The 56370-nt window shown below is 57.7% G+C and carries 55 protein-coding genes, 1 tRNA gene and 1 pseudogene (2 of these 57 cut by a window edge); 30 read left to right on the top strand and 27 right to left on the bottom strand.

Annotation, left to right across the window (positions count from 1 at the left end; genetic code table 11):
• Positions 1-183, bottom strand: the beginning of a protein-coding gene (locus KJF94_RS28055) for a DUF927 domain-containing protein (RefSeq protein ID WP_214380231.1). Its footprint begins 2019 nt before the window's first position; 183 of the gene's 2202 nt are visible here — the first part of the coding sequence; it begins with the start codon at positions 181-183; its stop codon lies beyond the left edge, outside the window.
• Complete coding sequence (locus KJF94_RS28050) at positions 180-1289, bottom strand: site-specific integrase (RefSeq protein ID WP_214380230.1); 1110 nt, start codon at positions 1287-1289, stop codon at positions 180-182. Before KJF94_RS28050 ends, KJF94_RS28055 begins: the two co-directional genes overlap by 4 nt.
• 601 nt (positions 1290-1890) lie before the next feature.
• Here KJF94_RS28050 and KJF94_RS28045 point away from each other — a divergent pair.
• The 5 genes from KJF94_RS28045 to KJF94_RS28025 all read left to right on the top strand — a co-directional run bounded on the left by KJF94_RS28045 (position 1891) and on the right by KJF94_RS28025 (position 8298).
• On the top strand, positions 1891-2889 hold the full coding sequence (locus KJF94_RS28045; RefSeq protein WP_214380229.1) for a PD-(D/E)XK nuclease family protein: 999 nt from the start codon (positions 1891-1893) through the stop codon (positions 2887-2889).
• 138 nt (positions 2890-3027) lie between these two features.
• Positions 3028-4644 (top strand): AAA family ATPase, encoded by a 1617-nt coding sequence (locus KJF94_RS28040; protein ID WP_214380228.1) that lies wholly within the window; start codon positions 3028-3030, stop codon positions 4642-4644.
• Positions 4641-5663, top strand: coding sequence for a hypothetical protein (locus KJF94_RS28035; protein WP_214380227.1), 1023 nt, complete (start codon positions 4641-4643; stop codon positions 5661-5663). Before KJF94_RS28040 ends, KJF94_RS28035 begins: the two co-directional genes overlap by 4 nt.
• A gap of 691 nt (positions 5664-6354) precedes the next feature.
• On the top strand, positions 6355-7434 hold the full coding sequence (locus KJF94_RS28030) for a hypothetical protein (RefSeq protein WP_214380226.1): 1080 nt from the start codon (positions 6355-6357) through the stop codon (positions 7432-7434).
• Positions 7435-7506: 72 nt separating this feature from the next.
• Positions 7507-8298, top strand: coding sequence for a TSUP family transporter (locus KJF94_RS28025; protein ID WP_214384968.1), 792 nt, complete (start codon positions 7507-7509; stop codon positions 8296-8298).
• Positions 8299-8383: 85 nt separating this feature from the next.
• On the opposite strand, the gene KJF94_RS28020 is transcribed toward KJF94_RS28025, so the two are convergent.
• On the bottom strand, positions 8384-8833 hold the full coding sequence (locus tag KJF94_RS28020) for a carboxypeptidase regulatory-like domain-containing protein (protein WP_214380225.1): 450 nt from the start codon (positions 8831-8833) through the stop codon (positions 8384-8386).
• Positions 8834-9094: 261 nt separating this feature from the next.
• Here KJF94_RS28020 and KJF94_RS28015 point away from each other — a divergent pair, with 261 nt between their 5' ends.
• The 4 genes from KJF94_RS28015 to KJF94_RS28000 all read left to right on the top strand — a co-directional run bounded on the left by KJF94_RS28015 (position 9095) and on the right by KJF94_RS28000 (position 12102).
• Positions 9095-10153, top strand: a complete 1059-nt coding sequence (locus KJF94_RS28015; RefSeq protein ID WP_214380224.1) for a PDDEXK nuclease domain-containing protein — start codon at positions 9095-9097, stop codon at positions 10151-10153.
• A 69-nt stretch (positions 10154-10222) separates the two neighbouring features.
• Positions 10223-11206, top strand: a complete 984-nt coding sequence (locus KJF94_RS28010; protein WP_214380223.1) for an alpha/beta hydrolase family protein — start codon at positions 10223-10225, stop codon at positions 11204-11206.
• Positions 11207-11226: 20 nt separating this feature from the next.
• Positions 11227-11643, top strand: coding sequence for a hypothetical protein (locus tag KJF94_RS28005; RefSeq protein ID WP_084318230.1), 417 nt, complete (start codon positions 11227-11229; stop codon positions 11641-11643).
• A gap of 6 nt (positions 11644-11649) precedes the next feature.
• Positions 11650-12102 carry a hypothetical protein gene (locus KJF94_RS28000; protein ID WP_214380222.1) on the top strand — a complete coding sequence of 151 codons (453 nt, stop codon included), beginning with the start codon at positions 11650-11652 and terminating at the stop codon, positions 12100-12102.
• A gap of 78 nt (positions 12103-12180) precedes the next feature.
• Here KJF94_RS28000 and KJF94_RS27995 read toward each other — a convergent pair whose 3' ends face one another.
• The 3 genes from KJF94_RS27995 to KJF94_RS27985 all read right to left on the bottom strand — a co-directional run bounded on the left by KJF94_RS27995 (position 12181) and on the right by KJF94_RS27985 (position 14702).
• Positions 12181-12507, bottom strand: a complete 327-nt coding sequence (locus tag KJF94_RS27995; protein ID WP_214380221.1) for a hypothetical protein — start codon at positions 12505-12507, stop codon at positions 12181-12183.
• Between the two features lie 366 nt (positions 12508-12873).
• A complete protein-coding gene (gabP, locus tag KJF94_RS27990) occupies positions 12874-14265 on the bottom strand; it encodes a GABA permease (protein WP_214380220.1) in 1392 nt (463 codons plus the stop codon).
• A 167-nt stretch (positions 14266-14432) separates the two neighbouring features.
• The gene (locus KJF94_RS27985) at positions 14433-14702 is read right to left on the bottom strand and encodes a hypothetical protein (RefSeq protein ID WP_214380219.1); all 270 of its coding nucleotides are present in this window, start codon (positions 14700-14702) and stop codon (positions 14433-14435) included.
• A 115-nt stretch (positions 14703-14817) separates the two neighbouring features.
• Here KJF94_RS27985 and KJF94_RS27980 point away from each other — a divergent pair, with 115 nt between their 5' ends.
• The 7 genes from KJF94_RS27980 (at position 14818) to KJF94_RS27950 (ending at position 20765) form a co-directional block, all read left to right on the top strand.
• On the top strand, positions 14818-15591 hold the full coding sequence (locus tag KJF94_RS27980; protein ID WP_007897462.1) for an ABC transporter ATP-binding protein: 774 nt from the start codon (positions 14818-14820) through the stop codon (positions 15589-15591).
• A gap of 13 nt (positions 15592-15604) precedes the next feature.
• Positions 15605-16351, top strand: a complete 747-nt coding sequence (locus tag KJF94_RS27975) for an ABC transporter substrate-binding protein (RefSeq protein ID WP_214380218.1) — start codon at positions 15605-15607, stop codon at positions 16349-16351.
• Positions 16352-16429: 78 nt separating this feature from the next.
• A complete protein-coding gene (locus tag KJF94_RS27970; protein ID WP_214380217.1) occupies positions 16430-17125 on the top strand; it encodes an ABC transporter permease in 696 nt (231 codons plus the stop codon).
• The gene (locus tag KJF94_RS27965; protein ID WP_214380216.1) at positions 17122-17811 is read left to right on the top strand and encodes an ABC transporter permease; all 690 of its coding nucleotides are present in this window, start codon (positions 17122-17124) and stop codon (positions 17809-17811) included. The genes KJF94_RS27970 and KJF94_RS27965 overlap by 4 nt, the downstream gene beginning before the upstream one ends.
• Positions 17792-19021 (top strand): methyltransferase, encoded by a 1230-nt coding sequence (locus tag KJF94_RS27960; RefSeq protein WP_214380215.1) that lies wholly within the window; start codon positions 17792-17794, stop codon positions 19019-19021. Before KJF94_RS27965 ends, KJF94_RS27960 begins: the two co-directional genes overlap by 20 nt.
• Positions 19022-19319: 298 nt before the next feature.
• Complete coding sequence (locus tag KJF94_RS27955) at positions 19320-20570, top strand: nucleoside deaminase (RefSeq protein ID WP_214380214.1); 1251 nt, start codon at positions 19320-19322, stop codon at positions 20568-20570.
• Between the two features lie 119 nt (positions 20571-20689).
• A tRNA-Thr gene (locus KJF94_RS27950) sits at positions 20690-20765 on the top strand.
• Between the two features lie 180 nt (positions 20766-20945).
• Here KJF94_RS27950 and KJF94_RS27945 read toward each other — a convergent pair.
• A pseudogene (locus KJF94_RS27945) lies at positions 20946-21182 on the bottom strand (BRCT domain-containing protein); the annotation flags it as partial.
• A 202-nt stretch (positions 21183-21384) separates the two neighbouring features.
• Here KJF94_RS27945 and KJF94_RS27940 point away from each other — a divergent pair.
• Positions 21385-22230, top strand: coding sequence for a class I SAM-dependent methyltransferase (locus KJF94_RS27940; protein ID WP_214380213.1), 846 nt, complete (start codon positions 21385-21387; stop codon positions 22228-22230).
• 92 nt (positions 22231-22322) lie between these two features.
• Here the strand turns inward: KJF94_RS27940 and KJF94_RS27935 are convergent, their stop codons facing one another.
• The 12 genes from KJF94_RS27935 to KJF94_RS27880 form a co-directional block, all read right to left on the bottom strand.
• Positions 22323-23165, bottom strand: a complete 843-nt coding sequence (locus KJF94_RS27935; protein ID WP_214380212.1) for an oxidoreductase — start codon at positions 23163-23165, stop codon at positions 22323-22325.
• Positions 23166-23232: 67 nt separating this feature from the next.
• Positions 23233-23943 (bottom strand): SDR family NAD(P)-dependent oxidoreductase, encoded by a 711-nt coding sequence (locus KJF94_RS27930; protein WP_214380211.1) that lies wholly within the window; start codon positions 23941-23943, stop codon positions 23233-23235.
• A 43-nt stretch (positions 23944-23986) separates the two neighbouring features.
• Positions 23987-24643: a DsbA family oxidoreductase gene (locus KJF94_RS27925; RefSeq protein WP_214380210.1), complete on the bottom strand. Its 657-nt coding sequence runs from the start codon at positions 24641-24643 to the stop codon at positions 23987-23989.
• On the bottom strand, positions 24640-24861 hold the full coding sequence (locus KJF94_RS27920) for a tautomerase family protein (RefSeq protein WP_008025002.1): 222 nt from the start codon (positions 24859-24861) through the stop codon (positions 24640-24642). Before KJF94_RS27920 ends, KJF94_RS27925 begins: the two co-directional genes overlap by 4 nt.
• 354 nt (positions 24862-25215) lie before the next feature.
• Complete coding sequence (locus tag KJF94_RS27915) at positions 25216-25989, bottom strand: DeoR/GlpR family DNA-binding transcription regulator (protein WP_214380209.1); 774 nt, start codon at positions 25987-25989, stop codon at positions 25216-25218.
• Positions 25990-26044: 55 nt separating this feature from the next.
• Positions 26045-27046 (bottom strand): 4-hydroxythreonine-4-phosphate dehydrogenase PdxA, encoded by a 1002-nt coding sequence (gene pdxA / locus KJF94_RS27910; RefSeq protein ID WP_214384967.1) that lies wholly within the window; start codon positions 27044-27046, stop codon positions 26045-26047.
• A gap of 5 nt (positions 27047-27051) precedes the next feature.
• Complete coding sequence (locus tag KJF94_RS27905; RefSeq protein WP_214380208.1) at positions 27052-28332, bottom strand: four-carbon acid sugar kinase family protein; 1281 nt, start codon at positions 28330-28332, stop codon at positions 27052-27054.
• Positions 28329-29342 carry a 2-keto-3-deoxygluconate permease gene (locus tag KJF94_RS27900; RefSeq protein WP_214380207.1) on the bottom strand — a complete coding sequence of 338 codons (1014 nt, stop codon included), beginning with the start codon at positions 29340-29342 and terminating at the stop codon, positions 28329-28331. Before KJF94_RS27900 ends, KJF94_RS27905 begins: the two co-directional genes overlap by 4 nt.
• A gap of 263 nt (positions 29343-29605) precedes the next feature.
• On the bottom strand, positions 29606-29920 hold the full coding sequence (locus KJF94_RS27895; RefSeq protein WP_214380206.1) for a type II toxin-antitoxin system YafQ family toxin: 315 nt from the start codon (positions 29918-29920) through the stop codon (positions 29606-29608).
• On the bottom strand, positions 29886-30176 hold the full coding sequence (locus KJF94_RS27890) for a type II toxin-antitoxin system RelB/DinJ family antitoxin (RefSeq protein WP_214380205.1): 291 nt from the start codon (positions 30174-30176) through the stop codon (positions 29886-29888). The genes KJF94_RS27895 and KJF94_RS27890 overlap by 35 nt, the downstream gene beginning before the upstream one ends.
• 330 nt (positions 30177-30506) lie before the next feature.
• Positions 30507-31790 carry an OprD family porin gene (locus tag KJF94_RS27885; RefSeq protein WP_214380204.1) on the bottom strand — a complete coding sequence of 428 codons (1284 nt, stop codon included), beginning with the start codon at positions 31788-31790 and terminating at the stop codon, positions 30507-30509.
• Positions 31791-32032: 242 nt separating this feature from the next.
• Positions 32033-32701, bottom strand: a complete 669-nt coding sequence (locus tag KJF94_RS27880) for a DsbA family protein (RefSeq protein WP_214380203.1) — start codon at positions 32699-32701, stop codon at positions 32033-32035.
• Positions 32702-32960: 259 nt separating this feature from the next.
• Between KJF94_RS27880 and KJF94_RS27875 the strand changes: the two genes are divergently transcribed.
• Complete coding sequence (locus tag KJF94_RS27875) at positions 32961-35054, top strand: TonB-dependent receptor (RefSeq protein WP_214380202.1); 2094 nt, start codon at positions 32961-32963, stop codon at positions 35052-35054.
• Between the two features lie 210 nt (positions 35055-35264).
• Here the strand turns inward: KJF94_RS27875 and KJF94_RS27870 are convergent, their stop codons facing one another.
• From KJF94_RS27870 to KJF94_RS27855, 4 genes are all read right to left on the bottom strand, one after another.
• Positions 35265-35477, bottom strand: a complete 213-nt coding sequence (locus KJF94_RS27870) for a hypothetical protein (RefSeq protein WP_214380201.1) — start codon at positions 35475-35477, stop codon at positions 35265-35267.
• Positions 35478-35722: 245 nt separating this feature from the next.
• On the bottom strand, positions 35723-36829 hold the full coding sequence (aguA, locus tag KJF94_RS27865; protein ID WP_214380200.1) for an agmatine deiminase: 1107 nt from the start codon (positions 36827-36829) through the stop codon (positions 35723-35725).
• A 4-nt stretch (positions 36830-36833) separates the two neighbouring features.
• A complete protein-coding gene (aguB, locus tag KJF94_RS27860; protein WP_214380199.1) occupies positions 36834-37712 on the bottom strand; it encodes an N-carbamoylputrescine amidase in 879 nt (292 codons plus the stop codon).
• Between the two features lie 311 nt (positions 37713-38023).
• Positions 38024-40936, bottom strand: coding sequence for an aminotransferase (locus KJF94_RS27855; RefSeq protein WP_214380198.1), 2913 nt, complete (start codon positions 40934-40936; stop codon positions 38024-38026).
• Positions 40937-41112: 176 nt separating this feature from the next.
• Here KJF94_RS27855 and rfbB point away from each other — a divergent pair, with 176 nt between their 5' ends.
• The 7 genes from rfbB to KJF94_RS27820 are packed head-to-tail and all read left to right on the top strand — an operon-like array spanning position 41113 to position 48183.
• On the top strand, positions 41113-42195 hold the full coding sequence (gene rfbB, locus KJF94_RS27850) for a dTDP-glucose 4,6-dehydratase (protein WP_214380197.1): 1083 nt from the start codon (positions 41113-41115) through the stop codon (positions 42193-42195).
• Entirely contained in the window at positions 42192-43067 is an 876-nt protein-coding gene (gene rfbA, locus KJF94_RS27845) for a glucose-1-phosphate thymidylyltransferase RfbA (RefSeq protein WP_214380196.1), read from the top strand. The genes rfbB and rfbA overlap by 4 nt, the downstream gene beginning before the upstream one ends.
• Positions 43064-43609, top strand: a complete 546-nt coding sequence (rfbC, locus tag KJF94_RS27840; RefSeq protein WP_214380195.1) for a dTDP-4-dehydrorhamnose 3,5-epimerase — start codon at positions 43064-43066, stop codon at positions 43607-43609. The genes rfbA and rfbC overlap by 4 nt, the downstream gene beginning before the upstream one ends.
• A complete protein-coding gene (gene rfbD, locus KJF94_RS27835; protein ID WP_214380194.1) occupies positions 43606-44475 on the top strand; it encodes a dTDP-4-dehydrorhamnose reductase in 870 nt (289 codons plus the stop codon). Before rfbC ends, rfbD begins: the two co-directional genes overlap by 4 nt.
• A gap of 36 nt (positions 44476-44511) precedes the next feature.
• Entirely contained in the window at positions 44512-46320 is a 1809-nt protein-coding gene (locus KJF94_RS27830) for a sensor histidine kinase (RefSeq protein ID WP_214380193.1), read from the top strand.
• Complete coding sequence (locus tag KJF94_RS27825; protein WP_214380192.1) at positions 46317-47702, top strand: sigma-54-dependent transcriptional regulator; 1386 nt, start codon at positions 46317-46319, stop codon at positions 47700-47702. The genes KJF94_RS27830 and KJF94_RS27825 overlap by 4 nt, the downstream gene beginning before the upstream one ends.
• A gap of 25 nt (positions 47703-47727) precedes the next feature.
• Positions 47728-48183: a thioesterase domain-containing protein gene (locus tag KJF94_RS27820; RefSeq protein WP_214380191.1), complete on the top strand. Its 456-nt coding sequence runs from the start codon at positions 47728-47730 to the stop codon at positions 48181-48183.
• A gap of 169 nt (positions 48184-48352) precedes the next feature.
• Here KJF94_RS27820 and cysQ read toward each other — a convergent pair whose 3' ends face one another.
• Together cysQ and nudE are read right to left on the bottom strand one after the other, a co-directional pair.
• Positions 48353-49180 (bottom strand): 3'(2'),5'-bisphosphate nucleotidase CysQ, encoded by an 828-nt coding sequence (gene cysQ / locus KJF94_RS27815; protein ID WP_214380190.1) that lies wholly within the window; start codon positions 49178-49180, stop codon positions 48353-48355.
• On the bottom strand, positions 49177-49743 hold the full coding sequence (gene nudE, locus KJF94_RS27810; RefSeq protein ID WP_214380189.1) for an ADP compounds hydrolase NudE: 567 nt from the start codon (positions 49741-49743) through the stop codon (positions 49177-49179). The genes cysQ and nudE overlap by 4 nt, the downstream gene beginning before the upstream one ends.
• A gap of 87 nt (positions 49744-49830) precedes the next feature.
• Between nudE and yrfG the strand changes: the two genes are divergently transcribed.
• Complete coding sequence (yrfG, locus tag KJF94_RS27805; protein WP_214380188.1) at positions 49831-50493, top strand: GMP/IMP nucleotidase; 663 nt, start codon at positions 49831-49833, stop codon at positions 50491-50493.
• Between the two features lie 145 nt (positions 50494-50638).
• On the opposite strand, the gene lysM is transcribed toward yrfG, so the two are convergent.
• Entirely contained in the window at positions 50639-51079 is a 441-nt protein-coding gene (gene lysM / locus KJF94_RS27800) for a peptidoglycan-binding protein LysM (RefSeq protein ID WP_084318267.1), read from the bottom strand.
• Positions 51080-51215: 136 nt separating this feature from the next.
• On the opposite strand from lysM, the gene KJF94_RS27795 reads away from it, so the two are divergent.
• From KJF94_RS27795 to KJF94_RS27780, 4 genes are all read left to right on the top strand, one after another.
• On the top strand, positions 51216-52103 hold the full coding sequence (locus KJF94_RS27795) for a LysR family transcriptional regulator (RefSeq protein WP_214380187.1): 888 nt from the start codon (positions 51216-51218) through the stop codon (positions 52101-52103).
• A gap of 94 nt (positions 52104-52197) precedes the next feature.
• Complete coding sequence (gene fdhD / locus KJF94_RS27790) at positions 52198-53037, top strand: formate dehydrogenase accessory sulfurtransferase FdhD (RefSeq protein WP_214380186.1); 840 nt, start codon at positions 52198-52200, stop codon at positions 53035-53037.
• A complete protein-coding gene (locus KJF94_RS27785; RefSeq protein ID WP_214380185.1) occupies positions 53034-55382 on the top strand; it encodes an FdhF/YdeP family oxidoreductase in 2349 nt (782 codons plus the stop codon). Before fdhD ends, KJF94_RS27785 begins: the two co-directional genes overlap by 4 nt.
• Before the next feature lie 349 nt (positions 55383-55731).
• Complete coding sequence (locus KJF94_RS27780; RefSeq protein ID WP_214380184.1) at positions 55732-56205, top strand: glycine zipper domain-containing protein; 474 nt, start codon at positions 55732-55734, stop codon at positions 56203-56205.
• Positions 56206-56274: 69 nt separating this feature from the next.
• Here the strand turns inward: KJF94_RS27780 and KJF94_RS27775 are convergent, their stop codons facing one another.
• Positions 56275-56370, bottom strand: partial view of an acyl-CoA thioesterase gene (locus KJF94_RS27775; protein WP_214380183.1) — the end only. It continues 336 nt past the right edge of the window; the window shows 96 of its 432 coding nt (coding positions 337-432); its start codon lies off the right edge, out of view; it ends in the stop codon at positions 56275-56277.

Raw genomic sequence — 56370 nt, 5'->3', positions numbered from 1 at the left:
CATAAAGCGATTGCAATCCCGATGCGTTTTTGGCAAATCAAAAATAACTGTACCTTCATTAAACTCAACACTTTGTATACACGCGAGTGTGAGTATTTCACCGTCAAGAGGGGTTCCATTGGCCAATAGCACCGCATAAGCGACGTCATAGCTCAAGTCTTCACTTGAAAAAAACTTCCTCATTGCGCACCCCCAGCACGTAGGGCAAGGGCACTTGAAACACGGCAACTGGCCTTCAACAAATCTGAAGACGCCAAGGCGGAATAACGCTCCGTCATTCTGATCGAGGAGTGACCGAGCAACCCTTGCACGGTGTACAGCGGGATACCATCCTTGACGCAGGCCGAGGCAAAGATATGGCGCAAATCATGGAAGCGTAACGACAAGGGGAGTCCTGCCGCCCCACACGCTTTTTTCCAAGGGCGCACTGGCCGGGTCATGTGCGACGAGCCAAATGACGAAGGAAACAGCCAGCCATCTTTAGGAAAGTCAGCGGTAACGTCGGCAAGCCTATCAAGGACTTCAACGCATTCTTCGCTGAGGGGCACGTGCCTGACACGACCACTTTTGGTCGTCCTCAAGGTGATTTGCTTTAGCGTGAAATCGACATCCGACCACGTCAGGGGTAGTGCCTCCCCCAAGCGCATCCCCGTTAGTAAAAGAAACTCCACGAGGCAGGAGGTCCGAGGAAAACGGTCTTCCAGCCAGTTAACCGCTACGCCGAGGCGATCAATGAGCTCATTGTTGACCTCATACAGCTTAACCGGCACCTCGCGCTTCAGTTTTATGCTGCGGGTGGGATCTTTCTCGCAATAGTCCTGGTCCACCGCAAACCGAAAGATGGAGCGCAGCATGGCCAAATAACGGTTCTTAGTCGCATCACTTAGTGATGGGCGAAGCGATGCCAAAACGGCTTGAATATCCGCTAGGCTGATGGCTTTGATTGCTTTTCTACCCAGAAGTGGTTCAACCACCGAATCGTAGCGTTTACGCTCACGTCCCATGCTGCGCTTGCCGCTGTACTCGCCGGAATGTTCGTACTGCTCGAAGACCTGGGAAAGGGTCAAAGAAGCATTGTTGTAACCAGCTCCTTGAGCTTCCAATGCCTTGATACGGGCCTGAGTCAAAGATAGCTCTTTGGACGTCCCTAACACCATACGTCGACGCCCATTAGTCGTCCCACGGATGCTGTAAGTAACACTATTGGTGCTTGAATAGTTAGTGACAATCAAGTTTTTTACAACAGGATCTCTTCTTTCGTGCTGTTTTGCTGGCGTTGTAACAGGCATGCGAATTCTCCACACAATGTTTTGTGCTGTAAATAATCATTTTGGTGTCCATCTATTAAGTGAATCGCTAATGAAGCTCTTTAGTATTCGTAGTGCGGCAAGCTGTTAAAGTAGGTGCTGGCCGAACTGACTAAAACGAATCTAAAGAGATCTATGTACTTTGCCTAGAGGTTTATTTTTGGGGTGATTGGCTTTTATCGATTTTTCCACAAGATCGGCTCTACTCAAAAACCGTTTTAAGAAGGACATCCTTGCCAAAACGGATGAGCAAATATCGTTCCATATGCAAATTTCGACCCGACGAACGGTAGCAAGGTGGCATTTTCCATGCTCGATCCAGAGAGGTTGGAATTTTCAGTGTTTAGGTCACGCGGTGCGCGTGGTGCGAAACCATGGCGCTTTCTGAACGGGCAGCATCGCCATGAAAGCACTGGATTACCAGACGCTTCGTTTGCTTGTACGCTATGAATCAGCAGCCCGAAAAAGGGTCAAGCCGGAAACCCGAGTAACGCAGACAGTAAGCCGACGAAAAGGCAAGCTCAGCGGATAATGGTCGTCACGGTCCTAGCCTCAAACCACCCACCCACTCAAGGAAGAAACGTTGAATAATCTGTTCATGTACGCCCCCAAGGAACTCAGCACGGATGCTTTCTTAGCGTGGTTTTTCAAGGAACTGGAGGTCAACCCGGATATCGCAGGTTATCGTTCTCAGGTATTCCACGCTTTAGGGCTCATCGCAGAAGGCGAGATACCCGTAAAAACCGAGCCTAAACTCCAATCCGGTAATGTCGATTTACTCCTGACCTTTGAAGTAAATTGCGTGCCTCGCGCCATCCTGTTTGAGAACAAAACCTCATCGACCTTTCATTCTGATCAACTCAATCGCTACCGGGAACGCTTCCCGAATTGCGACAAGTACGTCTACTTTAAAATCGGCTATGTCGATACCTGGGAACGGCAGAATCTACAGGGCTATCAGCTGATATCCGCCCATGATTTCTATCAAGCGGTTAGCTTTTTAGCGCCATACCACCCAATCATCGATCAGTACTGCGCGTTCCTGAAAGACGCCTGGATTTCTAAGGAAGAACAGGTCTTTCAGCGCTTAGCCATCTCCTGCCCAACCGCATTTCAAAGCGCCATCGGTCAACGGCACCTCATCGGTGAGCTCTATGACCAACTCAAGAACAGTGACCCTTCTTTGAAATTCAAGAAAGGCGTCAACATGAACGGTACACCTTGGACTCAGCTGGATATTTGTCGTCGTGAGGGTTACTACGAAGGCAAAAACGAAACCTTATTTTGGAGAGTGGATTCTCGCGCCGGGAGAACCTATCTACGAGTAAATCAGTACGCGGCCATCCCTAAGGACCAGCCCGAAATCGTTACCCAAAAAAAGCGACGCCTTCAAGCGTTGCGCCAGTTAGCAGTCGATATCAGTGCAGATTACAATTTGAAGCCCGGCAAGCTTTCGAATAAAGGTGTGAGAGAAAGCGAAGTGATCATTTTTTTCTTTGATGAGAACCCATATTCCCAGTTCAAAGAACATCTAGTAGATATCACCACAAAGCTTCAATCCCGTTACTACTCGCTGGAATAGCAACATGATTGTGGAATTGATAGGACGCATTCACGACCACCTCGCAATTGCAAATGATGTATATTATAAATTATTTTCCATGCTACTAGAAGAAGCTAGAATAGCTTTAGACCACCACACATAAAATATAGGAAAATCATGTCACGCATTAATTCCTTCGGCGTTCGCGACCTACGAAGTTTTGGCAGTGAACGCAACCTTATCCCACTAAAAACAGTAAACATTCTCGTGGGACGAAACAGCTGCGGCAAAAGCACTTTTCTTCGAACATTTCCTCTTCTACGTCAGTCGATTGAAGCGAATACACGCTCGCCAATACTATGGTATGGCCGATTTGCAGATTTTGGTGATTTCCATACAGCCCTACGCCAAAATGCGAACAGTATATCTTTTGATTTCGATGTCTCACTAGACTTTGCCGGTGATGACTGGGAAAACGCAGATGAATTCTTAGTTGAAATAGAGACTACTCCACCACTTGCTTTTCGACCTAAAATAAAATCCAGCACGGATTTTAATGCAGAAATTTCACTCACATTAAAAAAAGACGCCGCGGAACTAGTAGAAAATACGCTAGACCTTAAAACAAGGAACGTATCAGTACGAATGATATATTCCGAAACTAATGTTAGCAGCTTCACAATCAACTGTAACGAGACAGGAATCAGTGAAAGCTTTTCCATAAAGAAGGTCAGCGTTAATGGAGCACTTATTCCTTTAAGAGTTGTAGGCTGGCGTACAATGACAGTAAACGAAGAAAAGCTTTTCTTAGCTTTCGACCGCCTCAAGCATGAAGGACTTAACAGGCTTGCAACTTACCTGAAAAAATTCCACCATCACTCGAAAAAAGCGACCAATATAAGACTGGAACTTCTCAAATTACCATTGAGCCACAGCGATACGCTTTATGAGAACCTATCAATACTATTCCAACAGGACAAGGTATTCATAAAAAACCTGGAAAAACACGAGAAGGAAATCCTCGCAACCGCTTTTCTCTATCTGACTGTGATTAACACGACGAAATTTCTAAGAGCGACCGACACTCTATTCAAAGACTATTTTAGTGGAGTTCGTTACTCCGGACCTTTGCGAGCCGCAGGGGAAAGATTTTATCGATATCAAGATCTAGAGATTGATGAAGTAGACCATACGGGAGCGAATCTACCGATGGTAATCAACTCAATGTCAGAAGAAAACCAGAAAAGCCTTGGAGCTTGGATTGCGGAACAATTCGGCTTCGAGTTACGTTTATCTAAACAAGGCCTTCACTACGAACTATTAATAAAGGAGAGTACTGACAAGGAGTTTCACAACGTTAGCGACATGGGGTTTGGATACTCTCAAATACTGCCTGTAATCGTATCTATATGGCTGGAATTAGTACCAAAAAAAGGCAAAAGAAAACCATCAAACATCCACAAACGAAATATATGGCCAAGAGTATTAGTACTTGAGCAACCCGAACTTCATTTGCACCCCGCACTTCAATATAAATTTGGAACCGCAATTGCAAAAGTCGCCTCACTAGCAACAAAACATAGTAAATTTTTATTTATCATCGAAACTCACAGCAAACATTTGATTGATGCAATAGGCCAAAGCATTAGAGACGACAAAATTTCGGAAACAAAAGTCAATATCGTTTTATTTGACAAGAATGAAAGCGGCATGACAGAAACTAACCTAGCTGGATTTGACGAGGATGGATACTTGGTTGATTGGCCTATCGGCTTTCTGTCGGTGCAATCATGATACTAGTTATCGAAACACTCCCAGACCTTTCCTTGGACAAGCTGATAAAACTTGCAGCCATTGACAACATATTAAAGGCACACGGCGAAGGAAAGCACTTCTTATGGATGCCCTACGAACTCGTTATTAGCTACTTAGCGATAAAAGAGCTGAGCTACTATTCGAAAAGAGTTCTTGACGACTTACAGAGCCAAGTGAATGAAACCAAATCTTTGCTGAGAAAACTTGAGCTATATGTAAATGTCCATTTCGACGACAAATTTACATTAAATTATGTTTCCGGAACATGGCACATTGGCTATGGCCACTTTCGGGATAGCGAATCACTCCAACTGCCAATTTTATTAACAGAAAACGACGATGATGGCGAAGTATTTATACATGGTGCCAAAGCGTACATCGCTAAACTAAAACTAGGTGCGTGCGACATAAAACTTGAAACAGCTTCAGGAGGAGGCGACACTACTCATAAAATGTTTGAAAAATTGAATCTGAAGTCCACTCGTTTTTTTGCATGCATCGTCGATAGCGACAAAGACCACCCCAAAGCTAAATTAGGCAGCACCGCAAAAAAATTTAAAAAAACGCAAGCTGGTTACTCAGAAAAAAGATATTTTGAAGTTTTAGAGTGCCATGAAATCGAAAACATCTTACCTTTTTCGCTGGTGAGGGAAGTAGCAGGAGCGGAATGTAAATCTTCCCTAATCTTCAGCAACTCTAAATATCACGAACTCAGAAAATATCCAGACCATAAAAATGGACTTTCCGTAGGAGAGGCGTTGAAAGCTGATGAGTCTTATCGTGGCGAATATTGGAGTCAATTCAGTAAACACAATGAAAATGAAGTGATTTGCCCAGGATTTGGTGAGAATTTATTATCTAGTTGCTTAACATATCTTGCCTCAAAAAGTTCAAGATCAATTTCAGAGATGATTGACGAGCGATTAGACAGTGAGTGGCTTCGCGTCACAAAAATCGTCGCCCAATGGGGCGTGAGCACGAGACGAGTAATAAACTGAGCAGCTACTATGGGAAGATTGTCGTATCCGCCTCCACACCCACAACGGGATGCTCTGGTTTACTCACTCTCGCTCACCTCATCAGGAGGGGTTCGTAGAGGTTGATATAAATTAGACGACTGAAATTCTGATACACAAATGTCACGCGGTACGCGCGGTGCGTCAAAAACCAGCCTCAATCGCACACCACGCTCCGGTGCTCCTCCGGTACGTCCGGAAGGTTTTGAAGCCATCTGGCCCGTTTCTGGCCGGGCACGACGCTGGCGAATTTGAGATAGGGCAAGGATTACCAGCCGTTGCTCGAATGCGAAAGGAGGTTCACAGGTTTTGAAAATCCCCGTGTCGGCGGTTCGATTCCGTCTCTGGGCACCAAATACCGAAAACCCTGAATCGCAAGATTCAGGGTTTTTTTATGCCCGGGATTTGATAGGGCACTGTTCCAGTCACCCTCGAAGCGCCGGACGAAGCATCAATTCCCCACCTACTATCGCCACGTCAGCAAGCGCCTGTAACGGCTTGCCGAAGCTGAGTGCCGAGAAGCATCAGCCCTTTCTGGAAGTCTCTCGGGTCTACCGGAACGCTCCGTATGCTTTAAGGGAAATGGATGACATACGCTGATCATCGGATTGGGCAGAATCGGCGGAGGAGCTGCCGCATAACCGGGAGCAGATACACAACAGGGACGTAGACAATGACTGACGCCATCAAACAGGATGTCGAAACCGCTGAGCTTTTCACTGAACAGGAAATCAGAATTTTCAGCTTTGATATTCGGCAGTCAATATTGCTTCACAGGTTCGCCGAAGAACTGGCCGCCATCGGCGGGCCGCAGGCACCAGGCGCCAGGTCCAAAGCCTCTCTGGCAGCCACCGAATTAAAGTTCTCGTTTTCGAAAGACCAATGCGAGCTGCTGGCGGCCTACTCCAATGGGCTTGTTTGCGTGCTGATCTTTGAAGGGCTGCAAAAAATCACCGATGCCAGCCCTCCAAATGAACTACCAGACCTGGCATCCCTGGAAAATCGATACGACGTCCTTTGCCTGGCCGCCCGCAATCAGATCTTGTTGAAACTGGTGGATAACAGTGCCTTTGCCTATGACATGGACAACGAAGGAAAACTGGTTCGATTGGTCGCCAACTTGAAGGGTGGCGGACTCACCAAAATCAATGCCGAGCCGGAAATCAAAGAATTGAGTTCCCATTCCGGCCTCGCGCTGGGCCCGCATACCGAGGCGCCTTACTGGTGCGCCGTGAACGCGAAAGACGGGCACTCGCCCTCTCCGTCGTCGCTCATACTTTCCGCCCTGTGGAACCCGAGCCTGGAACCTACACGGGTCATTCCGCTGCCTCCCGTATTAGAAAAAATCGGTGTCACCCACTGCCTCGCATTGACCACGGGCAACTTCCAATTCACTCGTAGCGACTCCTTTGTCAGTGGCAAAGGGGAAAATGGCCGTAACGTTTCGATTCTGGAGTTTGACGACAAGGTCGGGTTCGCAGCCCGCTTCAACTCGTATCGCTTTTCGGTCAACGACAACGCCTCGAATTTTGTCAAAACGGCCTACGCCACCCTTTGCCAAGGGGTAAGCGAAGCAACTCCAGTCGAGTACACGCTGACGCAAGAATCGGCCATGGTCATCAATAACGTCCGGGCCCTGCACTGTCGCGATGTCATTAAGGACAACAGACGGGTCCTGGTTCGTATTTTCGGGCTTTCGAAATTTTCTTCCTCTGTCGTTATTTCAGAGGACCCGTTACTGCTGCAGGGCTGATTTTTAAGTGCTCAAGCTGCTGTAGGACCAGTCATGTGAATGCTGGCCAATAACTATAAAAGAGGGAATGAAATGTCTTGGGATTTGATAGGGATGTTGGCGCTTGTCGCCTTTTGCGCCGGTTTTTTTGATGCGATTGCCGGTGGTGGGGGCTTGATCACCTTGCCTGCATTGTTTCTGGCCGGTGTAGATCCGATCAGTGCCATTGCAACGAACAAGTTCCAGGCCGCTTCAGCAACAGTTTCGGCCACTGTGACCTTCGCTCGCAAAGGAATGATCGAGTGGCGCGAAGGGCGCTTCCTGGTGATCTGTGGATTTATTGGCGGCGCCAGTGGTGCCTTGCTGGTCAGCTCTGTGGATAAGCGATATCTGGAAGTTTGCGTGCCTGTCATGCTGATTCTGGTGGCTCTCTATTTTGCTTTCTCTCCCAAGCTGGCCAATGAAGATCGACGCAAGAGAATCGGCATTCTGCTTTTTTCGTTTACCGTCGCGCCGGTCCTGGGCTTTTACGACGGTATATTTGGCCCCGGTGTGGGCTCTTTCTTCATTGTCGGGTTTGTACTTCTCTGCGGCTTGGGCATGATGCGGGCCATGAGTTTTACCAAACTGGCCAACGCCTCATGCAACCTGGGCTCTTTGTCGGTCTTCATTACCAAGGGTGTGATTATTTGGCCGATTGCCATAGCCATGGCTCTGGCGGCCTTCATCGGCGCTCAATTAGGTGCACGAGCCGCTGTTCGCGTCGGTCCACGGCTGATCAAACCCATGTTGATCGTGGTCTGCTGCGCCTTGGCCATCAAGCTGCTGAGCATAGAAACCAATCCCTTGCGCGTCGCGGTCCTTGAATCGTTGGCTTCGCTTTGATTACCGGTGCGGCGCTGACCAGTTCTTGCCTACAACTTTGATCGCAGCTGACCGCGCGCAATGCTTTTGCCTCTTTCACTCGCCTCTATTCGGCGCTGTTCCAATGAAAGACCAGATTGCGAGCCGCACCACTTCCCACATCAGCCGTATCACGTCGTTCCTCGCCATTGCGCGTTGCGACTACGGTGTACTTGCCAGGCGGCAATTGAACGTAAACCAGCGGGCCAGCCTCACTCAGGGTGAGCACGGTTTGCCCTTGCGCTTTTTGAATGGCCACCTCTACATCGGGGACGTATTTATTCTCCGGCCCGATCGCAAACGTCATGTGCAGGTTGTAACCGGTGGTCTGCTGGATAGCCTTCGCCTCATCTTCGCCGACGCCACCGGAAAGATTGGTAATCCCGTTTTGCTCCTGCCGCTGAACTTGAACGCCTGAACTGTCGATCGGCTCCAGACTGGCCGCCTGCAGCATGACGGGAAACATCAACAGCCCCACGGCAGCGAGCGGCAGAATGAATGCAAGGACGTGTTTCATGATCGGCACTCCCGGGTTCCGCAGAACCCATTCGTTACCTTATTTTTGATTTCCCTGTGTGCGGGCGGTTTTAGATTGATTGGATCTTGGGGGCACTGCGAAATGGACTACGCATTGTATTCCCCCAGTACGGGTTGCCGTCGGAGCGATCCCGCAAAACCAATCGGGCTTTCCTTCCCATTTCTCAGCCGCGCCCGGCATCGTCGACCAACCCGCCTCTGCAATCTTCTTCTGCCTGTTCACATAGACGCGGAAGACCTCATGAGCGCACTCAAACCCGATAACACTCAAGACCCACAACTCGCCTCGCTATTAGGCAATCTTGGCGAACTGATCCGTGAGGCACGGCAGAAGGTGCTGCGGACGGTCGATACCGTTCAGGTGCAAACCTGCTGGCAGATTGGGAGGCATATTGTGGAGTTTGAGCAGGAGGGAGCCCGGCGGGCGGGTTATGGGAAGCAGTTGCTGGCAACGCTGGCGCAGAGCCTGACAGCAGAGTTCGGGAAGGGATTTGACAACTCTAATCTTCGCTACATGCGCCTGTTTTACCAAGCATTCCCAATTCGTGACGCACTGCGTCACGAATTGAGCTGGACCCACTACCGCAGGTTGCTGCGAGTCGATAGCGACACGGCACGCACATGGTATATGGACGAAGCTGCCAACCAAAACTGGTCTAGCCGCGCTCTGGAACGCCAGATCAACACCCTCTACTACGAACGCCTGCTGACAAGCCGCGACCGGCCTGCCGTCAAACAGGAAGCCGCCACCAATATCAAAAAACTGAATGCGCACCCTCGGGACTTCATCAGGGATCCGGTGATGCTGGAGTTTCTTGGCTCGACCAGCGCAGGCTTGACTCAGGAAACCAATCTCGAACAGGCACTGATCCATCAGCTTCAAGCTTTTCTGCTTGAACTGGGCAAGGGCTTTGCCTTCATCGCCCGCCAACAACGCGTCAGCACCGAAAGCAAAGACTTCTACATTGATCTGGTGTTCTACAACTACCTGCTCAAGTGTTTCGTCATCTTCGATCTCAAGCGCGGCGAGCTGACTCATCAAGACGTAGGCCAAATGGACATGTACGTGCGCATGTATGACGACCTCAAACGCGGACCGGAGGATGGTCCCACCGTTGGCATCATTCTCTGCGCGCGAAAAGATGAATCAGTGGTTCGCTACTCGGTGTTGAAAGACAACGAACAACTCTTCGCCAGCAAATACAAAACAGTCCTGCCCAGCGAAGAGGAACTGCGCGCGGAACTGGACAGGGAACAGGCGGCAATCGAGGAGCGACTGATCGATCTGCTCCCCCTGTAACCGCGGATGGATTGTTCATAAGCAGCGTGAAGACTATCGTTGGCAGCTACCCGCAAAGGTCCGAAGTCGATGAATTTGCAGCAGGACACGTCACTGGCCCCCACTCAAATCGAGTTGCCGCTGCCAGCCTCCGCTTCTGGCGAACCGTTCAAGGAGCCCGCCGCAGACGGTTTCATCCTCGGCGGTTTCACCTGGCGGCACGCCGCTCAGGACATTGCGCGCCCGGTCGTCATCATCAACGCCGCCACCTCCGTCCGCTGCCGGCATTACTCGCGCTTCGCCGATTATCTATTCGCCAACGGCTTCGACGTCATCACCTACGATTACCGCGGCATTGGCGAATCACGCCCTGCATCATTAAAAAATCTCGACGCTTCATGGTCCGACTGGGGCGCGCTGGATTTCGAGGCGATGCTCAAGCGCGCTCAGCGTGAATTCCCCGGCCAGCCCATCGATGTCGTCGGCCACAGCTTTGGAGGCTGTGCAGCGGGCCTGGGCGCTTCAGGACATGTGATCCGGCGCTTGGTGACCGTCGGTGCGCAATTCGCTTACTGGCGCGATTATGCGCCTGCTCATCGCTGGCGGATGTTTGGCAAATGGCATGTGGTGATGCCGCTGATCACGATGATCTGCGGATATTTTCCCGGAAAGCGCCTTGGCTGGCTGGAAGACACCCCTGCCGGAGTGGTTCGCGACTGGGCCACGCCCACCGGCCGATACGAAACGCGCCCCAGCGGTCGAGCCATCGCCGCCAGGGCCGGCGCACTACCCTTCGCGACGATGACCGCTAAAACCCTCGCCATCAGCATTACCGACGACCCTTACGGCACCATTGAAGCCATCGAGCGCCTGCTCCGCTACTTCAGCGGCGGTACGAACACCCACCTGCGAATCGCCCCCGAAGACATCGGCGAAGCAGAAGTCGGACATTTCGCCTTTTTTCGTAGCGCATACCAAGCCACACTATGGCCCATTGCATTGTCCTGGCTGCAAAACGGCGATCTGCCCCCCGATACCCCCGGGCGGACAGTACCGCGCAGCGAGTCCTTTTAACGCACGACGGATCAAATCCCATGGCCTCCGCCAACAAGCAGCAAAAACGCGCCACCCGCGCCAAAGCCAAGGCCAAGCAGAACCGCACCCAACGGGCTGCTGCGCCGGTCGAGCTGGATCCGAACGACGATCGTATCGACTTTGAATCGGTGGACCTCACCGAACTGTTCAAGAAAATGATCGACGCTGAAAAAACCAGTCAGCAAGCCATGTGCGTCGCGTTCCTCGAAGATCCATTGCTGGAACTGGTGTACGAGCAGGAAGGTGAAGAAGGCGCGATGGATTTCATCCTCGCCGCGCTGATCGAGTATCGCCAATGGTCCACCGAAGTCGACGAAGCGGGCGCCCTGGCGTGGATCGAATCCCCGGCCTTCCAGGCCGACTATGTAGCGGCTTCCGACATCATCGCAGCCCAAACCCAACAGAAACCGAACTGAGTTCCCATGGCATCCCTGAACAAGCAACAGAAACGCGCCAAACGCGCCAAGATCAAAGCCCGGCAGATCAATATCCACGGCAGAAAACCCGCCGCACTGGACGATGACCTGGGCGACATCGGCGAGCCGATCCCGGAATACACCCTGGCGATGTTCAGCAAGATGCGCGACGCGGAGGCCACCAGTCGCAGCGATATGCTGCTGACGCTGCTGTCGGACCTCGCGCAAATCATCAGCGACCATCCAGAACTGCTGGACATGGAAAACGCCGACAACGAAGCCATGGCCGCCACCCACCTGGCCGCCGACATGCTGATCGACTACCGCATGTGGGCCGACGGCATGGACCGCGATGCCGCCCAGGCCTGGCTAACCGATCCGCAGTTCATCACCGACTTCGGCGATGCGCTGGACAGCTATCGCCAGTCGCTGGACGCGCAGGAAGAAAAAGCCGAGTAAGCACGGTCGTCAGAAACAAAAACGGCCGCCTGTCATCACTGACAGCGGCCGTTTTTGTGCAAACCTGAAAAACAACAATCAGGCAGCGACAGCATCCAGACGCGGGATTTCTATCCCGACCTTGGCACTGGCGTAGCTCAGGTCGCCGCTGGCGATGGACTGAGCCTTGAAGCCGGCGCCGATCAGGTCGCGCACGTACAGCTTGTTGTAGATGAACATGAACACGAAGTTGCTGAGGCCGAACGTGAAGCAGGCGACGATGAACATGATCGCTGCCCACTTGATGTCGCCACGGAACAGTGGCGGCAGGAAGCCAAAGAAAAACACGGTCCACGAGAAGCCGATCGGGGCTTCCTTCATGGCTCCGGTGTTAGGGTTTTTGAACACAACCGATGTAAACGCCATGCCTGTCTCTCCTTGATGCCCCAATGGGTTGGCTGAATGGCCGGGCTAGCTCCATGCAGCGCTGGCTCGTGACTGCCGCGCAAACGACAGGCGCACGCAAATGCATCTGTGACACGCATCAGATGAGGGAGCAGGCAAAAAAGGGTCGGGGCTTTAGCCAGGAAGGCTGGGGGCGTCGAACAATCCGTGTCCTGAAACTCCATCGCATCCCGCAACAGCGAGATACACATTTGACGGGAAGGCTACTATCTCGACATCATCGTGTCCATCAGAGAGCCCACCGATAAAAACCCTGAATGAAAGCAAAAACGACCGCGATCATTTCTGATGGCGGTCGTTTTCGGGACATCAACAGTGGACGTAAACCTAGCGCGCCACTGCGCCAATCAGCTGTTCATTGCGACGACGGCGAGCCACAAACAACCCGGCAGCCACCACACACAGGCTCAGCAAACCGGTCGCGAGAATTTCTACGCGGTGAGCATCCTGGAACAACATGATGGTCAAGGCCGCGACGATGAAGATGATCACCGCGTAGGTCAGGCCCGGGAACAGCCACATGCTGAAGGCGATTTTTTCACCGCGGGCCACACGCTGTTTGCGCATGCGCAGTTGTGAAATCGCGATCACCAGATACACCAGCAACGCGATGGCGCCGGAGCTGGCCAGCAGGAATTCGAACACTGCAGTCGGTGCCACGTAGTTGGCAAATGTTGCCAGGAACGCTGCGCCCGTGGACAACATCACCGCCCAGTAAGGCGTGCCGCTCTTGTTGGTGCGCGTGGACACGGCCGGCGCATCACCGCGTTTGCCCAGGGAAAACATCATGCGCGACGAGGTGTACAGCGCCGAGTTCAGGCAGCTGGTCACAGCAACCAAAACCACGATGTCGACGATCATCTTGGCATTTGGGATGCCCATGCGTTCAAGCACGGTCTGGTAGGAACCGACGCTGGCCAGTACCGGGTCGTTCCATGGCACCAGGGCCACTACGATGAAGATCGATACGAGGTAGAACAAACCGATCCGCCAGATCACCGAGTTGGTGGCCTTGGAGATTTGCTTGCCAGGGTTTTTCGATTCCGCGGCCGCGATGGTCACGATCTCGGTGCCCATGAAGGAAAACATGGTGGTCAGGATAGCGCCCAGTACCGCGCCCATGCCGTTTGGCAGGAAGCCCTGGGTGTCGAACAGGTGCGAAACGCCGCTCACCTGGCTGTTCGGCAGGAAACCGAAGATCGCCAGAACGCCGAGAACAATGAAGCCGATGATTGCCACGACTTTGAGCAGGGCGAACCAGAACTCGAACTCGCCGTAGTTCTTCACGCTGAACAGGTTAGTGACGGTCAGCAGCATCGTGATGACCAGGGCGAAAGCCCAGATGTCCACGCCAGGGAACCAGGCATGCAGGATGGTTGCGGCGGCGTTGGCCTCCAGCGGGATCACCAGCACCCAGAACCACCAGTACAACCAGCCGATGGTAAAACCGGCCCAGTGACCGATCGCGCGATCGGCGTATGTCGAGAAGGAGCCGGTGTCTGGCGAGGCAACCGCCATTTCACCCAGCATGCGCATCACCAACACCACCAGCATACCGGCGGCGGCGTAGGCCAACAGCACGGCCGGGCCTGCTGCAGCGATTGCGTGGCCCGAGCCAACGAACAGGCCGGCGCCGATAACCCCGGCGATCGACAGCATGGTCACATGACGCGGTTTGAGCCCCTGTTCGAGGCCGTTAGAGCTTTGGGTATTGCTCATTGAAACTACCTTTGTAAGGAAAAGCGAATGCGTGCATCCCGTCGTGAATTCTCTTCTGTAAAAAGAAACCAACGGGGCGTTCCGGAATCTGCACGCAATAATTGCGCCAAAATGTTTCAAAACTCTCTAATCCGGCGATCTCGACCTGACCGGACAGTCATCGCAAGTCATTGAAAATAATGGCACTTCGCCAGAGCGTTACCCTGCGACTCACTTAAGGAACGAATCTGCGCACCGGAAACACACCCAGGAAATGCTCCGCGCACAATAAAAGTGCGGATCAGGAACGTTTGGCCGGTTAGCGCTTCCAACACCCTGCCAAAGCTGGCAACATCGCGCCCTTTTTTACGGGACAGCCGCCCCCCATCTGGTTCAAACGGCTGTTCGGTTGATAGCAGCGCGACAGTCTGCTGTACCGATGCGACAACCTGCCACATGCCACCCGTTTACCGCCCGTAGCGCTGTTGGCTGCCATTCAGACGCTATGCTAGGTTGGCCGCCTCGCCAGGAAGGCCAACCAACAGCAGGAGCGAAACACTATGAGGAACGCACATGGCTGAGGCCACGCCCGCGCTTGAAATCCGCAACTTGCACAAACGCTACGGACAGCTTGAGGTGCTCAAAGGCATCTCGCTGACCGCCCGCGACGGCGATGTGATCTCGATCCTGGGTTCCTCCGGTTCCGGCAAGTCCACGTTCCTGCGTTGCATCAACCTGCTGGAAAACCCGCACCAGGGCCAGATCCTGGTGGCCGGCGAAGAACTCAAACTCAAAGCCGCCAAGAACGGTGAACTGGTCGCGGCCGACGGCAAGCAGATCAATCGCCTGCGCAGCGAGATTGGTTTTGTGTTTCAAAACTTTAATCTGTGGCCGCACATGAGCGTGCTCGACAACATCATCGAAGCGCCGCGCCGGGTGCTCGGTCAGAGCAAGGCCGAAGCCATCGAAGTTGCCGAAGCCTTGCTGGCCAAGGTCGGCATCGCCGACAAGCGTCATGCATACCCGGCGCAACTGTCCGGCGGCCAGCAGCAACGCGCGGCCATCGCCCGCACGCTGGCGATGCAACCCAAGGTGATCCTGTTCGACGAACCCACCTCCGCCCTTGACCCGGAAATGGTCCAGGAAGTACTTAATGTCATCCGCGCACTGGCCGAAGAAGGCCGCACCATGCTGCTGGTCACCCACGAAATGGGGTTCGCCCGTCAGGTGTCCAGCGAAGTGGTGTTCCTCCACCAGGGCCTGGTAGAAGAGCAAGGATCGCCACAGCAGGTGTTCGAAAACCCGCTTTCGGCGCGCTGCAAACAATTCATGTCCAGCAACCGCTAACGGAGCTACCCGCATGCAGAACTACAAAAAGGTCTTCCTGGCAGCCGCCGTCACCCTGGCCTTCAGCGCCGGTGCCATGGCCGAAACCCTGAAGATGGGCATCGAAGCGGCCTACCCGCCGTTCAACAACAAAGATGCCAGTGGCAATGTCGTCGGCTTCGACAAGGAAATCGGCGACGCCCTGTGCGCCAAGATGAAAGTCGAATGCACCGTGGTCACCTCCGACTGGGACGGCATCATCCCGGCCCTCAACGCCAAGAAGTTCGACTTCCTGATCTCCTCGATGTCGATCACCGACGAGCGCAAGCAAGCGGTCGACTTCACCGACCCGTACTACTCGAACAAACTGCAATTCATCGCCAAGAAAGACGTCGACTTCAAAACCGACAAGGATGCGCTGCAGGGCAAAGTGATCGGCGCCCAGCGCGCGACACTGGCCGGCACCTGGCTTGAAGACAACATGCCAGGCGTTGAAACCAAACTCTATGACACCCAGGAAAACGCTTACCTCGACCTGACTTCCGGTCGCCTGGACGGCATCCTGGCGGACAAATACGTCAACTACGAGTGGCTGAAAAGCGACGCTGGCAAACCTTACGAATTCAAAGGCGACCCGGTGGAAGAAAGCGACAAGATCGGTATCGCCGTTCGTAAGAACGACCCGATCCGCGAGAAGCTCAACGCCGCGCTGAAAGAAATCGTTGCTGACGGCACCTACAAGAAGATCAACGACAAGTACTTCCCGTTCAGCATCTATTGATTCTGACCTGCCTGACTGGCGCCGTTCGCTGACGGTGCCAGTCTCTGGCATTGCCTGCCGCGATTTGAAAAGAAATCCATGATTATCGACCTCTACGGATTCGGCCCGGCGCTCGCCGCTGGCGCGCTGATGACTGTGAAACTGGCACTCTCGGCCCTGTGTCTCGGGCTGGTGCTCGGTTTGCTCGGCGCCTTGGCCAAGACTTCCCCGTACAAGCCGCTGCAATGGCTTGGCGGCACTTATTCGACACTGGTTCGCGGCATCCCGGAATTGCTCTGGGTGCTGTTGATCTACTTCGGCACGGTCAACCTGATGCGTGCCCTCGGCGAGTTTTTCGGCAACCCCGACCTCGAACTCAATGCCTTCGCCGCCGGCGTGATTGCGCTGGGCCTGTGCTTTGGCGCCTACGCCACGGAAGTGTTTCGGGGCGCGATCCTCGCCATTCCCAAAGGTCACCGTGAGGCAGGCGTGGCATTGGGCCTGTCGAAATTGCGCATCTTCACCCGCCTGATCATGCCGCAGATGTGGCGTATCGCCCTGCCCGGCCTGGGTAACCTGTTCATGATCCTGATGAAAGACACCGCGCTGGTGTCGGTCATCGGCCTGGAAGAAATCATGCGTCACGCGCAAATCGGCGTGACCGTGTCCAAGCAGCCGTTCACCTTCTATATGGTCGCGGCATTCATGTACCTGGGCCTGACGATTCTCGCCATGACCGGCATGCACTTCATGGAAAAACGCGCCGCTCGCGGCTTCGCGAGGAGCACCCAATGAACTGGGAAGTCATCATCAAGTGGCTACCGAAACTGGCCCAGGGCGCGACGCTGACCCTGGAACTGGTCGCCATCGCCGTGATCGCCGGTCTGTTGCTGGCAATTCCGCTGGGCATCGCGCGCTCGTCGCGCCTGTGGTGGGTGCGCGCATTCCCCTACGGCTACATCTTCTTTTTCCGTGGCACGCCGTTGCTGGTTCAGCTGTTTTTGGTCTACTACGGCCTGGCGCAGTTCGATGCGATCCGTAACAGCTCGATGTGGCCATACCTGCGCAATCCGTTCTGGTGCGCCACGGCGACCATGACGCTGCACACGGCGGCCTACATCGCCGAGATCCTGCGCGGTGCGATTCAGGCGATTCCACCGGGCGAGATCGAAGCGGCGCGGGCGCTGGGCATGTCCCGGGCCAAGGCGCTGTTCTACATCATCCTTCCCCGTGCCGCGCGCATCGGCCTGCCGGCCTACAGTAACGAAGTGATCCTGATGCTCAAGGCCAGTGCCCTGGCCAGCACCGTGACCCTGCTGGAACTGACCGGCATGGCCCGCACCATCATTGCCCGGACGTATCTGCCGGTGGAGATCTTCTTCGCCGCGGGCATGTTCTACCTGCTGATGGCTTACGTGCTGGTTCGCGGCTTCAAGCTGCTGGAGCGCTGGTTGCGCGTCGATGCCTGCCAAGGGCGTTGATTCCCGCGTGCTGACGGGCGAGGACCTGCTCGCCCGTTTCATGGCGCTGGATGCTTTTCTGATCGAGCATCAGGCGCTGTGGAAGCCTCGACCGTTTACTCATCTGAAGCTTCCTTGGGAAGCGTCCTACCCGGAGTTGGCTTTATGGCTACGCGGGCGGTCGCTGGAAGATGCGGAAACCAGTCATAACCAACCTTGTCTGCTGGATGCGCCGGAGCCGTTTGCTTCGTTGGCGGCGTTGTCCCTTGAACTGGGATCTGTGGGCGAGCTGCCGGCTCATGCGCTGGAGACGGCCGGACATCGCTTGAATGTCGATGTGCCGGGGCGCAAGTGGCAGCAGATCGAGGCGTTTGCCAGTCGGTTGTCGTTTGCGGTGCCGTCGAAGCATTGGCTGGATTGGTGTTCGGGCAAAGGTCACTTGGGTCGACGGTTGCTGCAACCCGGTCAATTGCTCACTTGTCTTGAGCACGATCCAGCATTGGTCCTCAGTGGCCAGATACTCAGCCAGCGTCATCAATTGCATGCGCTGCATGTCGAGCAGGATGTACTCGCGCCTGGCGCCGCCTCTTTGTTGAACGCCGATCACACGCCTGTCGCGCTGCACGCCTGTGGCGATCTGCATGTGCGGTTGATCCAGCTCGCCAGCGCCGCCGGCTGCAAGCAAATGGCTGTTGCGCCGTGTTGCTATAACAGGATCAGTCTTCCTGCGTACCAGCCAGTTTCCTCGGTCGGTTCGCGCTCCGACCTACAGCTTTCACTCGACGATCTTTCACTACCGATGAGCGAAACCGTCACTGCGGGCGCCCGCGTCCGACGTCAGCGTGACACCTCCATGGCCCGGCGCCTGGCGTTCGACCTGCTGCAACGACAACTGCGCGGCGTTGATGAATACCTGCCCACGCCTTCACTGCCAAGCACTTGGCTGGACAGATCCTTCGCCGATTACTGCCACCATTTGGCCGCACTTAAAGAGTTATCCACAATCGGCTCGCAGGATTGGCCAGCGCTCGAAGCCGCCGGCTGGCAACGACTGGCAGAGGTTCGCAACCTGGAGCTGCTACGCGGAATTTTCCGACGCCCGTTGGAGCTATGGCTGAACCTTGATCGAGCACTTTTTCTCGCCGAGCAGGGTTACACCGTTCGACTCGGCACTTTTTGTGAAACCCCACTCACGCCGCGTAATTTCCTGTTGCTGGCGGAACGTGCCTAAACAGCCACAGCCTGTGGATAACTCTGTTGATGAAATATCGTGGATCCAATATCTACGCCTGTTTCAGGGCTGAAACTAAACTGTTCAATTTTCGTACACCCGAATAAAAAACCGGAAAAACAGGCATTTGCGAGAAAATGAGAATGGATCCACATTTTCGATCTTAACCGCGTGCACCGAACGCCCCGTTGTGCATAAGCATTAAGCCAAAAGAACATAAACGACCTGGAAATCCTCGACTATCTTTGCCAAGCGTCAGAATTCTCTGATGTCAGGGACAGCAAGGAGCTGGGAAAACATGAGCACATTGAACAGTGCACAGGAAGCCGTCGATACCGTCGCCAACGAAGCCATTTACGCTGCACTGCAGCAAACTTTCGCGGTGGGCGGCGCCATCATCAACAACGCAACGGGCGAGGTCATCGCCGCATTGCACAACAATGTTCTGATGCCTTTTCCTGGCGGTGGCACCACCTACTTTCTACCCCATGACCCGACCGCACACGGCGAGCGACAGCTGGTGGACTGGTACTACGAAAACGTTGCGCCACTGAACCTGCCACCGCCCAGCCAACTGACCGTCGTCACCACGCTCGACCCATGCGCCATGTGCGCCGGTTCGCTACTGACCGCAGGATTCAACGTCGCCGTCAGTGCGATCGATGACTACGCGGGCATCAACTACAACAGCCAGTTCAACTTTCCGTCACTGCCGCCGAAAATCCGCCAGCAGGCGCAGGACACTTGGGGTTATTACGCCATTGCAGCGCCGGTCAGCCGCGCCTATCAGGGCTCGAACAGTCCTGTTTTTGCCAACCAAACGATCGACTCGGCAGCGTACTTCCTCTGCAGTTCGATCTTCTCCGCCAGCGTCAACACCGTGCGCGAGGCCAGCAACAACAGCGGTCTGCCACCGGATCAATTAAAAAACCCGGCCACCCTGCCGGCCAACAGCAAAGTGCGCCAGGCACTCACGGCGCTCAGTCCGTTTGCACTGACCGTGCAATCGAAGAACCCGCGCGATCCCGGCGCAGAACTGGCCCCGCCGCTGCTGAAAACTGCGCAACCCAACCCGAAAACCCCGGTATTCAACTCAGTGGCGCTGATCGATCCGTTCGGTAATTTGCTGGTGTGTCTGGGTGGCGCCGAGAAGGAGTCGCCGATTCGTACAGCGTTCATGGAAACGACCCGCGGCTACGCAGTCATGCGCTGGACCCTGATGAACGACCCCGACCCGGCCGTACGCACCGAAGCCGCGCAATACCTGACGCATCCGAAATACGGCACCTTCGTCTTCCTCTACGCCCCCGACCCAACAACGCCGCAAGCCGTGATGACCTTCGGTGCGTACGGCTCGACCATGGAAGGCCCCGTGCCGCAGAGCTATCCGTCCAACCTGCAATACGTGTTGCTGCCGGGCAATACCACTCCGCAAGCGTTGTCGACACTGGCCCAGAACCTGCCGCCGTTCTACACCCAAAGCGTGCAAGTGGCACCTGCGCAGGTGCTGAGCCAGGACTTGATCAACGCGGTCAAAAACGGCGTGTAATGCTTCGCTGACCAGCTCCGCAGAAGCGTCCGCGGGGCTGGCCTGACACCCGCGCAAAAATAGTCTGAATTCAGGGGTTTACAGAACCAACCCAATCGCTATAATCGTCGCCCTAACACGCCGGTATAGCTCAGTTGGTAGAGCAACTGACTTGTAATCAGTAGGTCCCGGGTTCGACTCCTGGTGCCGGCACCATACAAAACAAAGCCCTCGTAGAAATACGAGGGCTTTGTTGTTTCTGGAACGTCCACTCTTTGTTCACACACTGAGATCCGTGGGAGCGAGCCTGCTCGCGATGACGCCGTCAAACCCACCAACGATCTGCCGGCCAAGACAAAGGGCTAACTTCCCCAGAAAACTACAAACGAAGCAACCTCAAGCAAATAGCATCCTTTGCCAATGATCCTCACTCACAATGGCAATCGAAGCTCCCGCCTCCCGCAACTCCACTGCCTTCATGATCTTCGTTCCATAATTACTGTGGCGCCACTGCTCATTACCCACGCTACCGACCACCAGGTAATGCACCTTCCTACTCACGCCGCCCCCAATCAAACCACCTCGTTCTTCGACCAGCGCCTGACAATCCTTACGCGGACCAAAGGCCAAGATGATGGACATCTATGACCACCGGTTCCACTGGTTTCACCATCTGCGGACCAGCTTCAGGGCTTTCCTTGCGCCTCTGCGGCGCCACAGGTGGGCAATTGGCCGAGGGTGAAATTGCTGGTAGTCTCTCGCGACCACTTGTATCGACGCTGATACATAAGCATGCCATTTCAGTATTAACGCCCCAAGGATTTAGGACGGCTATATGAAAGATGCGCTTATTTGTTTGAAAAGTGATCTCAAGTTTTTTGTAAAGAACACTGCAGCAAATTTTCTAGGTGTCGAGATTCGCCGGGCGAAGCCAAAAACTTCCCATGCGCAAAGTAAAGTTCCAAAAAACGCGATCAAGAAGCTGATCAAGGATAAGGGCTTTGCCGTCATCGACGGACAGGCATCGTGGTTCTATACAGCATATGAGCGAGGCGACCATGACCCGCTCACGAACTTTGCTCTCGACTACATCATCAAAGGATTCAAAAAAGACTCCCGCATCCTAGTGACAGGCTGTGGCACGGGAATCATGGCGCTCCATCTTGAAGACCAAGGGTTCCAGCATGTCAGTGGCTTCGACTATCTGGATGAGTGTGTTGATGTCGCCAATTCGATTGCCAAGATGGGGAGTTACAAAGCTGACTTCTACCAGGCTGATGGATTCGCTCCCACCTTCAAACACGAAGGCTATGACGTAATTACCGCCATGCACTGGGTTTTCTCTGCCTGGATGGGTAACTACGGAAACGAGCAATTGCACTCCGGAATCACTTCCGACGAACTTCGGGAAAAGCTGCTAACAGAGTTTCTTTCACCTTATGCCAGCAAGTTGAACACTGGCGGCGTGATCATTGTGGAATTGACCGATGCCGTATCCGACTACCGCATTTCGACTGACCACTTCATGGGTGACTACTCTCTGAAGATCTACCCGATCCGCCATACCCCGAACCAGGTCGAGAAGTGCGCTTCCAGTGTTGGCCTGAAAGTGATTCAAAAGAACCTCAGTGTCAGCTACGGGCATCACCCGCGAACGCAATACATCCTTCAACGAGTCTGACCGCCGACATAGTCAGAGAGGGGTTCCCGACGAGGAGCCCTTTTTCTCTTGGCCCTAATACCCGTTTGATTTTACACGCGACGAGGTTTCGATCAGTCGAACTCCGTCGACGCAGAAAGGTCCTCCCAAGCATCAATCTCCGCCTGAAGCCGCGCAATTTTTTCCCGCACCAATCTCACCGCATCCTTACCCAGTAACAAATGAACCGGCGGTTTCTCAGCCGCCACCAGGGTCAGCAATGCCTGCGCCGCCTTGCGCGGATCCCCCGCCTGCCTACCACTCTTCTCTTCACGCGCCTTACGCACCGGATCAAACACCGAGTCGTATTCACTAAAAGCGCGACCCGACCGAATCATCGAGCGCCCCGCCCACTCAGTACGAAACGAGCCCGGCGCCACAGCCGTCACGTGGATACCCAAACTTTCCACTTCCTTGGCCAACGCTTCACTCACACCTTCAAGGGCGAATTTGCTGCCGCTGTAGTAAGCGATACCCGGCAAAGTGATGAAGCCCGCCATGGAGGTAATGTTGACGATGTGCCCGCTACGCTGCTCACGCATGCCGGGCAGAACCGCCTTGATCATGGCGACCGCGCCAAACACGTTAACGTCGAACTGGCGCTGCATTTCCGCCAACGGCGACTCTTCGAGAATCCCCTCATGACCATAACCGGCGTTGTTCACCAACACGTCGATCCGACCCACTTCGCGCAGGATCTCGGCCACCAACGGCTCTATCGCCGGGTAATCGGTGACGTCGAGCACGAATGCCTTGGCGCGATGGGCGTCCAGCGCTTCGAACGCAGCACGCTCGGATTCGCGCCGGACCGTCCCCACCACCGTATGCCCCGCCGCCAGCGCTGCTTGCGAAAACGCCAGTCCGAAGCCGGAACTGACCCCGGTAATCAGGAAAACCTTGTGAACGAGGGTGTTCATGGTGCGCTCTCCAAATGAAAACGCCGTCGATAGTGATCGACGGCGTTGCGGACAATCAGGTCAGGTCTTAGTGACCGGCGCTCTGCCCACCATCCACGTGCAGGATTTCGCCAGTGACAAAGTTGGCGCTGTCCAGGTACACAACAGCCTGAGCAATGTCGCTGATTTCGCCCATGTGCCCGACCGGGTGCAGAGCGCCCAGCGCTGCGTGGGTTTCTTCACCGTGCATCGGGGTTTTGATGATGCCTGGGGAAACCGCGTTCACCCGAATCCCGCGCTTGGCGTATTCGATGGCCAGGGATTTGGTTGCCGCGTTCAGGCCACCTTTGGTCAGCGAGGCCAATACCGATGGCACGCCGTCGATGGCGTGGTCGACCAGGCTGGTGGTGATGTTGACGACGTGGCCGCTGCCGTTCTTTTCCATCTCGGTGATTGCGAGTTGGGTGATGTAGAAGAAGCCGTTCAGGTTCACCGACAACACATTCGCGTAGTCTTCAGCGGTGTACTGAGTGAACGGTTTGGCGACGAAGATACCGGCATTGTTGATCAGGGTGTCGACGCGGCCGAAACGTGCGATGGCTTCACGGATGACTTTTTGAGCGACTTCCGGGTTGCCGATGTCGCCGGCCACGGTGAGGATGTCCGGATCGGTGGACGGCTTGATCGAACGCGAAGTGGCGACGACTTTGTAATCCAGATCACGGAATGCCTTGACCATGCCTGCGCCGAGACCTTGGGAGGCGCCAGTGATAACGATGACTTTTTTCGAATTGCTCATGATGAACCTCTACTGATAAATGATGGTTTGAAAAAGTAATGAATCAGGCTTCGGCGGGTTCCTTCGCCATTTGTCTCAACATCTGTTCGTAGTACTCGACCGACTGTGAACCGGACACCAGGTGACGACCGTTAAGGATCATGGCCGGTACCGAGTTGATGCCGCGCTGCTGGTAAAACGCTTCGAGTTCACGCACTTCTTTGGCGAACGCACCGGACGTCAACACCTCTTGAGCCGCGGCCGCATCCAGTCCCGCTTCCGCTGCCAGTCGAACCAGCGTCTCGCGATCGCTCGGGTTCTGGCCGTCAGTGAAGTAACCGCGCAGCAGGATCTTCTTCAGTGCAACCTGCCGCCCTTCCTGCAACGCCCACAACAGCAATCGATGCGCATCAAACGTGTTGTAGAAGTGGCTGCGCTTCTCCAGATCGAAGGTAAAGCCAATGGCCTCGCCGCGAGCGATCTGCATGGCCTTACCAGCGGCGACGTCCTCGGCAGTGCGGCCGTATTTACGCATCAAATGCTCGACGGCTTTCTCGCCTTCCGGCGGCATGTTCGGGTTCAACTCGAAGGGCTTGTAGGTCAGCTCCACCGAGACTTCACCGGCCACGTTCGCGATCGCTTGCTCTAACGCCGTCGCGCCCAATGCACACCAAGGGCACACCACGTCGGAAATGAAATCGATGGAGACCGATGCAGTCACGACTTGCCCTCCTTCTCAGCCAGTTGCTTGCGGTACTGGGTGGTGGTGATGCCGGCGTAACCCCAGTTATCGGTGTCGACTTCTTCGATCACGATGTGGGTCAGGTGCGGGTCCTTCTTGAGGACACGTTCCAGTGTTTCAGTGATTTCAGCGATCACCTGAGCTTTCTGCTCAGAGGTAACGCCATCGCGGGTAATGCGTACGCTTACGAAAGGCATGAGGAAGATCTCCAGTGACCTGCTCATCGGGATGATGGGTAGGTGTTGGAGCTCAATGTAGGAGTTTAGGGGTGGGGATAAAGGTGGGGGCGGGAACATCATTCGTTACGTGGTGTAATGCATGACTCCACAACGCGTCGCAATTTTTCACTTTTTGCGACACGTCTTGTGAATATGTCGCTGCGGACGACATGTTGGCGATAAGTGTTACCGAAATTGGATTTTGGCGACATAAGGCAGTCGCGGGGAGATTGTTGCTATCGCTCAGGAGCACGAAAATAGCGTTGGCTGTCAGATTCTGGGGCCGCTACGCAGCCCAGCGCGAGCAAGCTCGCTCGCCACAGGGGTGCGCAATTATCCGACGATCACGGTTTCCACGGTGATTTGCTTGAGGGCATGGAATGGTGCAAGTGCAGCTTCATCGGCAGTGGCACCGGTGATCAACCGCCACTCTCGCTCAATCGGCGTCCAGTGTTGCTGGCGGGCGCGGCCGAGTTTGTCGGTGTCGGCAAGTACGACGATTTGCGCCGCCCGTTTGATGATGCATTCCTTGAGATACGCCTGCTGCGCGCTCGCTTCACACAAACCAAATTCCGCAACCACGCCATCCGCACCGAGGAAGGCCTTGTCGACACTCAACCGACTCAACGTCAGCTCGGCCAACGGCCCCAGCGTGCTCATGCTCGAACCGCGCAAATCTCCGCCGATCAAGGTCAGCCGAATACCCGGCGCATTGGCCAGGGTCATTACGGCGAGCAAGTTATTGGTGACCACATGCACGTCTTGTCGCGAGCACAAATGATGGGCCAATGCGGCGCAGGTAGTGCCGCCGTCGAGCAGGACGGTATCGCCATCCTGGACATGCGCCGCCGCAGCTTGGGCGATGGCGTCTTTCTGTTCCCACTGAGACGTCTTGCGTTCTTCGAGGGAGGCTTCCGGCTCATGAACACCGACAACGGCGGTGGCGCCGCCATAGGTGCGCACCAGGTGTCGCTGTTTGGCGAGCATGGTGAGGTCGCGTCGCACCGTCGCTTCCGAAACCCCGAGCGCCGCGCTCAATTGCTCGACGTTGGCATCGCCAATGCGTACGAGGTCGAGGATGGCGCGGTGGCGTTCGGAGGCTTTCATGGCGGGTCTCGTGTGGTGGACGGTGGTCGATCTTACACGACAGCGCCCGTGCGGCTCATCCCCGTCGCGTGGCCAACTCTGCACCCTGGCGCAGCGCTTCGAGCAGGCTGCGTTCATCGGCGATGCCTTTGCCGGCGATGTCGAACGCGGTGCCGTGGTCGACCGAGGTGCGGATCACGTCGAGGCCTACCGTGACATTCACGCCTGCTTCAAGACCGAGCACTTTGACCGGGCCGTGGCCCTGGTCGTGATACATCGCGACCACCAGATCGAAGTCGCCGCGGCCGGCGCGGAAGAACAGTGTGTCGGCCGGCAACGGACCGGTGACGTCGAGGCCGCGTTCCTGCAGCAGCTTCACCGCCGGGATAATTTTTTCTTCCTCTTCGCCATAACCGAACAGGCCGTTTTCACCGGCATGCGGGTTGATCCCGCACACGCCGATGCGTGGTCTGGCAATGCCGGCCTTGATCAACGTCGCGTTGCCACGCTCGATGGTGCGCTGGACCAGGCCCGGCTCAATCTTGCGGATCGCGTCGATGATGCCGATGTGGGTCGTGACGTGAATCACCCGCAGCTGCGGCGCCACCAGCATCATCGACACTTCGTCGACGTTGGTCAGGTGTGCGAGCATTTCGGTGTGGCCGGGGTACTTATGGCCGCCGGCGTGCAACGCTTCCTTGTTGAGTGGCGCGGTGCAAATGGCATCAATCTGGCTAGCCTCGGCGAGTTGCACCGCACGGGCGATGTACTGGTAGGCGGCGTCACCGGCGATGGGCGACAGCTCGCCGAACGGCAGGTCGTCGGGGATCAGGTCGAGGTCGATGCAGTCGATGATGCCGGCCTCGTACCGCGCCTCGGAGGCGTCCTTGATGCGGCGCACTTTGGCGCTGCCGCCAACGATGACATTCGCCTGTTCGAGACGGCGCGCATCACCAATCACCAGCGGTCGGCATTGCTGGTAGACGATGTCGTGAGTCAGGCTCTTGACGATGATTTCCGGACCGACACCCGAGGCGTCGCCCATGGTGATGCCGATGATGGGCAGGTAGTTGCTCATAATGTTCATTCGAGTCCTTGGATTCGTGTGCGTTGGGGCGGGGAGCGATCGGCGCTGTCGCTCAAGTGTTGCCATGCCGCATACAAGGCGTTATCTGTGCCGAACGCGCCGGCCTTGGTCACAATGCCGGGGCGATGGCCTTGCCGGGAAACAGTTGGCCGAGCGAAGGCAACCCCGGCTTCGATTTCGGTGAGTAGTTGCAGGCTGTCGATGCCGACGGTGGTCAATATGGCCCGTGCCGTCTCGCCGCCCGTGGCGATCAGACCGCCGACCTTGGCGAAGTGCGGCTCGACTAATATGGCCAGCATGGTCGAGAGTTGTGCGCCTTCCTGCGGATCGAACGCCTCATCGCGACCGATGCGCAGCAACAGGTCACTCCAGCCGTCCAGTTGCTCGCCGATCCGCGCTTGCCACATCGCCCAGTCGCCATGGGTTGTGCCTTGGCGAAGGACCTGGGGCGGGACGACCAGTTCGCTGACGCCGCCACGTTCCTTGAGTAGCGCGCATTGCCGCTCGCAGACGACGGAGAGGCTGCCGACGAGGATCAGAATCGGCGCCTGGCTTTTTTCCTGCGCGGTCGGTTCGATGGCCGTGAGCCGTGCTTCGGAGAAATCAGCAAGACTGGCAATCTCCCGCGCGAGACCTCCCGAACCGATCCAGAACAGCGGCTGATCCATCGACGCGGTCAGGCGAGCGAGGGTCAGCAGATCGTCTTCGGTTTGCGCATCGACAATCAGCGCTTGTGTGCCGCTGCGGGCGACTTCTGCGATGTGGTGCGCGAGCGCATTTTCGTTGCCGCGCAAGGTGTCGAGGTCCAGCTTCGCGGTGCTCAGGCCAGCGGCGATGAGCATCGCTTCGACGTCGGCCGGACGATCAGAGTTTTCCAGTTTCCAGGTGTCGGTGGTTTCCAGCGGCTGGCCGTTCACGAACACCCGACCGCCGCGCAGCGTGCGCCCCGTAGCGGGGAACGCCGGGGCGACGATGGCCAGGCCGGCCAAGGGTTGCAAGGCGGCGACTTCCGCCGCCCAGTTGCCGCGCAAGGTCGAATCGATTTTCTTGTACAGCCGCTGCCCCGGCTGATGCAGCGCCTTGAATGCAGCGACGGTGCGCTCGGCGGCCCGCTCAGGTGACAGGCGCCGAGTGTCCGTATCGGCGGCAATCACCTGAGCATCGGCCTTGTCGTTCAAGGGATCGAGCGTGACGACCGTTTGCATTCCCACGCTCGCAAAGCCGATGGCGCAATCCGCCGCGCCGGACAGATCATCCGCGATGATCAGAATCCTCATCGCAACGCCTCCTGCTTTTGAGGTTCGATCTCCTGCTCAGGGATGACGACGGGGTTGCGCTGTTGCACGCGCTTGGCGACGGCGGCGGTGAGCAGCGGGGCGAGGATCGCGGTGACCACGACGCAGGCGGCTACCAATATGGTCGCGCTCTTGGCGGCTTCGGCGTAAACCGGATTGGCCGCTGCGATCAGCGCCGGAACCGCTGCGGCGTTCCCGGCGGTGGTGGCCGCAGCGACACCGGCGACACCCGTGCCACCGGTCAGGCGATCGGCGAAGAACAGCGGAATGCCAGTCAGCACAACGACCGCAACACCCATGCCGAGACCCAGCAAACCGGCCTGCCAGACGTTATGCAAGTCCAGGCTCGCGCCCAGTGCCAGGGCGAAGAACGGGATCATCACCGGAACGGCTTTGGCCAGGAAGTCACGCATGTCACGGTCGAGATTGCCCAACAACATGCCCAGCGCCAGCGGCAGAATGCTGCCCACCAGCGTCGGCCACGGGAACGCCGACAGACCGGCGATGCCCAGGGTGACCATGGTCAGAAAAGGCCCGGACTCCAGGGACATGACCGAGTAGGCACCGACGTCTTCGGACCGACCGTACTGACCCATCAGCGCCATGTACAAACCGCCGTTGGTGTCGTTCATCGCCGCGACCACCGCCAGCGTCGAGATGCCGGCGAACAGGCCTGACGAAATCGGCTGCTCACCCAGGAAATGCCCGAGCACGATACCGATCAGCACGGCGATACCAACTTTAGTGATGAGCAGCGTGCCGCCCTTCTTGAGCAAGTAAGGCGTGGCTTTGATGTTGATGCTCGCGCCCATGCACACATAGAACACCGCGAGAATAGGCAACGCTCCGGTGAACAGCGCGTTGGTGAAAGAGCCGAAGAACTTGGGCGTGTCAGGCATGAAGGTGGCGACCAGCGAACCGATCAGCAGAGGCACGATCATCATGCCGCCCGGGATGCGTTCTATGGTGCGCTTGATAGGAATCTGGGCCACGAGGGTCTCCTTTTATAATTGTTGGGTAAGACGTGTTTCACCTCGAAACTGACTGAACTGATCAGGCAATGATTGATTCAGTCAAATTTATCTTATGCCCTCGTTATAAAATGCGCAAACCAATCATTTCGAATGCTCGTTTCGATCATTTGAAGTGGTGAAGCTCGGCGCGCAAGTGACTTCAGTCGTCGTGATACGCAGACTAGAGCCTTGCAGCGCACACAAAAAAGCCCCGAACCAGTCGGGGCTTATCTTTAGAGACGCTACTTGAACAGCTCTGAATGACTTCCGAGATCGACAAATGTGATTAGATCGGAGCGCGTGTGCTCGTAAATCATCAAGAAATCACCGCCTATATGACACTCTCGAAAACCAGTCCACTCACCCGTCAGCGCATGGTCCAAGTATTCCGGTGGCAGCGGTTCACCCAGAAACAGCATGACCATCACTTGGCGAACTTCATTCATGTCACGGCGCTCGGCACGCTTGTAACGCTCCCAAGACTTCTTGAATTCTGACGTTTGCGCGCACTGCCTGGGTAGCTCAGCGCGCTTCTGCTTTTTCTCCGGTTTCGCCATCAGCGTCCCTCAGCAAGTCGTCTATCGAGTCGAACCGCTGGCGAATCTCACGTGCTTCCCTCATGGCGCGAGCCGTTTTTTCCGAAGGTACGCGTACCTCAAACGGGAGGCCCTGAGTCGCTACGACCTGACGAAGAAAAAGCCGCATCGCATCACTGATACTCAGGCCGCAAGCGCTCAAAACTTCAGTAGCACGCGCTTTCAAATCCTCATCAATGCGACAACGCACGTCGGTGGTCTTCAGCAATGCACTCATGGTAATGACCTCATCTTAAATTTGTAGCTACATTGGCGCTACCTCAAGCATTGTGGTTGAACAGGCAATTGGGGGTCAACTTCAGCGTGATGGACGGCTCCAACGTTTGAGGAGCGGTGACACTCAACTGAATTTCTCGTCCGGTATTTCAATCGATTAAACCTGTGATGAATATCAGTCTGTTCCCCTTCGGTACTGGGAACTGTCCTGGTCCAATGCAGGAAATAGCCGAAGAGCCTGAACGCTGATTCGTAGGCGAAAAAAAGCCCCGAACCAGTCGGGGCTTTTCATTCTCAGCCTTGAATCAGGCCTCGATACTGCAACCGATCATCAGAAAATGTTGATCGGATAATCCACGAACACCCGCACTTCGTTGCCGCTGACGTTGTACTCGCTGGATTTCTGCGCCACACGCAGGATCGAGCTGCGCAGTTTCACGCTCAGGTCTTTGGCCGGGCCGCTTTGCACGACGTACTTGAACTGGTTGAAGATTTCGCGCTCGGTACCGCCTTCGCTGGTGGAGGTGGTGATGTTGTCGCCGCGCACGTAAGCCACGTTGTAGCTCAGACCTGGGACGCCAAAAGTGCTGAAGTCCAGGCCGTAACCCACCTGCCAGCTGCGTTCGTCTTCGGCGTTGAAGTCGGACCAGTAGGAGTTCGCCAGGTAGATGGTGTTGCCGCCATCGCCGACGCGACCTTGATCCTTCTGATAGCCGCCGTAGGCGTAGCCCAGGTTGCTGTCGCCGGTGCTGCGCTGGTGCGCGACGGTGAACGAGTGTGGGCCGGTGGCGAAGGTCGCTGCCAGGCTCCAGATCTTGTTGTCGTCACCGGTAGCACCGCTTTGACGGACGTAGGAATCTTCAAGCTTGGTGCGGTAGCCGTTGAAGTCGAGGGTCAGGGACTGATCCTTGTCGATCGGGAACACGTAGTTGGCGTTCACGTATTGCTTCTTCAACACGTCTTCAACGTCAGACGCGTACACCGCAGCCTTGAACTGTTCGGTGAACTGGTAGCTACCGCCCAACACGTTGATCGACTTCAGACCGCCGCTGTCACGGCCTTCCGCGCTCTTGCGCGATTCGGCGGTGAAGCGACCGGCGTTCAACTCCAGGCCTTTGATCTCCTTGGAGGTGATCATGGTGCCGGTGTAGCTTTCCGGCAGCAGACGCACGTTGTCGTAGCTCAACACCGGCAGGACCGGCATCTGGTCGCCGTAAGTCAGCGTAGTGCTGGAGACACGGAATTTGACCGCCGCGCCGCCTTTGGACAGGTCATCAGCCGCGTTGCCACTGTCGCCCTTTTTGAAGAAGTCGATACCTTGTGCGCCGGTGCGACCTTTGCCGCCATCCAGACGCAGTGCGTACAGACCGAACGCGTCCACACCCACACCGACGGTGCCTTGGGTGAAACCGGACGAGAACGTACCGATGGCCGCCTGGCCCCACTCGGCTTTGTCCGGTCGGCCGTCTTTGTAGTCACGATTGATGTAGGCATTGCGCAGCAGCACTTTGAGGCTGCTGTCTTCAACAAAACCCTTGGATTCGGCCTGGTCGTTAGCCATGGCCTGTGTAGCGCTCAACATCCCCAGAGCGATCAGGCTGATTCGCTTGTTCATTTTGTTCTTTTCCTTAATACGGGTTGATACGCACTGCGTCGTACGGCTGAAACGGCGCTATCGCACTCTTTTTTCACCCCGAAACAAAAAGGCCCGCCCACGAATAATCGCGGCGGGCCTTTTTATTATTTTTGAGTCATGGCGGTTCGCCACAGGCGTTGGGGCGAATCCTAGTCGCGCCCTGAACCCTGTGTCAATTTCATGAATCGTCTGTGAATAGGCGAAAATCGTCTAAGAAATTTCTAATAGCAGCCGTTGAGCCCACAGGCTTGAAAGCCGGAGGAAGCGGCTTGTGCGGGAAGCGACTGACTCAACCATGCCGCGAAGGCTTGCGGCTTGCCGAGCCACGGCCCGATGTCGACCAGCGTGAACTGGCCATCCAACTCCAGTGCGAAGGTCGGGAAACCATGGCCACCGATGTTGGCCAACAGGTCGCGACTGGCCTTGATGTGGCGATCGGTCTCGGCGTTTTTGAACGCAGTCTGGAAAGCTTCAGGTTCCAGGCCGATGCCGTGGGCGAGTTCAAACAACACCGCTTCATCGGCAATGCGCCGACCCTCCACGTAATGCGCGCTCTGCAAACGCCCCAGCAACGCCAGTCCACGGCCAGCGATCTGCTCGGCCGCGAGCACGGCGGCAATCGGCGGCGCGGAATCGAACACCGCCGTCTCATCGCGCAGCAAACCTTCGAAATAAGCTTCGCCGAATGGCTGAGCGGTGTACTCGGCAATGCGCCGGTCGTGGGGCATCACGTAGTTGCGCAAGTGTGGCGAGACGTTCTTGCGGTTGGCGCCGGTCATCATGCCGCCGCCATGGGCAATCACCGGCAGAACTGCCTCGGCGGCTTGCACCAGTGGTTTTGCGCCGTAGCACCAGCCGCACAACGGGTCGTAAATGTAGTGAAGGATCATGGGAAGGCTCCGGCAAAAAGGTAGGAAAGTTCGATGCCGGCAGGTTAGCCCTGCGCCAGTTTATGAAAAACGCCGGAATGGCTTTCAGTCTGTTTCATGAATCGGTCGAATGCTTCAAACGCTCCTGTAACAACCAAGACACAAATTGAAACAATCAAACCCAAGAACTTTTCAGGAATAATTCACGAAAGTAAATAGCAAGCATTATCATTCGCGACCTGCACGATATACCCCAAAAATCCTACGGACGCGTCCTTCAATGCCTGCCCCTTTTCGCCTTACACCCTTTAGTCTTGGCCTCTCCGCTTTGCTGTCTGCCGGTTTTTCCTATGCCGCGCCTACAACATTGCCAGAAACCTCGATCAGCGCCGAAGCGGAAGCCGACGACCCACGCGTAAAGGAAACCAGCACCGCAACCCGCACCTCCACACCCGTGCGCTACGTGCCACAAGCCATCGACTCAATAAAAACCTCGAACGTCGTCGATTACGGCACCAATGATCTGGGTACCGCCCTGAGCGGCATTCCCAACGTCAGCAGCGGCGCCGACACCCGCTTCGACAGTTTGCGCATCCGCGGTTTCGACGCCAGTAACGATTTCTATTTAGACGGCATTCGCGACGACAGTCAGTACGTACGCGATCTGCACAACATTGAACGCATCGACGTGCTCAAGGGCCCGGCGGCGGTGTTGTACGGCCGTGGCAGTCAGGGCGGGATCGTCAACCGGGTCAGCAAGTTGCCGGAGTTCGGGCGCCGCTCTTCCATTGAAGCCCAGGGCGGCAGCAATAACTTGCGCAGCCTTTACGCGGACCTGAGCACCGATCCCGGCGAGAACATCAGCCTGCGTCTGAACATGGGCAACATGGACCAGAACAGCTTTCGCGATGGCGTCAGCGGCAATCGCCAGTTGTTTGCGCCGTCGATGAGCTGGCAACTGACACCCGACCTGAACTGGTTGGTGCAGTACGAATACAGCCGCTACAACCGTACGCCGGATCGCGGTATTCCCGGTGTAAACGGACGCCCGGCAGACGTCGGACGGGATACAACCTACGGCAGCGATCACGATTTCATCGATGACAAGTCGCAATCCCTGCGCTCGAAACTCAGCTACGACATCAACGAAAACTGGCAACTGCGCCAGACGCTGGGCGTATTCAAACTCAACAGCGATTTCGACAACACCTACCTCACCGGCTACACACCGGCGACCAACCGGGTCACGCGTCAGCACTGGCAGCAGGACCTGACCACTCGCAACGTCTACAACAACATTGAGCTGGAAGGTGGTTTCGATACGTTCGGACTTGAGAATCGCCTGCTGACCGGCGTCGAAATCGGCAGTCAACGCCGTGATCCGAAGCTCTACACAGCGGCCACTACCGGGCCTGGCCGCCAGGCCGTGCCGTCGCTGGATCTGTATAACCCGGATCGGGATTTGCGCCACACCGGGCGCATGCAAGTGTCCAGCGACAACCACACCGAAGTCGAAAGCCGTGCGGTGTACGTGCAGGATCAGCTGCGCCTGAACGATCAATGGCAATTGCTGGCCGGACTGCGCTACGACACCTTTGACATCGAGTCGACCAACAAGCTGCGCAACATCTCCGAAGACCGCGACAGCCACAGCACCAGCCCGCGTGTAGGACTGGTCTGGACGCCCCTGCAGAATCATTCCTTCTACGCCTCCTGGACCAAGACCTTTTCGCCGGTCGGTGGCGGTTTGATCGGCATCACCCCGGGCGCTGCCGGCAATACCAACGACCTGAGTCCCGAGCTGACCAAGCAGAAAGAAATCGGTGTGAAAAGCGACTGGCTCGACGATCGCCTGAGCACCACGCTGGCGATCTACGAACTGGAACTCTACAACCGTCGCACCAGCGACCCGCTCAACCCGACCGTGACCTTGCTCAGCGGCCTGCAACGTTCCCGCGGGATCGAGCTGACCGGCACCGGCAAGATTGCCGGCAACTGGTACGTGCGCGGTGGTGTGGGTGTGCAGGACGCCACGGTCGAAAAGGACAACAACGGTTTTGAAGGCAAGCGCATCAGCAACGTAGCCAAGCACAACGGCAGCCTGTTCCTGACCTGGAAACCGGAAATGGGCTGGTACGCCGAAACCGGTCTGACCCTGGTGGGCGACCGTTATGCGGATAACCTCAACACCACCGTTCTGCCGGGTTATGGCCGCTGGGATGCATTGGCCGGCTTCCGCCAGAAGGACTGGGATTTGCGCGCGGCGCTGAACAACATCAGCGATAAAACCTACTACTCGTCGGCCACCAGCGCGGCGCAGATTCAACCGGGTGAGCCGCGCAGCCTGGTGGTGACGGGCACCTACAGCTTCTAAACACCGCAATACCCTGTGGGAGCGAGCCTGCTCGCGATGGCAGTGGGTCAGTCGACATCAATGCTGACTTCCCGGCCGCCATCGCGAGCAGGCTCGCTCCCACAGTGGTTGGTGTTGAACACAAGATATGTTTTCAACGAATAAAACCATCACCCATAAAAAAGCGCCGCCTTCCCGGCAGCGCTTTTATCAATCCGTTGTTGTTCTTTTTTATCCTTCCATCACATCCCACAACGCATCCATCTCCGCTTCGCTGAATAAACCAGCGGGATAGCGCTCGATCATCATCCGGCGCGGATCAGGTTCCCTGATCTGACGCGTTCCATTGGACTTCAACCAGTGCGCCAGGATCTGGAGCGATTCGCTGTTTACTGCCAGGGGATGCAGTGCCCGCTCGCTCACTACGTTCATTTCGGCGTTCATTTCCGCGCTCTCTCCTGGTTTGTGAGCGGCTAACTTATCCAAGGTTTATGACAGAACATCGAAGTTCTCCCCTCCCTGTTTCTCATCAGGAGAGATACAAGAGCTGTGCCAATGTGTCGGGACGGTCGACCAGCGGATACAAAAAAGCCCGCAGTCCTGATGGGCTGCGGGCTTTTTTGCAAGGTGTCGAAGGAAAACCGTTGTCGGAGTGATTTTCCAGTCAACTCAGGCTGTTACAACTGCACTCACTCTTTGTGCGGCGCAGGCTGCTGTTGGGTAAGGCAGTGGATGTTACCGCCGCCCAGTAACAGTTCGCGGCCCGGCACCATGACGACCTCGTGCTGCGGGAACAGGCTCTGCAAAATCTCTTTGGCCGGGCCGTCCAGCGGATCGTCGAAGCTCGGCGCGATGATGCCGCCGTTGACGATGAGGAAGTTCACGTAGGAACCCGCCAGACGAACGGTCGGATTGCGTTCCTGGGTTCCGTCCACCGGGTCCACGCCGGCGCACTCTTCTTCGGTCGCATACAGCGGCCCCGGAATCGGCATCTTGTGCACCGTGAACGGGCGCCCCTTGGCGTCAGTGCTGCTTTCCAACACTTTCATTGCCGCCTGGCAGCGCGGGTAGTTCGGGTCTTGCGGGTCGTCGGTCCAGGCCAGCAACACTTCACCCGGACGCACGTAGCAGCAGAAGTTATCCACATGACCATCGGTTTCGTCGTTGAACAAACCGTCCGGCAGCCAGATGATTTTATCCACAGCCAGGTTCGCGCTGAGCACCGCTTCGATTTCTGCACGGTTCATGTGCGGGTTGCGATTGCGGTTAAGCAGGCATTCTTCGGTAGTAATCAGCGTGCCTTCGCCATCAACGTGGATCGAACCTCCTTCAAGCACGAAGCCCTCGGTGCGATAACGCTGACTGCGTTCAATCTCGAGGATCTTGCCGCCGACCTGCGAATCACGGTTCCACGGCGAATACAGGCCACCGTCAAAACCACCCCACGAATTGAAATCCCAGTTCACACCGCGGACTTCACCACTGTTATTGATGACGAACGTCGGCCCCGTGTCGCGGACCCAGGCGTCGTCACTGGACATCTCGACCACGCGAATATTCGGCACATCGAGACGGGCACGAGCGTTTTCGTACTGGCCAGCGGAAACCGCCACCGTTACCGGTTCGAAACGTGCGATGGCCTTGGCCACCGCTACGTGTGCGGCTTGCGCCGGTTTGCCGCCCAGGCGCCAGTTGTCCGGACGCTCGGGCCAGATCATCCAGGTCTGGGTTTGCGGCGCCCACTCGGCGGGCATGTAGAAGCCGTCGGCGCGCGGGGTGCTGTTTAAAGTGGTCATGCAGTCAGGACTCCAGGGAACCGTCGAGGGTTTTGAGCACATTGTATAGGTTCGGGCGACGATCACGGAACGAGCCCCACGCGCTGCGAATGTGCTCCAGTTCGTCAAGGTCGAAGCTGTGAACCAGCACGCCTTCTTCGGTTTTATCGAGTTCCTGGACCTTCTCGCCGAACTGGTTGGCGATAAACGACGAGCCGTAGAAGGTGATGTCATACCCGTCCTGCTCCTCGTTGCCGATACGGTTGCTGGCGATCAGCGGCATCAGGTTGGCGCCGGCATGGCCCTGTTGCACACGCTGCCAATGGTCACGGGACGAAATGGTCTTGTCGTGCGGCTCGCTGCCGATGGCGGTTGGGTAGAACAGAATTTCCGCACCCAGCAACGCCATGCTGCGGGCGCACTCGGGGAACCACTGATCCCAGCAGATGCCCACGCCGATTTTCGCGTAACGGGTGTTCCACACTTTGAAACCGGTGTCGCCCGGATTGAAGTAGTACTTCTCATGGTAACCAGGGCCGTCCGGGATATGGCTTTTACGATAAATCCCGAGGTTGCTGCCGTCGGCATCGATGATCGCGATGCTATTGAAACGCGCGCGGCCGGCCCGCTCGTAGAAGCTGATCGGCAGCACCACTTGCAGTTCCTTGGCGATTTTCTGGAAATGCTTGATGGCGACGTTCTCTTCAACCGTCGTGGCCAGTTGCAGGTAATCCGGATTGGGTTTCTGGCAGAAGTACGGCGCCTCGAACAACTCCTGGATCAGGATAATCTGCGCACCTTTGGCCGCAGCCTCACGGACCAGCCTTTCAGCGGTTTCGAGGTTGGCTTCAAGGTCCCAGGAACAGGCCATCTGGGTGGCGGCGACGGTAACGATACGGCTCATGAATCATCTCCGGGCAAGTGCTTTAAGGTCGAGTGTGGCATCGACCGATGACAGAAAGAGAAGTGGCGGGCGTGATGAGGCACGCCGCGGCAATGGCGACTTTATAGCCGATAAAAATCGGCTTTAAAAGCGATTAATCTTCCTTCCGTCGAAAACAACAGCACTTAAACCCGATAACAATCGATATTTTGTGGGTGTTGTTGATGACGCCTTCGCGGGCAAGCCTCGCTCCTACGGACCTGCGATGTCACAAAATTGTGTACGACGCGGACCAGTGGAGCGAGGCTTGCCCGCGAAAGCGATTTCAGGCCTTACAAACCTTCATCCAACACCTTCGCCATCATGTCGACAAAGAAATCCACACTCCGGCGCGAGGTCACCATGGGCGGTTTGATCTTGAGGACGTTCAGATAGTCCCCTGTCGGCTGCATGAAGATCCCCAATTCCCGCAGACGATCACACAGCGCCGTGGTTTCCTCGGTCGCCGGTTCCAGGGTCTCGCGGTTGCGGATCAATTCAACGCCCAGATAAAAACCGGAACCGTGCACCGCGCCCACCAGCGGATGAATATCGATCAGCGCCTCAAGACGCTCCTTGAAATACCCGCCCACGACCTGGGCGTTTTCCCAGAGTTTTTCCTCTTCCATCACATCCAGAACGGCCATGCCAATCTGGCAGCTGACCGGGCTGCCACCCGCCGACGAGAAGAAATAACCCTCGGCTTCCAGCGCCTCGGCGATTTCACGGCGGGTGATCACCGCACCCAACGGTTGCCCGTTACCCATGCCCTTGGCCATGGTGATGATGTCCGGCACCACGCCCTGTTCTTCGAAGCCCCAGAAGAAGTGGCCCATGCGCCCGTAACCGACCTGCACTTCGTCGGCGATGCACACGCCGCCCCGGTCGCGCACCAAGCCGTATACCTGTTTCAAATAGCCCGGCGGCAGCGAGATGCCGCCGGCATTGCCGTACACCGGCTCGCAAATGAAACCGGCCAGCTGGCGTCCTTGCGCGGCGATTTTCGCCAGGTTGTGTTCGACGCTGCGCACATAGTCCGGCGCACTGTCCGGGCCACGGAATTCACCGCGATAGGTGTTCGGTGCCGTCACCGGGTGCACCCAGTCCGGGCGGCTGCTCAAGGCCTTGGGGTTGTCGGCAATCGACGTCGAGACCGCGTCCGCGCCCACCGTCCAGCCGTGATAGGCCTCCAGCACGCTGACGATGTCGCGACCGCCGCTGTAGGCCCATGCCAGACGGATCGCCAGGTCGTTGGCCTCGCTGCCGCTGTTGACCAGGAACACCCGGTCCATGCCATCCGGCGACAACTTCAGCAAACGCTCGGAAAATTCGGCAACCGCCGCGTAATTGAAGCGCGAGTTGGTATTGAGCAGCGACCATTGACGGCTGGACACCGCCGCCATGCGCGGATGACCGTGACCGAGCACCGCGACGTTGTTGAGCATGTCGAGGTAGGAACGACCCTGCATGTCGATCAGGTGATTGCACCAGCCGCGTTCGATGCGTGGCGGGTCAACGTAATAGTGCTTCTGGGTCCGGGCGAAACTGGCGTCGCGGCGCGCCAGCAATGTCTGCGAATCAAGCTCCGCTTCAGCATCGCACGCCAGCCCCAGCAGCGCCGCCGGCGACGGACACAACGCTTGCCAGGCCGCCGCACGAGACGGCGTGCAAAACAACGGCGCGTCGAACGAAGCGCCTCGGCACAACTGCACCCGCAACGGACCGCTGACCGCGCCCAACACCTGGCCTTTGACCAGCGCCGCGCCGGTGTGCAGCGACGGCGTCACGCCCCACAGCCGCACGCTCAATTGCGGGCCGTCGAGTTGCAACACACCCGGCGACGGTTGATGGACCACACCGGCAAACGGCGATTCGACCGCCGTGCCGTGGGGCACTCGCAACTCGACATGCAGCGGGCACGTGTCCGGTTCGCTGGCACTGTCGGGGCGGGTGCGGGACAAACGATATTGCCCGTAACGGCTGGCGGCCAGACCGTGCGCTGCAGCCGCTTCGCTCAACAGGCGCTGATCGATCCCTTCCTGCTCCCAGTTACCGGCCTCGAAATGCGGGCTGAGTACGCCCAGGTCGATCAAGGCGAATTCACTTCCGACCAGGCTCGGCAGCAGCGGGGCGAAGCCTTCGCTACCAATGCCCGGCAGGCTGTGGCCGACAGAGGTGAGGATCGCCGCTTCCATCAACGCCAGCGGCACCGAGGCGGCCACGCGGAAAATCTCCCACTCGTGGGTCAGGTTGTCGCGACTGTATTGGTTACCCGGATCGATGCTGACCTGCTGTTCGCCACTGAGCACCAGCACCGCCGCCCGCGCGACGATCAGCGGCCACAGCGCCAGCAGTTCTTCGTGTTGCAACGGATTAATCGCGTGATAGGCCTGGACCGCCGGCAAGATGTAGAACGGATCGCCATCGGCATGATGCAGCAGCGCCGCGCAGGTCACCGAGAGGTCGGTGATGCGCCAGGTGTGGATCAGGTCGCCGAAGTCGATCACCCCCTGCAGTTGCCACCGGCGTTGCGAATCGCGCTGCCAGACCACGTTGTCATCGGTGATGTCCATGTGGATGGCCTGCACCGGCAACTTGTCCACCAGCGGCTGCAAATGCCGCTCGGCCTGTTCGGCCACTTGCGCGATCAACGCTCGCTGCGCGTCATCTTCAATGACCGGAAGCAAATGCGCGATCAAGGCATTGGCGTGACGCGCATCCCACTGAAGGGTGCGCTCAAGACCCGCATGGTTGAAATCGGCCAGCGCCTGGTCCATTTCACCGCAGAGCCGGCCGAAACCGGCCACCACCGATCCGGGCAGATGGTCCAGGTGTGTGAGCGATTGGCCCTCGATGTATTCGAGCAGGCGCACGTGCACCGCTTGCCCGCCGACTTCAAGTGACAGCAGGTCGGCGCCGTTCTGCGCCGCAATCACTCGCGGCACCGGCACGCCGGAGTGCTCGGCGAGATGCTTGAGCCCCGCGTGCTGGGCTTGCAGTTCCAGCGCCGAATAGTCGCCACGGCAGATTTTCAGGACGAAACGCCCATGTTTACTGTCAACGCGGTAGTTGAGATCCTGCTGGCTGCCGAGCGCCTGCAATCGCCCGCTCAGCCCGTAATGCCCCTCGAGCAGCTCAAGCGCTTGCACCGCAGACACTTGCGGGCTGGGCAAACTGGCGCGATGAATCAACGTGGCGAGCGGCATACAACAACCTCTGAAATTTTATTAGGCGCTTATATCGCCACCGCGTCGGTCGATAATCAACCCCTGTTCATGCGTCAAAACCCAAATAGATGTCACAACCCTATTGCACCCCCCCTCTCCTGCCGACAAGCTATGCTCATTTGCTTCAATCGTCTTACAGATAAAGGCTGGCCAACATGCGTATTCTCATCACCGGCGGTGCCGGTTTCATTGGCTCTGCCCTGGTTCGCCACTTGATCGGGCACACCGGGCACGAAGTGCTCAATCTGGACAAACTGACCTATGCCGGCAATCTGGAATCGCTGACCAGCATTGCCAACGACACACGCTACGAATTCGTGCAGGCCGATATCGTTGATCAGGCCGCCGTCAGCGCCGTGCTGGCACGTTTCCAGCCGCATGCGATCATGCATCTGGCGGCCGAGTCCCACGTTGACCGTTCCATCGACGGTCCGTCGGATTTCATTCAAACCAATATCGTCGGCACCTACAGCCTGCTCGAGGCAACCCGCGCCTACTGGCAGACCCTGGCCGAGCCCGAGAAAAGCGCCTTCCGTTTTCACCACATCTCCACGGACGAGGTTTACGGCGACCTGCATGGCGTCGATGACCTGTTCACGGAAACGACCCCGTACGCGCCAAGTTCACCGTATTCCGCCAGCAAGGCGGCCTCCGACCACCTGGTCCGCGCCTGGCAGCGCACCTACGGCTTGCCGGTATTGCTGACCAACTGCTCGAACAACTACGGGCCGTTTCACTTCCCCGAAAAACTGATCCCGCTGGTGATTCTCAACGCCCTCGCCGGCAAGCCGCTGCCTGTTTACGGTAACGGCCTGCAGGTTCGCGACTGGCTGTTTGTCGAGGATCACGCCCGCGCACTGTTCAAAGTGGTCACCGAAGGCGTGGTTGGCGAGACCTACAACATCGGCGGTCACAACGAGCAGAAGAACATCGACGTGGTGCGTGGCATCTGCGCCTTGCTCGAAGAACTGGCACCGCACAAACCCGACGGCGTCGCGCATTTCGCCGACCTGATCACTTTCGTCCAGGACCGTCCTGGCCATGACCTGCGCTACGCGATCGATGCCAGCAAGATTGAGCGCGAACTCGGCTGGACGCCCGAAGAAACCTTCGAGACCGGCCTGCGCAAAACCGTCCAGTGGTATCTGGAAAACCTCGAGTGGTGCCGCCGCGTTCAGGACGGCAGCTATCAGGGTGAACGACTGGGCGCCATCAATACCAAGGAGTTGATCGCATGATGAAAGGAATTGTGTTGGCCGGGGGTTCAGGCACGCGTCTGCACCCGATCACGCTGGGTGTGTCCAAACAGCTGTTGCCGATCTACGACAAACCGATGATCTACTACCCGATCTCGGTCCTGATGCTGGCCGGCATCAAGGAAATCCTGGTGATATCCACTCCGCAGGATCTGCCGCAGTACCGCAACCTGCTGGGGGATGGCAGTCAGTTTGGTGTGCATTTCAGCTACGCCGAACAGCCTTCGCCCGATGGCCTGGCCCAGGCCTTTCTGATTGGCGAGGAATTCATTGGCAAGGATCCGGTGTGCCTGATCCTTGGCGACAACATCTTCCATGGCCAGCGCTTCAGCGAACAGTTGAATAACGCTGTTAATCGCCCTTCTGGCGCCACCGTGTTCGGTTACTGGGTCAAAGACCCGGAGCGCTTCGGCGTGATCGATTTCGACGACGAAGGCCGTGCCTTGTCCATCGAAGAAAAGCCGAAAGCCCCGAAATCCAGCTATGCCGTGACCGGCCTGTATTTCTACGACAACGATGTGATCGAGATCGCCAAAGCCGTGAAGCCTTCACCGCGCGGTGAACTGGAGATCACCGACGTCAACAATGCCTACCTCAAGCGCGGCGATCTGCAGGTCGAGCGCTTCGGTCGCGGTTTCGCCTGGCTGGATACCGGCACTCACGACAGCCTGCTCGAAGCGTCCCAATACGTGCAGACCATCGAGCATCGCCAAGGGCTGAAAGTGGCCTGCCTCGAAGAAATCGCTTACGAAAAAGGCTGGATCGACCGCGAGCATTTGCTCGAGCGCGCCAAGTATTTTGGCAAGACCGGTTATGGTCAGTACCTTTACAAGCTGGCTGAGGGTGGACAATGAATGTGATTGAAACCGCTTTGCCCGGAGTGTTGATCCTTGAACCCAAGGTCTTCGGCGACGAGCGCGGCTTTTTCTACGAGAGCTTCAACGCAAAGGCGTTTGAAGAGGCGACGGGCCTGAAGAGGCAGTTCGTTCAGGACAACCATTCCCGCTCCCAGAAAGGCGTACTGCGCGGCCTGCACTACCAATTGGAAAACACCCAGGGAAAACTGGTGCGCGTCACGGCCGGTGAAGTGCTCGATGTCGCGGTGGATGTTCGTCGCAGCTCACCGAATTTCGGCCAGTGGGCGGCAGTGCGTTTGTCCGCAGAAAACAGTCGCCAACTCTGGGTGCCGGAGGGTTTTGCCCATGGGTTCGTGGTGCTGAGTGACTTCGCCGAGTTCCTCTACAAGACCACCGACTACTACAATCCGTCCGCCGAATGTTGCATCCGCTGGGATGATCCAACGCTTGCCATCGACTGGCAACTGGAGGAAGCGCCCAAGCTTTCGGCCAGGGATCAGCACGGCAAAACCTTGCAAGAAGTTGATCTGTTTGCATGAAAATACTCATCTGTGGCCAGCAGGGCCAGGTTTCACGTGAGTTGCAGCATCGTCTGGGCGCTCTGGGCGAGTTGGTCGTTCCGGGACGCGATCAGCTCGACCTGACTCAACCGGAACAGATCCGCCAGCAGGTCCGGCGCGCTCATCCCGACCTGATCATCAATGCCGCGGCCCACACGGCAGTCGATCAGGCTGAAAGCGAGCCGCAAGCGGCCTTCGCCGTCAACGCTCAGGCACCGGGCATTCTCGCCGAGGAAGCCTTGGCGCTGGGCATTCCGCTGATCCACTACTCCACCGATTACGTGTTCGACGGTAGCAAGACCGAGCCTTACAGCGAAGCTGACGAACCTCACCCATTGGGCGTTTACGGCAAGACCAAACTGGCCGGTGAACAGGCGATCACAGCGGTACAGGGCAAGCATCTGATTTTGCGCACCAGCTGGGTCTACTCGACCCACGGCCGAAATTTCCTGCTGACCATGCAACGTCTGCTGCAAGAAAAGCCGGAGTTGCGCATCGTCGCCGACCAGATCGGAGCGCCCACCTGGGCCGGCACGATCGCCAACAGCACCCTCGCCCTGATCGAACGCTGGCAGGCAGGCGAGACCGGCGCCTGGGGCACTTATCACCTGACCGCGCAGGGTGAAACCTCGTGGTTCGGTTTCGCCCAGGCCATCGGCGAAGCGCTGCGGGAACAGGGAAAGCCTTGCGCAAACCTGCTGCCGATTACGACCAGCGAATACCCGACACCCGCCACCCGTCCGCTGAACTCACGCCTGGATTGCATTCGTCTTCAGCGCGAATGGGGCGTCAGTCAGCCTGACTGGCAAACCGCGCTGCGCGAGTGTCTTGCCGGACAAGCCTAGGCATAATGCGCCTGTACCCACAGGCGCCTGATGCTCATGAACTCGACCCTTCCCCGCCGACCCCGCTGGCGCAGCCTGGCCCTGCTTGCGCTGTGCCTGGCGCCATTGCTGTGGCCGCTGGAGCATCTGGCCGAGCGATATTACCGCAGCGAACTGGCCGGGCAAAACCGTCAAACCCTCGACCTGTACGTCGCCAACCTGCTGGGCACGCTGCATCGCTATGAAGTGCTTCCGCAGATTCTTGGCGACCTGCCGGCCTTGCGCGCTGACCTGTCAGCACCGGACGACGGCGTAACCCAAGGCAACGCCAACCGGCTGCTGAAGAACATCAGCGCCCAGACCGGCGCCGAAGTCATGTACCTGATGGACACCACGGGCAAGACGCTCGCCGCCTCCAACTGGGACAAACACGACAGCTTCGTCGGGCGCAATTTCGCCTTTCGGCCGTATTTCAGTGAAGCCATGGCCGGGCGTCTGGGTCGCTTCTTTGGCCTGGGCACCACGTCGGCCAAACGCGGCTATTTCTTCGCGGCAGCAGTCCGGGATCGCGAAAAAATCATCGGCGTGCTGGTGGTCAAAGTTGACCTGGACCACACCGAAAGCCTCTGGGGTAAAACCCCGGAACAACTGCTGGTGACCGACCACAACGGCGTGGTCATTCTCACCTCGCGGCCCGAATGGCGGTTTCGCGCGACCCGTCCGTTGGGCGACGCGGAGCGTGAGGCAATCACCGCGATTCAGCCCTACCCGACCCGCGAACCCAAACCGCTGAACCTCAATCCGGACGAGTGGTTGACCCAGACCCGGCAGATCGACGAAACCGGCTGGAGTGTCAGCATCCTTGCGCCGCGCACCCTGATCGACCGCCCCGTGCGCACGGTGGTTGCCATCGGCGGCGCGACGCTACTGGTGTTGATGCTGTTGCTTGGTCTGATGATGCAACGCCGCCGTCACTACCTCGAACGAATCGCCTTCGAAGCCAAGGCCCGTCGGGAACTGGAAGGCCGCGTCGCCGAGCGCACCAGCGACCTCGAAGGCCTCAACCGTCGGCTGAAACAGGAAGTCCTGGAGCGCGAAAATGCCCAGCAAGATCTGGTGCGCGCCCAGGATGATCTGGTGCAGGCCGGCAAGCTGTCGGCGCTTGGGACCATGTCGGCGAGCATCAGCCACGAACTCAATCAGCCGCTGGCGGCGATCCGCAGTTACGCGGAAAACGCCGAAGTGCTGCTCGATCATCAGCGCACGGACGATGCGCGCGGCAACCTCAAGCTGATCAGCGAACTGACCGGGCGCATGGCCTCGATCATTGCGCACCTGCGCGCCTTTGCCCGGCGTGATCGCCACGCGCCGGAAAGTGTCGCACTGCAACCGGCGCTGGATGACGCGCTGGCGCTGTTGGCCAAGCGCCGGCGGAGCATGGAGGTCGAGCTGATCCGCGACTTGCCGGCCGCCACGCTGTGGGTCGAGGCCGGGGAAACCCGTTTGCGCCAGGTGCTCGGCAACCTGCTGGCCAACGCGCTGGACGCGCTGACGGAAAAAGGCCCGCCGCGTAAACTCTGGTTGAGTGCCCAATCCACCGCCGATGGCGTCAATCTGTACATTCGCGACAACGGCCCCGGCTTTTGCATGGAAGCCCTTGGCCGCGCCAGCGAGCCCTTCTACACCACCAAGACCCGCACGCAGGGGCTGGGTCTGGGGCTGGCGATTTGCGAGACCCTGATGCGCGCCTTCGGGGGTGAACTGTCGTTCGCCAACCACAAGGAAGGCGGCGCCCTGATTACCCTGAAACTGCGCGCAGGCGCACCGGGCGTGAGCCTGCAACCGTCCGAGGACCGAAGTGCATGACCATCGACAACCGCATCCAGGTCGTGCTGATCGACGACGATCCCCATCTGCGTCAGGCCCTGAGCCAGACACTGGACCTGGCGGGCCTGAAAATCCTGCCGCTCGCCGAAGCCAAAGGCGTGGCCGGGCAACTGGAGCGCGACTGGCCGGGGGTGGTGGTCAGCGACATCCGCATGCCGGGTATGGACGGTCTTGAGTTGCTGACCGAACTGCACGCGCAAGACCCCGAGCTGCCAGTGCTGCTGATCACCGGTCACGGCGACGTGCCGCTGGCAGTGCAAGCGATGCGCACCGGCGCTTATGACTTTCTGGAAAAACCCTTCGCCAGCGATGCCCTGCTCGACAGCGTGCGCCGTGCATTGGCCTTGCGCCGGTTGGTGCTGGATAACCGCAGCCTGCGTCTGGCCCTGAGCGACCGCAATGAACTGAGCACAAGACTGGTCGGGCAATCGGCGCCAATGTTGCGCCTGCGCGAGCAGATCGGCGCATTGGCGGCGACCAAGGCCGACGTGCTGATCCTCGGCGAAACCGGTGCCGGTAAAGAGGTCGTGGCCCGGGCGCTGCATGATTTGTCGAGTCGACGTAACGGCCCGTTCGTGGCGATCAACGCCGGTGCCCTGGCCGAGTCGGTGGTGGAAAGCGAACTGTTCGGCCACGAGCCGGGCGCCTTTACCGGCGCGCAAAAGCGCCGCATCGGCAAGTTCGAATTTGCCAATGGCGGCACGCTGTTCCTCGATGAAATCGAAAGCATGAGCCTGGACGTGCAGGTGAAGTTGCTGCGCTTGCTGCAAGAGCGGGTGGTCGAGCGTCTGGGTGGCAATCAGCTGATCCCGCTGGACATCCGCATCATCGCCGCGACCAAGGAGGACCTGCGCCAGTCCGCCGATCAGGGGCGCTTCCGTGCCGACTTGTATTACCGTCTCAACGTCGCGCCGCTGCGCATTCCACCGCTGCGCGAGCGTGGCGAAGACGCGTTGATGCTGTTCCAGCATTTTGCCGATGAAGCCAGTGCTCGCCATGGTTTGCCGCCCCACGAACTGCAACCGGGACAACGAGCGTTGCTGCTGCGTCACACCTGGCCGGGTAACGTGCGGGAATTGCAGAATGCCGCCGAACGTTTTGCCCTGGGCCTGGAACTGGCGCTGGACAATAGCGCACCGGATGGCGCGGTGGGCTCAACGGTTGAAGCGGTCAGCGGCGGGTTGAGCGAGCAGGTGGAAAACTTCGAGAAATCGTTGATTGCCGCCGAACTGGCGCGCTCTCACAGCTCGGTCCGCAGCCTCGCCGAAGCCCTCGGCATTCCGCGCAAGACCTTGCACGACAAACTGCGCAAGCACGGGCTGAATTTTGCCGACCATCACGCTGCCGATGAACTCGATTGAGTCATCACTTGAAAAGGGTCCGTTAATGAACCGCGACAGTCGTCACCTGGAATCAGTCCTTCACCGCGACATTCCCCTGACGCAGGCCATGGGCGTCAAAGTGCTCGACTGGCATGACCAGCAATTGCGCCTGTATCTGCCGCTGGAAGCCAACGTCAACCACAAGAGCACCATGTTCGGCGGCAGCCTGTATTGCGGCGCGGTGCTGGCGGGTTGGGGCTGGCTGCATTTGCGGTTGCGCGAGGAAGGGATTGAAGACGGGCACATCGTGATTCACGAAGGGCACATCAGCTATCCGCTGCCGGTGACCATGGACGCGACAGCGATTTGCCAGGCGCCGAGTGCGGCGGTGTGGAAGAAATTTTTGGCGATGTATCAGCGTTATGGACGGGCGCGGTTGACGTTGCATTCGCGGATTGTGAATGCCGATAGCGAGGAGGATGCGGTGACGTTTACCGGGCAGTACGTGCTGCACCGGTGAACGTCAGGATCGATACAACACCTGTGGCGAGGGAGCTTGCTCTCGCTCGGCTGCGCAGCAGCCGCAAATCAGGCAACAGGATTTTAGCTGATACAGCGCGGTGGCCGGTTTAGGGCCGCTTCGCGACCCAACGGGAGCAAGCTCCCTCGCCACAAGGTATTTGTGCAGATCAGGAACGCGCCAACGCCAGCAGTTTTTCCCGCCAGGCCGCTTTCGCTGGCAGTGCCAGGAAAAATTCGTTCCGCAGAGACTCCCGCGCTGGATAGCTGAACGGCACACCGCTCAGCTCCAGCACCTCACCGCCTGCTCCTTCCAGCACACCTTGGGCCGCCGCCGTATCCCACTGCGAAGTCGGTGCCAGGCGCGGATAACAATCGGCCGCGCCTTCCGCCAGCAGGCAAAATTTCAGCGAACTGCCGATATTGGCCAATTGCAACTCACCGAGGCTGTCGCTAAGTCCGGCCAGCAAGCGTTCTTGCTCGGGGCTCGAATGCCGACGACTGGCGACGACCGTGAAAGCCTCACCCGGGGCGGGCACGGTGCGAACCTGAATCGGCAACGGCTCGGCTTCTTGATCACCACGCCACGCGCCCAGCCCTGCACCGCCGACATAGAAGCGCCCGTTGGTCGGCATCGACACCACACCGAACACCACGCGACCTTGCTCGATCAGCGCGATGTTGACGGTGAACTCTTCGCTGCCCGAAATGAATTCCTTGGTCCCGTCCAGCGGATCGACCAGCCACCAGCGCTGCCAGCCGGCACGCACGCTCTGCGGGATGTTGGCGTCCTCTTCGGACAGCACCGGAATGCTCGGATCAAGCGCCGTCAGCCCGGCCAGAATCAGATGATGAGCGGCGAGATCGGCCGCGGTGACCGGCGAATCGTCGGCCTTGGCGGTCACGGCCGTACCTGTACGCCAGAACGGCAGGATCGCGTCGCCAGCCTTCAATGCCAGCTCAACCACCGGCGCCATCAATGGATGCGGAAAATTCATGGCAAAAACACCCCACGCTGAGTCAGTAGATCACGGGCCAGGTACAACGCCGCCAAGGCACGGCCCTCGGTGAATCGCGGGTTCTGGGCCAGGCCGGACAGTTCACGCAGATTGATCTTGTCCACGCCCATCGGCTCGGGCTCGTCGCCTTCAAGTCGTTCTTCGTACAGGTCGGTGGCGAGCACCACCTGGATTTTCTGGCTCATGTAACCGGGCGACAGGGACAACTCGGTCAGATGCTCCAGCTGTCGCGCGCCATACCCGGCTTCTTCCTTGAGCTCACGCTCCGCCGCCGCCAGCACGTCTTCACCCGGTTCGATCAAGCCTTTGGGCAGCGACAGCTCGTATTCATCGGTGCCGCCGCAATATTCCTCGACCAGCACCGCGTGGTCCGAATCGATCATCGCCACGATCATCACCGCGCCATACCCGGCGCCCTTGCCGACCAGTCGCTCATAAGTGCGCTCCACGCCATTGGAAAAGCGCAGTTTCAGCTCTTCGACGCAGAATAAACGGCTGGTGGCGACAATCTCGCGGGCGAGGATGGTGGGTTTCTGGCGCATGAAAAGCTCCTTGGCGTGAACGCGTTACTATACCCGGCCTATCCTGATTGTTGACCTCGGATATTTTTTTACCGTTGGAGAGTTTTTATGTCACTGCTGCCGTGGCGCGACATCGACACCGTTCTGCTGGACATGGACGGCACGCTGCTGGACCTGCACTTCGACAATCATTTCTGGCTGGAGCATTTGCCCCAGCGTTATGCCGAGTTGCACGGGGTGAGCCGGGCCATGGCCGAGATGGAATTGCAGCCACTGTTCGAGCGTAACGCCGGTCAGTTGCAGTGGTATTGCCTGGATTTCTGGAGCGCAGAGCTGAAGCTGCCGGTGCGCGAGCTGAAACTGGAAACCGCCCACCTGATCGCTTTGCGCCCGGATGCGGATACGTTTCTGGAGGCCATCAGGAAGGCCGGCAAACGTGTGGTGATGATCACCAATGCGCACCGTGACTCGCTGTCTCTGAAACTGGAACGAATTGAACTGGCACCGTACTTCGAGCGGTTGATCAGCTCTCACGATTACGGCTTTCCCAAAGAGAATCCGCAGTTTTGGGAGGCATTGCAGGCGGACATCGGCTTCGATCCGGCGCGCAGCCTGTTTATCGACGATACGTTGCCGATCCTGCGCAGTGCGCGGGATTTCGGTGTTACGCATTTATTGGCGGTGAGAGAGCCGGACAGTCGCAAGGGGCCGAAGGATACGGCGGAGTTTGCGGCGGTGGTCGATTATCGAGAGTTGATTGCCGGGCTTTGAGACTTGTGGCGAGGGAGCTTGCTCCCGCTGGAGTGCGAAGCGCTCCCAATCTGGCTGAAGTCTCCTTCAGAGAATTGCATTGGGCCAGAATGCGGCTGCTGCGCGGCCGAGCGGGAGCAAGCTCCCTCGCCACAGTTTTTATGTGTTACTCAGGAATCCGCAACGACTGCCCCGGATAAATCTTGTTCACATCCTTGAGCATCGGCTTATTGGCCTCGAAGATTTTTTGATACTTGTTGGCATCGCCATACACGCGCAAGGAAATCGCACTGAGGGTGTCGCCCTTCACAACCGTGACAAAGGTTGCAGCCTTCACCACCGGCCCGGTTACCGTAATCTGGTCATCCACGCTACCGACCCCGGCGATATTGCCCACCGCCAGCAGGATCTTTTCCTTCTCTTCCTGGCTCGCCACTTCACCGGTCACCGTGACCTTGTCGCCATCCACTGTCGCCTGCACATTCGGGTTTCCCAGGCCGACCTTGCTGATGTGCTCCTTTAACTGCTCGCTGGCATTGGCGTTGCCGGGCGTCAGCAGGTCGATAAGCTTTTCGCCTGCTTCTTTCACAAAGCTAAAAATACTCATGGTGCACTCTCCTTGGGTTTTGGGTTCCAGACGCAAAAGCCTAGACCAACGTTGCAACCCTCGGTTCCCACCCGACCAATGACGCCGCTTGCCCCCAGGCGCTAGAATCCCGACCTTCCCGCGCCCTGGAGCGAAGATGGACATCAAGCAACTGAAATTCCTCATCGCCCTCGACGAAACCCGGCACTTCGGCCAGGCCGCCGCACGGTGTCACATCACCCAGCCGACCTTGTCCATGCGTCTGCGCAGCCTCGAAGAAGAACTGGAGTTGCCATTGGTCAACCGTGGCCAGCGCTTCGAAGGTTTTACCGCGCCGGGTGAGCGGGTGCTGGCCTGGGCGCGCACCGTGCTGGCGGCCTGTGACGGTTTGCAGGCGGAGGCCGCTGCCTGTCGCGGCAACCTGGTGGGTACGCTGCGCCTGGGCGTGGTGCCATTGTCGAGTTTCGATCCGCTGCCCCTGCTTCAACGGCTGCATACCGAACACCCGAACCTGCGTTTCGAACTCTCTGCATTGAGCTCCGAGCAGATCCTCGAACAACTGGCGAACAATCGCCTGGACCTCGGCGTGTCGTACCTCGAGCGTTTGGACACCGAACGCTTCGATTCCCTGACCTTCAGCGAAACCCGCATGGGTCTGCTCTACGATCAGCGCTTCTTCACGTTCGGTGAGGCGCCGCTGAGCTGGGAGTCGCTGATCGAACTGCCGCTGGGCATGCTCACCAGCGGCATGCATTTCCGCCAGTCCATCGACCACAATTTCCACAGCCGCGGCCTCACCCCGCAGCCGCTGTTGCAAACCGATGCCGTGCATCAACTGTTACAAGCTGTGCACGGTGGTTTGTGTTGCGCCGTGATGCCGCTGGACGGTGGCCTGGAAAACCTGACCGATCATCTGCGTTTACATCCGATCGAAAACGCGCAGACCCTCGGCCAACTGGGGCTGATCATGCGTCGCAGCGCGCCGCGGTCGGCGCTGGCGGAAGCCTGTTTTGCGATCTATCAGAAATCGCCAACCGGCTCTTGATCGACGCCATCTATCGGCAGATCAGTATTAGCGATTAGACGCGACAACTTGACGCGCATAGGCTTAAACCTGACTAAACCGTCGGTGAAGCCTCATGAACGCCAAGCGTCCTGTTTGCGCGGCGCCAGCCCTTGAAACGCCCGCGCCCTCCGCCAGCCAAACGTACAGCTACAGCGATCTTCAATACACCGAATCGGCCAGCACCGCGCTGGCCGAAGAAGTCGCGTTGGCGATTGCCTATAACGGCATCAGCCAGGCGGTGATGCTGGTGACGCCGACGGACCTGGAAGACTTCATCGTCGGTTTCAGCCTCGGCAGCGGCATCATCGAAGACGCTGCCGACATTTATGACCTGCAACTCAGCGGCTCGGGTTCGGCGCAGTACGCGCAAGTGACCATCGCCAACCGCGCCTTCTGGAACCTCAAGCAGCAGCGTCGGCAACTGGCCGGCACCAGCGGTTGCGGACTGTGTGGCGTGGAAGCCGTGGAGCAGGCCTTGCCGGATCTCAAAGTGTTGCCCGGCGCGCCCCTGCCACCCGCCGAATGGCTCGACGGCTTGCGCCAGCGCATCGGCGCGTTCCAGCCACTCGGTCAGCATTGCGGCGCGGTGCATGCGGCGGTGTTCATGAACGCCGAAGGCGAATTGCTGCTGGGTCGCGAAGACATTGGCCGACACAACGCCCTCGACAAACTGATTGGCGGGCTGATCCGACAAAAAATCCCGACCACCGGCGGACTGGCGATTGTCACCAGTCGTTGCAGCCTCGAATTGATCCAGAAAGTGTTGCGCGCAGGCATCCAGACCCTCGTCAGCCTGTCGTCGCCCACGGGCCTTGCTGTGCAATGGGCCCGTCGCCATAACCTCAATCTCATCCACCTGCCGCAGAAAAGTGCGCCGCGGGTCTACAGCCCAGCGTTGGAGAATCAAGCGTGAGTCAACACCGTCAAGCCGACCAGACACCCGTCCCCCGTTACAAGCCCTACAAAGGCCCGGCCGGTGGCTGGGGCGCGCTGATCAGCGTTGCCCAGGCCTGGTTGACCAGCGACAACGCGCTGAAAAACCTGCGCATGATGCTCAAGACCAACAAGAACGGAGGCTTTGACTGCCCCGGTTGCGCCTGGGGCGACTCCAATGAAGCCGGCATGGTGGCGTTCTGCGAGAACGGCGCCAAAGCGGTGAACTGGGAAGCGACCAAACGCCGTGTCGACGGCAAGTTCTTCGCCAAACACAGCGTCACTCAGCTGCTGGAGCAGAGCGACTACTGGCTTGAATATCAGGGCCGCCTGACCGAGCCATTGAGGTACAACGCCGAAACCGATCGCTACCAACCGATCAGCTGGGACGATGCGTTTGCCCTGATCGCCAAGCATCTGCGCGGTTTGTCGAGCCCGGATCAGGCCGAGTTCTACACCTCGGGGCGTGCCAGCAACGAAGCGGCGTACCTCTATCAATTGTTCGTGCGCGCCTATGGCACCAACAACTTCCCCGACTGCTCGAACATGTGCCACGAGGCCAGCGGTGTCGCGTTGGCGCAGAGCGTTGGCGTCGGCAAAGGCACCGTGACCTTCGATGACTTCGAACACGCCGATGCGATTTTCGTCTGGGGCCAGAACCCCGGCACCAACCACCCACGGATGCTCGAACCGCTGCGTGAAGCGGTCAAACGTGGCGCGCAAGTGGTGTGCATCAACCCGTTAAAAGAACGGGGACTGGAACGTTTCCAGCACCCGCAACACCCGATCGAAATGCTCACCAATGGCGACAAGCCGACCAACACCGCGTACTTCCGTCCGGCACTGGGCGGCGACATGGCGATCATGCGTGGCATGGCCAAGTTCCTGCTGCAATGGGAGCGCGATGCGCAGAAGGCGGGTGAGCCTGCCGTGTTCGACCACGACTTCCTCAATGAACACAGCGTCAACGTGCTGGAATACCTGGGCGTCGTTGACGACACCTCGTGGGAACAGATCGTCGAGCAATCCGGCCTGCCCCTTGTCGAGATCGAAAAAGCTGCGCGCATGTACGCCAAAGGCAAGAGCGTCATCATGTGCTGGGCCATGGGTATCACCCAGCATCGTCATTCGGTGGCGACCATCCAGGAAATTGCCAACCTGATGCTGCTGCGCGGCAACATCGGCCGGCCGGGTGCAGGCCTGTGCCCGGTGCGTGGCCACAGTAACGTGCAGGGCGACCGGACCATGGGCATCAACGAGCGTCCGCCAGTGGCGTTCCTCGACTCCCTGGAACGTCGCTTCCAGTTCAAGGTGCCGCGTGAAAACGGCCACAACGTGGTTGAAGCGATTCACGCCATGGCCGAAGGTCGGGCAAAAGTGTTCATCGCCCTGGGCGGCAACTTCGCCCAAGCCACCCCCGACAGTCCACGGACCTTCAAGGCCCTGACCAATTGTGACCTGACCGTGCAGATCAGCACCAAGCTCAACCGCAGCCACCTGGCCCACGGTAAAGACGCGCTGATCCTGCCGTGCCTGGGCCGGACCGACATCGACCGGCAAACCGAAGGCCCTCAAGCAGTGACCGTCGAAGACTCGTTCAGCATGGTCCACGCTTCCAATGGCCAGCTGGAGCCGCTGTCGAACCAGATGCGCTCGGAGCCTGCGATTCTTGCCGGTATCGCGGCCGCCACGCTGGGCAGCCATCCGGTGGACTGGAACTGGCTGGTGGCGGACTACAGCCGTATCCGCGACCTGATTGCCGACACCATTCCCAACTTCAAGAATTTCAACGAGAGGATCAAGAACCCTGGTGGCTTTTATCTCGGCAACAGTGCCGGTGCACGTAAATGGAACACCGCGTCAGGCCGGGCCAATTTCCGCCCGAACGTATTGCCCAAGGACCTGGTACACGAACGCACCCGCGCCACTGGCGTATTGCCGGACCTGATCCTGCAGTCGATGCGCTCCCACGATCAATACAACACGACGATCTATGGCCTGAATGACCGTTATCGCGGCGTGAAAGGTCAGCGCGACGTGTTGTTCGTCAACGAAGCCGACATCATTCGCCTGGGCTTCAAGCCGGGACAGAAGGCTGACATCGTGTCGATCTGGGACGATGGCGTTGAGCGTCGGGTGAAGGGCTTCACGCTGCTGGCGTTTGATATTCCTGCGGGGCAGGCTGCCGCGTATTACCCGGAAGTGAACCCGCTGGTGCCGCTGGAGAGCACCGGGGATGGCAGTCATACGCCGACGTCGAAGTTTGTGGCGATTCGGTTGGAGGCGGCGAGTGAGACTGGGTTGATCATGGCCAAATCGGCTTAACTCGCGCCCCCCTGTGGCGAGGGAGCTTGCTCCCGCTCGGCTGCGCAGCAGCCGCTGCTTTTTTTGGGGCCGCTTCGCGACCCAGCGGGAGCAAGCTCCCTCGCCACAAGACGATGTACGCGCCGGATTTTCAGCGGCAAGATAACTTTCCAACCGCCCACAAAAAAGGCCGTTTTTTCACAAAAACGGCCTATCCGAAGTAGCTAAAGACCGGCGAAAAACACTTAAGTTCCGGCTATAAAACAGCAACTTAGGTATATCTTTTGAAGTCGTGTCATTCGTCGGATTTCGATTGTAAGCACCCTGCCTCAGCCTCAGGATCGCGCCGTCATCCCCTTGAGGTTCCTCTATGAAGTTCTCCTCGATTCTCTTGTTGTCCCTTGGCCTGGTCAGTGGCTTAGCTTCTGCCGGAGGCACCACCGAAGCAGGTGTGGGCGGCGCATTGGGCGGGGTTTTGGGCTCGGTCGTCGGGCAATCGTTAGGCGGCAACACAGGTTCAACCATCGGCGCAGCCCTGGGCGGCGCGGGTGGTAGCGCAGTCGGCGCAGACAAACGCAGCCGTGGCGAAGCGGCCATTGGCGGTGCGTTGGGCGCAGCGGGCGGTAACGTGGTCGGCCGCAGCATGGGCGGCACCACCGGCAGCCTGATCGGCTCCGCGGCAGGTGGCGGCGCCGGTGGCGCGCTGGGTAACTACATGGGTAACAAGAGCGACGACGAAGACGATCGTCGTGGCCGTGGCGATCGCCGTTCCTACCGTGATGGTCACCATGATCGTGGCCACCACTACGGCCATCGCAAGCACAAACATCGCTATCGCGACTGAGGCTTGAATCGCCTCGTTTACCGGTAGATCAAAAAATCGCAGCCCACAGGCTGCGATTTTTTTTGCCCGTCAAACCGCCAACCGCTCCAGCGCCCCGCGTAACCCGGCAGGAATCGCCACCGGCTGATTCGACGTCCGATCCACAAACACATGCACGAAACGCCC

The sequence above is a fragment of the Pseudomonas hormoni genome (genome assembly GCF_018502625.1).
In the GTDB taxonomy this organism is placed as follows: domain Bacteria; phylum Pseudomonadota; class Gammaproteobacteria; order Pseudomonadales; family Pseudomonadaceae; genus Aquipseudomonas; species Aquipseudomonas hormoni.
This window is presented reverse-complemented; position numbering and strand designations above follow the sequence as displayed.

Excerpts from the sequence above, each read along its gene's own strand:
- rfbD (WP_214380194.1), top strand. The coding sequence starts at position 43,606 with ATGAAAATACTCATCTGTGGCCAGCAGGGCCAGGTTTCACGTGAGTTG.
- KJF94_RS27915 (WP_214380209.1), bottom strand. The coding sequence starts at position 25,989 with ATGAAAGCCTCCGAACGCCACCGCGCCATCCTCGACCTCGTACGCATT.
- KJF94_RS28015 (WP_214380224.1), top strand. The coding sequence starts at position 9,095 with ATGAGCGCACTCAAACCCGATAACACTCAAGACCCACAACTCGCCTCG.
- KJF94_RS27955 (WP_214380214.1), top strand. The coding sequence starts at position 19,320 with ATGAGCACATTGAACAGTGCACAGGAAGCCGTCGATACCGTCGCCAAC.
- aguA (WP_214380200.1), bottom strand. The coding sequence starts at position 36,829 with ATGACCACTTTAAACAGCACCCCGCGCGCCGACGGCTTCTACATGCCC.
- KJF94_RS27975 (WP_214380218.1), top strand. The coding sequence starts at position 15,605 with ATGCAGAACTACAAAAAGGTCTTCCTGGCAGCCGCCGTCACCCTGGCC.
- KJF94_RS28025 (WP_214384968.1), top strand. The coding sequence starts at position 7,507 with ATGTCTTGGGATTTGATAGGGATGTTGGCGCTTGTCGCCTTTTGCGCC.
- KJF94_RS27880 (WP_214380203.1), bottom strand. The coding sequence starts at position 32,701 with ATGATCCTTCACTACATTTACGACCCGTTGTGCGGCTGGTGCTACGGC.
- KJF94_RS27820 (WP_214380191.1), top strand. The coding sequence starts at position 47,728 with ATGAACCGCGACAGTCGTCACCTGGAATCAGTCCTTCACCGCGACATT.
- KJF94_RS28010 (WP_214380223.1), top strand. The coding sequence starts at position 10,223 with ATGAATTTGCAGCAGGACACGTCACTGGCCCCCACTCAAATCGAGTTG.
- KJF94_RS28030 (WP_214380226.1), top strand. The coding sequence starts at position 6,355 with ATGACTGACGCCATCAAACAGGATGTCGAAACCGCTGAGCTTTTCACT.
- KJF94_RS27970 (WP_214380217.1), top strand. The coding sequence starts at position 16,430 with ATGATTATCGACCTCTACGGATTCGGCCCGGCGCTCGCCGCTGGCGCG.
- KJF94_RS27885 (WP_214380204.1), bottom strand. The coding sequence starts at position 31,790 with ATGAACAAGCGAATCAGCCTGATCGCTCTGGGGATGTTGAGCGCTACA.
- KJF94_RS27830 (WP_214380193.1), top strand. The coding sequence starts at position 44,512 with ATGAACTCGACCCTTCCCCGCCGACCCCGCTGGCGCAGCCTGGCCCTG.
- KJF94_RS28040 (WP_214380228.1), top strand. The coding sequence starts at position 3,028 with ATGTCACGCATTAATTCCTTCGGCGTTCGCGACCTACGAAGTTTTGGC.
- KJF94_RS28050 (WP_214380230.1), bottom strand. The coding sequence starts at position 1,289 with ATGCCTGTTACAACGCCAGCAAAACAGCACGAAAGAAGAGATCCTGTT.
- nudE (WP_214380189.1), bottom strand. The coding sequence starts at position 49,743 with ATGCGCCAGAAACCCACCATCCTCGCCCGCGAGATTGTCGCCACCAGC.
- KJF94_RS27875 (WP_214380202.1), top strand. The coding sequence starts at position 32,961 with ATGCCTGCCCCTTTTCGCCTTACACCCTTTAGTCTTGGCCTCTCCGCT.
- KJF94_RS27795 (WP_214380187.1), top strand. The coding sequence starts at position 51,216 with ATGGACATCAAGCAACTGAAATTCCTCATCGCCCTCGACGAAACCCGG.
- KJF94_RS27965 (WP_214380216.1), top strand. The coding sequence starts at position 17,122 with ATGAACTGGGAAGTCATCATCAAGTGGCTACCGAAACTGGCCCAGGGC.
- aguB (WP_214380199.1), bottom strand. The coding sequence starts at position 37,712 with ATGAGCCGTATCGTTACCGTCGCCGCCACCCAGATGGCCTGTTCCTGG.
- KJF94_RS27895 (WP_214380206.1), bottom strand. The coding sequence starts at position 29,920 with ATGGCGAAACCGGAGAAAAAGCAGAAGCGCGCTGAGCTACCCAGGCAG.
- lysM (WP_084318267.1), bottom strand. The coding sequence starts at position 51,079 with ATGAGTATTTTTAGCTTTGTGAAAGAAGCAGGCGAAAAGCTTATCGAC.
- KJF94_RS27985 (WP_214380219.1), bottom strand. The coding sequence starts at position 14,702 with ATGTGGCAGGTTGTCGCATCGGTACAGCAGACTGTCGCGCTGCTATCA.
- rfbC (WP_214380195.1), top strand. The coding sequence starts at position 43,064 with ATGAATGTGATTGAAACCGCTTTGCCCGGAGTGTTGATCCTTGAACCC.
- KJF94_RS28005 (WP_084318230.1), top strand. The coding sequence starts at position 11,227 with ATGGCCTCCGCCAACAAGCAGCAAAAACGCGCCACCCGCGCCAAAGCC.
- KJF94_RS28035 (WP_214380227.1), top strand. The coding sequence starts at position 4,641 with ATGATACTAGTTATCGAAACACTCCCAGACCTTTCCTTGGACAAGCTG.
- fdhD (WP_214380186.1), top strand. The coding sequence starts at position 52,198 with ATGAACGCCAAGCGTCCTGTTTGCGCGGCGCCAGCCCTTGAAACGCCC.
- KJF94_RS27780 (WP_214380184.1), top strand. The coding sequence starts at position 55,732 with ATGAAGTTCTCCTCGATTCTCTTGTTGTCCCTTGGCCTGGTCAGTGGC.
- KJF94_RS27890 (WP_214380205.1), bottom strand. The coding sequence starts at position 30,176 with ATGAGTGCATTGCTGAAGACCACCGACGTGCGTTGTCGCATTGATGAG.
- KJF94_RS27870 (WP_214380201.1), bottom strand. The coding sequence starts at position 35,477 with ATGAACGCCGAAATGAACGTAGTGAGCGAGCGGGCACTGCATCCCCTG.
- KJF94_RS27935 (WP_214380212.1), bottom strand. The coding sequence starts at position 23,165 with ATGAACACCCTCGTTCACAAGGTTTTCCTGATTACCGGGGTCAGTTCC.
- yrfG (WP_214380188.1), top strand. The coding sequence starts at position 49,831 with ATGTCACTGCTGCCGTGGCGCGACATCGACACCGTTCTGCTGGACATG.
- KJF94_RS27905 (WP_214380208.1), bottom strand. The coding sequence starts at position 28,332 with ATGAGGATTCTGATCATCGCGGATGATCTGTCCGGCGCGGCGGATTGC.
- KJF94_RS28020 (WP_214380225.1), bottom strand. The coding sequence starts at position 8,833 with ATGAAACACGTCCTTGCATTCATTCTGCCGCTCGCTGCCGTGGGGCTG.
- gabP (WP_214380220.1), bottom strand. The coding sequence starts at position 14,265 with ATGAGCAATACCCAAAGCTCTAACGGCCTCGAACAGGGGCTCAAACCG.
- KJF94_RS27855 (WP_214380198.1), bottom strand. The coding sequence starts at position 40,936 with ATGCCGCTCGCCACGTTGATTCATCGCGCCAGTTTGCCCAGCCCGCAA.
- KJF94_RS28000 (WP_214380222.1), top strand. The coding sequence starts at position 11,650 with ATGGCATCCCTGAACAAGCAACAGAAACGCGCCAAACGCGCCAAGATC.
- cysQ (WP_214380190.1), bottom strand. The coding sequence starts at position 49,180 with ATGAATTTTCCGCATCCATTGATGGCGCCGGTGGTTGAGCTGGCATTG.
- rfbA (WP_214380196.1), top strand. The coding sequence starts at position 42,192 with ATGATGAAAGGAATTGTGTTGGCCGGGGGTTCAGGCACGCGTCTGCAC.
- pdxA (WP_214384967.1), bottom strand. The coding sequence starts at position 27,046 with ATGAGCAACTACCTGCCCATCATCGGCATCACCATGGGCGACGCCTCG.
- rfbB (WP_214380197.1), top strand. The coding sequence starts at position 41,113 with ATGCGTATTCTCATCACCGGCGGTGCCGGTTTCATTGGCTCTGCCCTG.
- KJF94_RS27920 (WP_008025002.1), bottom strand. The coding sequence starts at position 24,861 with ATGCCTTTCGTAAGCGTACGCATTACCCGCGATGGCGTTACCTCTGAG.
- KJF94_RS27995 (WP_214380221.1), bottom strand. The coding sequence starts at position 12,507 with ATGGCGTTTACATCGGTTGTGTTCAAAAACCCTAACACCGGAGCCATG.
- KJF94_RS27825 (WP_214380192.1), top strand. The coding sequence starts at position 46,317 with ATGACCATCGACAACCGCATCCAGGTCGTGCTGATCGACGACGATCCC.
- KJF94_RS27960 (WP_214380215.1), top strand. The coding sequence starts at position 17,792 with ATGCCTGCCAAGGGCGTTGATTCCCGCGTGCTGACGGGCGAGGACCTG.
- KJF94_RS27940 (WP_214380213.1), top strand. The coding sequence starts at position 21,385 with ATGAAAGATGCGCTTATTTGTTTGAAAAGTGATCTCAAGTTTTTTGTA.
- KJF94_RS27980 (WP_007897462.1), top strand. The coding sequence starts at position 14,818 with ATGGCTGAGGCCACGCCCGCGCTTGAAATCCGCAACTTGCACAAACGC.
- KJF94_RS27930 (WP_214380211.1), bottom strand. The coding sequence starts at position 23,943 with ATGAGCAATTCGAAAAAAGTCATCGTTATCACTGGCGCCTCCCAAGGT.